The 51250-nt window shown below is 67.5% G+C and carries 61 protein-coding genes and 4 tRNA genes; 56 read left to right on the top strand and 9 right to left on the bottom strand.

Features of this window, described 5'->3' with window-relative positions:
* The 3 genes from EFK10_RS48705 to EFK10_RS16295 form a co-directional block, all read right to left on the bottom strand.
* Nucleotides 1–249, bottom strand: a 249-nt coding sequence (locus EFK10_RS48705; RefSeq protein ID WP_206305470.1) for a hypothetical protein, incomplete at its 3' end; no start/stop codon positions are given.
* A gap of 560 nt (nt 250–809) precedes the next feature.
* Nucleotides 810–1199: a hypothetical protein gene (locus EFK10_RS16300; RefSeq protein WP_127356415.1), complete on the bottom strand. Its 390-nt coding sequence runs from the start codon at nt 1197–1199 to the stop codon at nt 810–812.
* Between the two features lie 247 nt (nt 1200–1446).
* Entirely contained in the window at nt 1447–3246 is a 1800-nt protein-coding gene (locus EFK10_RS16295; RefSeq protein ID WP_127356414.1) for a serine/threonine protein kinase, read from the bottom strand.
* Between the two features lie 873 nt (nt 3247–4119).
* Here EFK10_RS16295 and EFK10_RS50265 point away from each other — a divergent pair.
* Nucleotides 4120–4380 carry a DUF4265 domain-containing protein gene (locus EFK10_RS50265; RefSeq protein WP_322973343.1) on the top strand — a complete coding sequence of 87 codons (261 nt, stop codon included), beginning with the start codon at nt 4120–4122 and terminating at the stop codon, nt 4378–4380.
* On the opposite strand, the gene EFK10_RS50260 is transcribed toward EFK10_RS50265, so the two are convergent.
* Nucleotides 4328–4549, bottom strand: a complete 222-nt coding sequence (locus EFK10_RS50260; protein ID WP_240677251.1) for a hypothetical protein — start codon at nt 4547–4549, stop codon at nt 4328–4330. The genes EFK10_RS50265 and EFK10_RS50260 overlap by 53 nt on opposite strands.
* 138 nt (nt 4550–4687) lie before the next feature.
* On the opposite strand from EFK10_RS50260, the gene EFK10_RS47445 reads away from it, so the two are divergent.
* Nucleotides 4688–4762, top strand: a tRNA-Tyr gene (locus tag EFK10_RS47445).
* A gap of 55 nt (nt 4763–4817) precedes the next feature.
* Here EFK10_RS47445 and EFK10_RS16285 read toward each other — a convergent pair.
* From EFK10_RS16285 to EFK10_RS16275, 3 genes are all read right to left on the bottom strand, one after another.
* The gene (locus EFK10_RS16285) at nt 4818–5414 is read right to left on the bottom strand and encodes a Kelch repeat-containing protein (RefSeq protein ID WP_164836020.1); all 597 of its coding nucleotides are present in this window, start codon (nt 5412–5414) and stop codon (nt 4818–4820) included.
* A 150-nt stretch (nt 5415–5564) separates the two neighbouring features.
* The gene (locus EFK10_RS16280) at nt 5565–6227 is read right to left on the bottom strand and encodes an SDR family oxidoreductase (protein ID WP_127356412.1); all 663 of its coding nucleotides are present in this window, start codon (nt 6225–6227) and stop codon (nt 5565–5567) included.
* Between the two features lie 17 nt (nt 6228–6244).
* The gene (locus EFK10_RS16275) at nt 6245–7480 is read right to left on the bottom strand and encodes an amidohydrolase family protein (RefSeq protein WP_127356411.1); all 1236 of its coding nucleotides are present in this window, start codon (nt 7478–7480) and stop codon (nt 6245–6247) included.
* A 219-nt stretch (nt 7481–7699) separates the two neighbouring features.
* On the opposite strand from EFK10_RS16275, the gene EFK10_RS16270 reads away from it, so the two are divergent.
* The 8 genes from EFK10_RS16270 (at nt 7700) to EFK10_RS16235 (ending at nt 12485) form a co-directional block, all read left to right on the top strand.
* Nucleotides 7700–7772: transfer RNA gene (locus EFK10_RS16270), tRNA-Thr, on the top strand.
* Nucleotides 7773–7818: 46 nt separating this feature from the next.
* Nucleotides 7819–7891, top strand: a tRNA-Met gene (locus EFK10_RS16265).
* 89 nt (nt 7892–7980) lie between these two features.
* Complete coding sequence (gene rpmG, locus EFK10_RS16260; protein ID WP_004571794.1) at nt 7981–8145, top strand: 50S ribosomal protein L33; 165 nt, start codon at nt 7981–7983, stop codon at nt 8143–8145.
* Between the two features lie 106 nt (nt 8146–8251).
* A complete protein-coding gene (locus tag EFK10_RS16255) occupies nt 8252–8704 on the top strand; it encodes a MaoC family dehydratase N-terminal domain-containing protein (RefSeq protein WP_127356410.1) in 453 nt (150 codons plus the stop codon).
* A gap of 2 nt (nt 8705–8706) precedes the next feature.
* Entirely contained in the window at nt 8707–9141 is a 435-nt protein-coding gene (locus tag EFK10_RS16250; protein WP_127356409.1) for a MaoC family dehydratase, read from the top strand.
* A gap of 100 nt (nt 9142–9241) precedes the next feature.
* Nucleotides 9242–9799: a TetR/AcrR family transcriptional regulator gene (locus EFK10_RS16245; RefSeq protein WP_240677249.1), complete on the top strand. Its 558-nt coding sequence runs from the start codon at nt 9242–9244 to the stop codon at nt 9797–9799.
* Nucleotides 9800–9887: 88 nt separating this feature from the next.
* On the top strand, nt 9888–11321 hold the full coding sequence (locus EFK10_RS16240) for a DHA2 family efflux MFS transporter permease subunit (RefSeq protein ID WP_127356408.1): 1434 nt from the start codon (nt 9888–9890) through the stop codon (nt 11319–11321).
* Nucleotides 11322–11429: 108 nt separating this feature from the next.
* Nucleotides 11430–12485, top strand: a complete 1056-nt coding sequence (locus tag EFK10_RS16235; RefSeq protein WP_127356407.1) for a UDP-N-acetylmuramate dehydrogenase — start codon at nt 11430–11432, stop codon at nt 12483–12485.
* A 123-nt stretch (nt 12486–12608) separates the two neighbouring features.
* On the opposite strand, the gene EFK10_RS16230 is transcribed toward EFK10_RS16235, so the two are convergent.
* The gene (locus EFK10_RS16230; protein ID WP_127356406.1) at nt 12609–13625 is read right to left on the bottom strand and encodes an adenosine deaminase; all 1017 of its coding nucleotides are present in this window, start codon (nt 13623–13625) and stop codon (nt 12609–12611) included.
* Between the two features lie 96 nt (nt 13626–13721).
* Nucleotides 13722–14957 carry a pyridoxal phosphate-dependent aminotransferase gene (locus EFK10_RS16225; protein WP_127356405.1) on the bottom strand — a complete coding sequence of 412 codons (1236 nt, stop codon included), beginning with the start codon at nt 14955–14957 and terminating at the stop codon, nt 13722–13724.
* A gap of 189 nt (nt 14958–15146) precedes the next feature.
* On the opposite strand from EFK10_RS16225, the gene EFK10_RS16220 reads away from it, so the two are divergent.
* The 46 genes from EFK10_RS16220 (at nt 15147) to truA (ending at nt 50831) form a co-directional block, all read left to right on the top strand.
* Nucleotides 15147–15219 (top strand) — tRNA-Trp (locus EFK10_RS16220).
* A 59-nt stretch (nt 15220–15278) separates the two neighbouring features.
* The gene (gene secE / locus EFK10_RS16215; RefSeq protein ID WP_127356404.1) at nt 15279–15581 is read left to right on the top strand and encodes a preprotein translocase subunit SecE; all 303 of its coding nucleotides are present in this window, start codon (nt 15279–15281) and stop codon (nt 15579–15581) included.
* A gap of 73 nt (nt 15582–15654) precedes the next feature.
* A complete protein-coding gene (gene nusG / locus EFK10_RS16210; protein WP_127356403.1) occupies nt 15655–16542 on the top strand; it encodes a transcription termination/antitermination protein NusG in 888 nt (295 codons plus the stop codon).
* A gap of 173 nt (nt 16543–16715) precedes the next feature.
* Nucleotides 16716–17150 (top strand): 50S ribosomal protein L11, encoded by a 435-nt coding sequence (rplK, locus tag EFK10_RS16205; RefSeq protein ID WP_127356402.1) that lies wholly within the window; start codon nt 16716–16718, stop codon nt 17148–17150.
* Between the two features lie 67 nt (nt 17151–17217).
* Nucleotides 17218–17940 (top strand): 50S ribosomal protein L1, encoded by a 723-nt coding sequence (rplA, locus tag EFK10_RS16200; protein WP_127356401.1) that lies wholly within the window; start codon nt 17218–17220, stop codon nt 17938–17940.
* A 98-nt stretch (nt 17941–18038) separates the two neighbouring features.
* Nucleotides 18039–18761 carry a hypothetical protein gene (locus EFK10_RS16195; RefSeq protein ID WP_127356400.1) on the top strand — a complete coding sequence of 241 codons (723 nt, stop codon included), beginning with the start codon at nt 18039–18041 and terminating at the stop codon, nt 18759–18761.
* Between the two features lie 273 nt (nt 18762–19034).
* A complete protein-coding gene (gene rplJ / locus EFK10_RS16190) occupies nt 19035–19598 on the top strand; it encodes a 50S ribosomal protein L10 (RefSeq protein ID WP_127356399.1) in 564 nt (187 codons plus the stop codon).
* Between the two features lie 87 nt (nt 19599–19685).
* Nucleotides 19686–20069 (top strand): 50S ribosomal protein L7/L12, encoded by a 384-nt coding sequence (gene rplL, locus EFK10_RS16185; RefSeq protein WP_127356398.1) that lies wholly within the window; start codon nt 19686–19688, stop codon nt 20067–20069.
* Nucleotides 20070–20620: 551 nt separating this feature from the next.
* Nucleotides 20621–24106, top strand: coding sequence for a DNA-directed RNA polymerase subunit beta (gene rpoB / locus EFK10_RS16175; RefSeq protein ID WP_127356397.1), 3486 nt, complete (start codon nt 20621–20623; stop codon nt 24104–24106).
* 95 nt (nt 24107–24201) lie between these two features.
* Entirely contained in the window at nt 24202–28101 is a 3900-nt protein-coding gene (locus EFK10_RS16170; protein ID WP_127356396.1) for a DNA-directed RNA polymerase subunit beta', read from the top strand.
* A gap of 69 nt (nt 28102–28170) precedes the next feature.
* Nucleotides 28171–28608, top strand: a complete 438-nt coding sequence (locus EFK10_RS16165; protein ID WP_127356395.1) for a DUF1707 and DUF4190 domain-containing protein — start codon at nt 28171–28173, stop codon at nt 28606–28608.
* 257 nt (nt 28609–28865) lie between these two features.
* On the top strand, nt 28866–29237 hold the full coding sequence (gene rpsL, locus EFK10_RS16160) for a 30S ribosomal protein S12 (RefSeq protein WP_014144289.1): 372 nt from the start codon (nt 28866–28868) through the stop codon (nt 29235–29237).
* Nucleotides 29238–29239: 2 nt separating this feature from the next.
* On the top strand, nt 29240–29710 hold the full coding sequence (gene rpsG / locus EFK10_RS16155; RefSeq protein WP_127356394.1) for a 30S ribosomal protein S7: 471 nt from the start codon (nt 29240–29242) through the stop codon (nt 29708–29710).
* A gap of 38 nt (nt 29711–29748) precedes the next feature.
* Nucleotides 29749–31878, top strand: a complete 2130-nt coding sequence (gene fusA / locus EFK10_RS16150; RefSeq protein ID WP_127356393.1) for an elongation factor G — start codon at nt 29749–29751, stop codon at nt 31876–31878.
* 174 nt (nt 31879–32052) lie between these two features.
* A complete protein-coding gene (gene tuf, locus EFK10_RS16145; RefSeq protein ID WP_127356392.1) occupies nt 32053–33246 on the top strand; it encodes an elongation factor Tu in 1194 nt (397 codons plus the stop codon).
* Nucleotides 33247–33708: 462 nt separating this feature from the next.
* Complete coding sequence (gene rpsJ, locus EFK10_RS16140; RefSeq protein ID WP_127356391.1) at nt 33709–34017, top strand: 30S ribosomal protein S10; 309 nt, start codon at nt 33709–33711, stop codon at nt 34015–34017.
* Nucleotides 34018–34031: 14 nt separating this feature from the next.
* The gene (rplC, locus tag EFK10_RS16135; protein WP_127356390.1) at nt 34032–34676 is read left to right on the top strand and encodes a 50S ribosomal protein L3; all 645 of its coding nucleotides are present in this window, start codon (nt 34032–34034) and stop codon (nt 34674–34676) included.
* Nucleotides 34677–34680: 4 nt separating this feature from the next.
* Entirely contained in the window at nt 34681–35331 is a 651-nt protein-coding gene (gene rplD / locus EFK10_RS16130; RefSeq protein WP_127356389.1) for a 50S ribosomal protein L4, read from the top strand.
* The gene (gene rplW, locus EFK10_RS16125) at nt 35331–35654 is read left to right on the top strand and encodes a 50S ribosomal protein L23 (protein ID WP_127356388.1); all 324 of its coding nucleotides are present in this window, start codon (nt 35331–35333) and stop codon (nt 35652–35654) included. Before rplD ends, rplW begins: the two co-directional genes overlap by 1 nt.
* Nucleotides 35655–35693: 39 nt before the next feature.
* Nucleotides 35694–36530 carry a 50S ribosomal protein L2 gene (rplB, locus tag EFK10_RS16120; RefSeq protein ID WP_127356387.1) on the top strand — a complete coding sequence of 279 codons (837 nt, stop codon included), beginning with the start codon at nt 35694–35696 and terminating at the stop codon, nt 36528–36530.
* A 12-nt stretch (nt 36531–36542) separates the two neighbouring features.
* Complete coding sequence (gene rpsS / locus EFK10_RS16115) at nt 36543–36824, top strand: 30S ribosomal protein S19 (protein ID WP_127356386.1); 282 nt, start codon at nt 36543–36545, stop codon at nt 36822–36824.
* Between the two features lie 43 nt (nt 36825–36867).
* On the top strand, nt 36868–37215 hold the full coding sequence (gene rplV, locus EFK10_RS16110; protein ID WP_127356416.1) for a 50S ribosomal protein L22: 348 nt from the start codon (nt 36868–36870) through the stop codon (nt 37213–37215).
* Nucleotides 37215–38054, top strand: a complete 840-nt coding sequence (gene rpsC / locus EFK10_RS16105) for a 30S ribosomal protein S3 (protein WP_127356385.1) — start codon at nt 37215–37217, stop codon at nt 38052–38054. Before rplV ends, rpsC begins: the two co-directional genes overlap by 1 nt.
* Before the next feature lie 5 nt (nt 38055–38059).
* Entirely contained in the window at nt 38060–38479 is a 420-nt protein-coding gene (gene rplP, locus EFK10_RS16100; protein WP_127356384.1) for a 50S ribosomal protein L16, read from the top strand.
* The gene (gene rpmC / locus EFK10_RS16095; RefSeq protein ID WP_127356383.1) at nt 38479–38703 is read left to right on the top strand and encodes a 50S ribosomal protein L29; all 225 of its coding nucleotides are present in this window, start codon (nt 38479–38481) and stop codon (nt 38701–38703) included. The genes rplP and rpmC overlap by 1 nt, the downstream gene beginning before the upstream one ends.
* Entirely contained in the window at nt 38703–38984 is a 282-nt protein-coding gene (gene rpsQ, locus EFK10_RS16090; protein WP_127356382.1) for a 30S ribosomal protein S17, read from the top strand. The genes rpmC and rpsQ overlap by 1 nt, the downstream gene beginning before the upstream one ends.
* Before the next feature lie 112 nt (nt 38985–39096).
* Nucleotides 39097–39465 (top strand): 50S ribosomal protein L14, encoded by a 369-nt coding sequence (gene rplN / locus EFK10_RS16085; RefSeq protein WP_073492414.1) that lies wholly within the window; start codon nt 39097–39099, stop codon nt 39463–39465.
* A 3-nt stretch (nt 39466–39468) separates the two neighbouring features.
* Nucleotides 39469–39792 (top strand): 50S ribosomal protein L24, encoded by a 324-nt coding sequence (gene rplX / locus EFK10_RS16080; RefSeq protein ID WP_127356381.1) that lies wholly within the window; start codon nt 39469–39471, stop codon nt 39790–39792.
* Nucleotides 39792–40349 (top strand): 50S ribosomal protein L5, encoded by a 558-nt coding sequence (rplE, locus tag EFK10_RS16075; protein WP_127356380.1) that lies wholly within the window; start codon nt 39792–39794, stop codon nt 40347–40349. Before rplX ends, rplE begins: the two co-directional genes overlap by 1 nt.
* A gap of 3 nt (nt 40350–40352) precedes the next feature.
* Nucleotides 40353–40538, top strand: coding sequence for a type Z 30S ribosomal protein S14 (locus EFK10_RS16070; protein ID WP_030890724.1), 186 nt, complete (start codon nt 40353–40355; stop codon nt 40536–40538).
* 211 nt (nt 40539–40749) lie between these two features.
* On the top strand, nt 40750–41148 hold the full coding sequence (gene rpsH, locus EFK10_RS16060) for a 30S ribosomal protein S8 (RefSeq protein WP_127356379.1): 399 nt from the start codon (nt 40750–40752) through the stop codon (nt 41146–41148).
* A 22-nt stretch (nt 41149–41170) separates the two neighbouring features.
* Complete coding sequence (gene rplF, locus EFK10_RS16055; protein ID WP_127356378.1) at nt 41171–41710, top strand: 50S ribosomal protein L6; 540 nt, start codon at nt 41171–41173, stop codon at nt 41708–41710.
* Between the two features lie 3 nt (nt 41711–41713).
* Entirely contained in the window at nt 41714–42097 is a 384-nt protein-coding gene (gene rplR / locus EFK10_RS16050) for a 50S ribosomal protein L18 (protein ID WP_127356377.1), read from the top strand.
* Between the two features lie 43 nt (nt 42098–42140).
* Nucleotides 42141–42746 carry a 30S ribosomal protein S5 gene (gene rpsE / locus EFK10_RS16045; protein ID WP_127356376.1) on the top strand — a complete coding sequence of 202 codons (606 nt, stop codon included), beginning with the start codon at nt 42141–42143 and terminating at the stop codon, nt 42744–42746.
* Nucleotides 42746–42928, top strand: a complete 183-nt coding sequence (rpmD, locus tag EFK10_RS16040; protein WP_037912396.1) for a 50S ribosomal protein L30 — start codon at nt 42746–42748, stop codon at nt 42926–42928. The genes rpsE and rpmD overlap by 1 nt, the downstream gene beginning before the upstream one ends.
* Before the next feature lies 1 nt (nt 42929).
* A complete protein-coding gene (gene rplO, locus EFK10_RS16035) occupies nt 42930–43385 on the top strand; it encodes a 50S ribosomal protein L15 (RefSeq protein WP_127356375.1) in 456 nt (151 codons plus the stop codon).
* A gap of 177 nt (nt 43386–43562) precedes the next feature.
* Nucleotides 43563–44876 (top strand): preprotein translocase subunit SecY, encoded by a 1314-nt coding sequence (gene secY / locus EFK10_RS16030; protein WP_127356374.1) that lies wholly within the window; start codon nt 43563–43565, stop codon nt 44874–44876.
* On the top strand, nt 44876–45544 hold the full coding sequence (locus EFK10_RS16025; RefSeq protein ID WP_127356373.1) for an adenylate kinase: 669 nt from the start codon (nt 44876–44878) through the stop codon (nt 45542–45544). The genes secY and EFK10_RS16025 overlap by 1 nt, the downstream gene beginning before the upstream one ends.
* 94 nt (nt 45545–45638) lie before the next feature.
* The gene (gene map / locus EFK10_RS16020; protein WP_127356372.1) at nt 45639–46475 is read left to right on the top strand and encodes a type I methionyl aminopeptidase; all 837 of its coding nucleotides are present in this window, start codon (nt 45639–45641) and stop codon (nt 46473–46475) included.
* Nucleotides 46476–46730: 255 nt separating this feature from the next.
* Complete coding sequence (gene infA, locus EFK10_RS16015; RefSeq protein ID WP_003956442.1) at nt 46731–46952, top strand: translation initiation factor IF-1; 222 nt, start codon at nt 46731–46733, stop codon at nt 46950–46952.
* Between the two features lie 38 nt (nt 46953–46990).
* On the top strand, nt 46991–47104 hold the full coding sequence (gene rpmJ / locus EFK10_RS16010; RefSeq protein ID WP_003956441.1) for a 50S ribosomal protein L36: 114 nt from the start codon (nt 46991–46993) through the stop codon (nt 47102–47104).
* Nucleotides 47105–47287: 183 nt separating this feature from the next.
* Nucleotides 47288–47668, top strand: a complete 381-nt coding sequence (gene rpsM / locus EFK10_RS16005; RefSeq protein WP_127356371.1) for a 30S ribosomal protein S13 — start codon at nt 47288–47290, stop codon at nt 47666–47668.
* 67 nt (nt 47669–47735) lie between these two features.
* Complete coding sequence (gene rpsK, locus EFK10_RS16000) at nt 47736–48140, top strand: 30S ribosomal protein S11 (protein ID WP_003956432.1); 405 nt, start codon at nt 47736–47738, stop codon at nt 48138–48140.
* Nucleotides 48141–48273: 133 nt separating this feature from the next.
* Nucleotides 48274–49296, top strand: coding sequence for a DNA-directed RNA polymerase subunit alpha (locus EFK10_RS15995; RefSeq protein ID WP_127356370.1), 1023 nt, complete (start codon nt 48274–48276; stop codon nt 49294–49296).
* Between the two features lie 91 nt (nt 49297–49387).
* Nucleotides 49388–49909, top strand: coding sequence for a 50S ribosomal protein L17 (gene rplQ, locus EFK10_RS15990; protein WP_127356369.1), 522 nt, complete (start codon nt 49388–49390; stop codon nt 49907–49909).
* Nucleotides 49910–49982: 73 nt separating this feature from the next.
* Nucleotides 49983–50831, top strand: coding sequence for a tRNA pseudouridine(38-40) synthase TruA (gene truA / locus EFK10_RS15985; RefSeq protein WP_127356368.1), 849 nt, complete (start codon nt 49983–49985; stop codon nt 50829–50831).
* The last annotated feature ends 419 nt before the right edge of the window (nt 50832–51250 follow it).

The following is a 51250-nucleotide window of genomic DNA, read 5'->3' as shown; positions in this document are numbered from 1 at the left end:
GGGCCCGAAGCCGTCGCCGGGCCCGAAGCCGCCGGGCCCGAAGCCGTCGCCGGGCCCGAAGCCGCCGGGCCCGAAGCCGTCGCCGGGCCCGAAGCCGCAGGGCCCGCAGTCACCGAGGCCGACACCACGGTTGTATGTGGCCTGAGTTGCCAGCGAGGGCGCCGAGGTGGTGGCGCTGGCGTCGGTGGCGCCGCCCAGCAGGACGGCGGTCGCGACGCCCAGCGAGGCGGCAAGACGGGAAACCCGCATTGCGCTCTCCTTTCACGGCAGGCGCCTGATGCGCCTGTCAGGGTTTGAAGACGCTGATGTTTCCCCCGGTTATGCACCTTTGATGACCTATCGCCCCAAAAGCACTTGATGCAACGAAATATCACTCTGGGCGGAACTGCCATCCGGCGCGGCCGCATCGCGCCCGAACGGGTGACCTGGCCGTGGTCACACTCGGGTGTCGCCGTGCAGTGGGGTTCGGTCCCAGGCGGGAATCTGCGGAAACGCGCCGGGATGAACGCGGGCGAATCTGCGGTACCGCAACGAAGAAAGTGGCCATCCCCGGGCTCGCAAGTCAGGGAGTCGTACGAGCCTTGCCGTGGCCGTGTGGGGCAGAAGTGGGGGCAGTGATGCCCTCCGACGCCGTTTCCGCTGGGGTGGGCACGTAGCCGCGCGGTCTGTAAAGCCGTTTGCCCGGACAGCTACGGCGACTTTCTCTACAGGTCAAGGCTCGCTGCGGCGCCGCTCGCCAGCGCTCCTGCGGCGGCGGCACGTACACCGCCTGCCATTTTGCAGTCCTTGGTGCGTGGCTCCCCTGCGCGTCAGGAGACGTCACAGAATCCCTGGTCCCGCAAGACGTTGTTGATGCGTTTGCCTTCCGCCTCGGTGACCTCGGTATCGAGATAGGTGCCGAACCGTATTGCCGCTGCTTGATCGGCTTTGGTGCTGCTCATTACGGCGCACTGGTTGCGGGCGGCTTCGATGGCCTTCTCCTGGTCTTTGCCCAGGTCGGCATTGATGGCGGTCAGTGCGGCCAGGAGCTTGGTCCGCTTGGCGCCCGTGGGCTTGGGCGGGGTGTTCGCTATGGCCTGGGATGCGTCTTGGGCAGCCTGGGCGAGATTAGAGGGCGGGGTGGTGGTTTGGGAGTTGCAGGCAGTTAGGGCGAGGCCGGCGGCGAGCGCGACAGCAGCGAGGGCAGTGTGTCTGTACATGCCATGATCCTGCCCGGTCGGCGCGCTGGCCGTGCCAGTTACCTTGCGATCACAGGGGCTTGCAAGGCGACAAGTCGTATGCGCCTCGCAGCGGGCGTGTGAGGCAGGTGTGGGGGCAGTGATGTCCTTCGATGAAGTGATCGTGCTTCGGCGGGTTCTGCAACTCAGACCGCTGCGCTGATCGGTGGCTGACCCGCTGTGATCAGTTGATCTTCCCGAATAGGTGACCTGCGGAGAACGGATCTAGCTAGTAGGGCACTGTGTTGCACCAGGTCTCCGCCCAGGCGGAGGCGCCGTACTTGTTGGCCGCGCGCACGGTGATGCAGATCTTGTCGCCCGAGTACGGGCCGTTGATCGTGTAGCTGGTGTTGCTGGTGGAGTAGACGGTGTCGACGTTCTTCGCGGTGAAGTTGCTGCCCTTGTTGGTGTAGTGGATGTCGTAGCGGGTCGCGCGGGAGATCGCCGTCCAGCTCGCCTTTATCGGCATGTCGCACGCTCCGAAGCAGGAGTTCGTGTACTCGAGCTTGTAGCTCTTCAGGTCGGGCGGCGGGGAGTCGGCGGACGAACCGGAGGAGCCGGAGGAGCCGGAGGAGCCGGAGGAGCCGGAGGAGCCGGAGGAACCCGAGGAGCCGGAGGAACCCGAGGACGAGCTACCGGAGCCGGACGAGCCGCTGCCGGAGCTGTCCCCTCCGGCCGCCCCTGCGCTCCCGCTGCCTCCCTCATCGGAAGCCTTTTCCTTCTTGTCCTTCCCGTCGGACGTCTTGGACGGTGAACCGCTGGGCGTCACAGGCGAGTTACTGCCATCCGACGTGGGACTCACGCTGCTGCCCGGCCCCTGGGCGTGGGATCCGCCCCGATCGCTGCTCCAAGGCTGGAGCACGACCATCGTGGTCCCACCGACGGTGAGGACGACGACCACGGGCAGGGCGATGAAGATGCGGCGGCGGCGCGGGGGGCGTTCACGTTCTTTCGGCTCGGCGCCGCCGCTGCCCGGCGCGACGACCACGGGCGGCTCGGACCGCGGGCGCAGGTCCGCGGTCGCCTGGTCCACGGACTCCTCGCGCAGCGGCCGTACCTCGGCGTCGAGCAGCTCGGCGGCCTGCTGCGCGATGCGCGCGAGGACGTCGGCGGGCAGCCACGCCTTGCCGGCGGCCGACGGCCGGGCCCGCTCCGGGTCGGCCAACAGCCCTTCCACATCGGGCCGTTGCCCGGCGTCCTTGGTCAGACACCGCGTGATGAGCGCCCGCAGAGCGGGGTCCTCGACGCCCTCCAGATCCGGCTCGTCCTGCACGATCTGGTACATGACCGCGTGCTGGTTGCTGGCCCCGTACCCAAAAGGCAGCCGCCCCGTCGCCGCGTACGTGAGCACACACCCGAGGGTGAACACATCGCTCCTGGGCCCGGCGCTCTGCCCCCGGACCTGCTCCGGTGACATGAAGCCGGGCGAGCCGATGACCATCCCCGTACTGGTCAGAAGCGACTCGACGGAGGTCTCCAGGGCCCGCGCGATCCCGAAGTCGATGACCTTGACCCCGTCCACGGTCAGCATGACGTTCGACGGCTTCAGGTCGCGGTGCACGATCCCCGCGTCATGGATGTCCTCCAGGGCGCGCAGCAACCCGTCGGCGAGGGTGTGCAGGGACTCGGCGGGCAACGGGCCGAACCCTCGCACGACCTGCTCCAGCGATAGACCCGGCACATACCCGGTGGCGACCCACGGTGTCTCCTCGTCGGGCCCGGCGTCGAGCACGGGTGCCGTGTACCGCTCGGCGACCCGGCTCGCGGCCTCGATCTCCCGCCGGAACCGCGCCCGGAACCGCGCGTCCGACACATGCTCCTCGTGCACCACCTTCACGGCGACGGTGCGCCCGCCGTCGGACCGCGCGAGGAACACCCTCCCCATGCCACCGGCGCCGAGCCGCCCGAGCAGCAGGTACGGCCCGATCCGCGCCGGGTCCAAGGCGGTGAGCGGTTCGAGGCCCCCGCTGAAGCGGTCGTCCCGCCGGGTCTCTCGCTCGCCGCGCCTGTCCTCATTCGTACCGCTCATACTATGACTCCCCCGTCTCTTGGCGCCCAGTCGATCGGCGTAACGCTGTTGAGAATAGAGGTCGTTGTTGATCCCGGTGAAGGCGAGGAGGCGCGGGCGGCGGCAACGGCTCTGCTCGCCCTCCGCAGGGCGAGGATCTTCTGAAGCCCGGGCGATCCGGACCGCGCGAGCAACCTGAAAAGTCGATGCTCTCCTACTCCTCGTCTTTCGCACTTTCAGGCTGGTCAACGGCGCGTGCGTGGGTGACTCGGTGAGGTGATCATCCGGGCCACCGGCCAAAGCCGCTCCACCGCCCGCGCGGTAACCTCCTGGTGGAGGGGTGCCATGACAGCGTGGATCATGTTGGTCTGTGGATGCTTGATTGCAGCCATAGGAGCGTTGACCTTGAACGGTTGGCGAGCAGCGCTGTACAGGCAGCACCACAAAGCCGGTTGGGGTGCTATCGCGATGGGCGGGGGCCTGGCCTTGGACGGAGTACCGAGGTTGGTCGGTTGGTCCAGGGGGGTTGGCCTGGGCCTGGCCACCGTAGCCATGATCTCGTCGTGCTCGGCGCCGTGCTTCATCTCCAGGGCAGGCCTGTGAGTTCGTCATCGTGGCAAGAGCAGCTGACAACAACAGCCCCGGGTAGTGGCGGGAGACCTCAGCGACCGTGCGGCCGATACTTCGGGACGACAGCGTCCCGAACTGCTTGAACCGGGCGCCCGTCGCGTGCCACGAGCGTGCCAGATTCGGCGGGACCCCACGGGCAACCACGGGGAGTTGCGGCGCTAGCCCTACTCCGGACCAGGTCAGCGCTTCCCAGGTCAGCGACGGTCCGCAGCCGCACTCTTCCAAACTGGGGACCCGTCTACCGGAGCGTCACCGCGTCTGTGCATGCTGTCGGGCATGACTGAACCTGGCCCTGAGCACGTGAAGGTGCGCTTCCGCCTTGAGATCGAGAACGACTGGCCCTCGGCCGGGGTGGAGAGTCTCTGGGCCATCGACCGGGGTAACGGGGAAGTCGAGTTGGCGAACACACCCTTCTTCATCCGGGGTGTCGCCATCGGCGACATCGTTGAGACGTCCGTGGACGACGACGGAGTCAGGTGGGCAGGCAGGGTGTCCGGCCCTCGGACAACTGCATCATCCGCTTGATCGTGCTCCGCGACAGCGGCTCGGCGGCGGCCCGACAGAGCATGCTCAACGCCTTCAACGAGTTGGGCGCCGGCTCAACAAGCTTCGCGCCGCACAGGTCCTTGTCCGGCGTGAAGTCGATCAGGTCCAGGATCAGCTCAACGACCCAGTCACCTTCACTAGGAATCATGGCTGTACCAGGAGAACTTGCCTTCATCACGCCGCGCGGGGGCCAAGAAGCTCCCCGTGGTATCTCGCTGTCCTCACGCCCGCTAGCTGTTTGTGGGGCACGCGTGGGGTGAGGACGCCTTCTTATGGCGTTTCCGCAGGTGGCGAGCGGGTGACCGCGCAGTCTGTAAATCTGCCGGCTCAGCCTACCCAGGTTCGAACCCTGGCGCCGCCACACTGGGAGACCCCCGTTGAACTGCGGAAACGTAGATCAACGGGGGTCTTTGGCGTCAGCCGTCGGCAGCCGGACGGCCCGCATTGGTCGGACTGTCCGGACTACCCATGCCGTCGGGGCTGCCCATGCCGTCCGGGCTGCCCGGACTGTTCGGACGACCGCCCGAACTCTCCGGACGCCCCGAACCCTCCGGGTGCTGCGGGCGTCCGATGGGGAGGGCCTCGGTTGTGCCCAGGATGGTTTCGGTGGCGGGGGCGATGGCCGTGTTGCCGGGGGGAGGTACGCCGAGGCCGCCGATGGAGTACAGGCAGCGGTCCTTCGATGTCTTCGGACAGTTTGCCGCCGTGCCCATCAGAGCCCTGCGAGCAGTCGGCAACCCGGGCAGGCTCACCCAGGCGTTGGTGGCGGGGCTGTACGTCTCAACCGTGTCCAGCGAGGTGGTGCCGTCGGCGGATCCGCCGATCGCGTAAACGCAGCCGTTCACCACTCCCTGGTGGCAAGGCGCTCCCACCGCCGCCAGATCCGCAAGGGCGTTCGTCATCGTAGTCAGCTTCACCCACACGTTGGCTGCGGGGCTGTACACCTCAGCCTCGTTCGTGACGGGGGCGTTGGCGTTGGCGGGGGCGCCGCTGATCCCGCCGATGGCGTACACGCAGATTCCGCGCAGTCCCAGGCGACGGGGCAGGGAGCTGCCGCTCCTGCCAGGTAGGCGCGGTGACACCTCTTTCAGAGCATGCCGCAACGGAGCCGGGGGCGCCGAACGGCTGAAAGAGTCCCGCCACCAGGGGGAAGTTCTGGTCCGTCAGTTCCCGGCGACGTTCTTCACGGCGACCGCCACCGGCGTCTGACCCTGGATCAGCTCCAGCGTCAGCCCGGCGGTCGAAGGCGTGTCGATCAGCTCCGCCAGCACCGCCGCCACGTCGTCCCGGCTCACCGAGCCGGGCCCGGTGTGGGCCGCGAGTTTCACGCGACCGGTGCCGGGGTCGTTGGTGAGGTGGCCGGGGCGCAGGATGGTCCAGTCGAGGCCGGTGCGGGCCTGGAGGTCGGCGTCGGCGGCTGCCTTGGCCTGGAGGTAGACGGCGAAGACGGGGTCGGTCCCCGCCGAAGGCGTCATGGTGGCTCCCATGGAGGAGATCATCAGATGGCGGCGTACGCCGGCCCGCTCGGCGGCGTCGGCGAAGAGTACGGCGGCGCCGCGGTCGACGGTCTCCTTGCGGGCAGGTCCGCTGCCCGGCCCGGCGCCGGCCGCGAAGACGGCCGCGTCGGCGCCCTGCATGGCGTGGGCGGTCTCCTCGACGGAGGCCTTCTCCAGGTCGTGGACGAGTGGATCGGCGCCGACCGCGCGCAGGTCCTCCGCCTGGTCCGGGTCGCGGATGATGCCCGCGACGTCGTTTCCGCGCCCGGCGAGCAGCCGCTCCAGCCGCAGCGCGATCTGTCCGTGTCCACCAGCGATCACAATGCGCATGTCTTCGACGCTACGCCTCAGGCCGGATCCTCGCGGCTCCGCGTCTGCCGGGGCAGATCCAGCGCCAGCGTGTCGGTGAACTCCCGCACCGCGCTGGTCCGGGACACCACCCGCCCCCGGTGGATGACGATCCGGCTGTACGCGAGCGACAGCGCGGCCTCGATCCGGTCGGCCCGCACCGCCAGCAGCTCCGCCGGGAAGCCCGCCTCGATCCGTACCTCCGGAAGCCCCAGCACCGCCCGGGCCCGGCCGCTGACGGCGCCGTAGGCCTCGGCGGCGTCGCACTCCCCGTACGAGGCCAGCAGGAAGGCCGCCTCCATCGGGTCGCCGCGCCCGACCGGGTTGGCCAGGTCGCGCAGGGCCCCGCTGCCGGCCGCGACCCGCACCCCGGCGGCGCGCAGCGCCCGTACTGGGGCGACAGGCCCCCGGCGTACGGACTCGAGGGCACCGCAGCCGCCCTGCGGGAGGGCGACGACGGACACCCCGGCGGCGGCGAGCTGGTCGGCGGCGCGGGCGGCGGAGTCGCGGGGGAGCCGGGCCAGGCCGCCGCAGGGGCCGATGGTGACGCCGGGGCGCAGGCCTCCGGCCATGGCGGCGAGGCGGGCCAGCCGCGCAGGGTCGCCGCCTTCCGTATGCAGGTCGACGGGGAGGCCGAACTCATCGGCGACGCCGAGCACCGTCTCGACGTAGCCCCCCGGATCCGGATCAAGGTCCGGGCAGCCGCCGACGACCCCGGCGCCCATCTTCAGCGCGTCGCGCAGCACGGCGAGCCCGTCCGCCCCGGCGGTGCCGGTGAGCAGCCGGGGCACGGCCACGGCGTGCAGCTCGGCCAGCCCGCGCAAGGCGCGCCGGGCCTGCAGCACGGCCTCCAGGGCGCGCAGCCCGGCGACGTCGCCGATCCTGACGTGCGTACGGATCGCGGTGGCGCCGTGCCCGAGCTGCAGCAGCACCGCCTCGGTGACCCGGCGCTGGACGTCCTCCTCCTCGTACGAGGGCGGGCCACCGCAGTCCGCGGTGAGCGCGGTGTCCAGGTGGGCGTGCGGCTCGGCGGGGGCGGGCAGCAGCAGATAGCCGCCGAGGTCGATGCGGGGGGCCTGACAGCTGGCGGCGAGGCTGCCGGCGGTGCCGACGGCCTCGATGCGGGGACCGCCCAGCCGCACGTCGACGGTGCGGCCGTCGGCGAGGCGGGCACCGCACAGCAGAAGGGGGGTGTCGGTGGCGGCCACGGAGGGCTGCGGCGGGCTGTCGGTCATCGCGCTCCTCGAGGCCGGAGGCAAGATCACGCAGTCGAGCCTAGGGCGCGGCACCCGATGCGTCCCGTAAGAGGCGAATAGTCGTACCGGTGCCGTCACCCTCCGGAGGGGCGAGCCGCCTCCCCAAGTGACCTGCGTGACACCGCAGGCAGCGCCCGGTGTGCCCCGCAGATACGGATTTCACCTTCGGCGGCGGACCGTGTAATGTCTTCCCCGTTCGCCCCTATAGCTCAGTCGGTAGAGCGTCTCCATGGTAAGGAGAAGGTCTGCGGTTCGATTCCGCATGGGGGCTCTGATGATCAGCTGACCCGCCGTCCGAGGGGTTGTCTCTTCATCGCAGCGGCGTAGCTCAGTCGGTAGAGCAAGCGGCTCATAATCGCTGTGTCACCGGTTCAAGTCCGGTCGCCGCTACCCTGTGTAGCCGATTGTGGGATCGGTCCTTCAATCGGCTACTCTTGCTGTGTTCACATTCTATTACCCGTTCGTCAAGGAGCACTCACGTGGCCGCCACCGACGTCCGCCCGAAGATCACGCTGGCCTGCGTGGAGTGCAAGGAGCGGAACTACATCACCAAGAAGAACCGGCGTAACGACCCGGACCGTCTTGAGATGAAGAAGCACTGCCCGCGCTGCAACGCGCACACCGCGCACCGCGAAACGCGCTGATCTCAGGCTTTACGCAACACGAGGCCGCCCCCGCAACCGGGGGCGGCCTCGTGGCGTTTGACTCCAGGCGTTTGATCCACAGCGTTTGTTCCAACAGGAGGTGCCGATGGCGCTGGACCAGTCCTTCGTCGGGCGGACGTATCCGCCCACCGCTCCCTACGAGGTGGGGCGCGAGAAGATCCGCGAGTTCGCCGAGGCGGTCGGGGATCCCAATCCTGTCTACACGGACCCGGATGCGGCCAAGGCGTTCGGTCACCCCGACGTGATCGCCCCGCCGACCTTCCCCTTCCTGATCACGTACAGGGCCGCCGGGCAGGTCGTCCTGGACCCCGAACTCGGGCTGGACTTCGGCCGCGTGGTGCACGGCGACCAGAAGTTCAGCTACACCCGCCCGGTCCGGGCGGGGGACCGGCTGTCCGTGACGGTGGCCATCGACGCCATCAAGTCCCTCGCCGGGAACGATGTCATCGACGTACGGGGCGATGTGCGGGACGAGAGCGGCGAGCACGTCGTGACCGCGCTGATGAAGCTGGTGTCCCGGGCACCGGAGGAGAGCTGACCATGACCGCGAAGATCTCCTACGACGAGGTCGAGGCCGGCACCGAGCTGCCCGCCCAGATGTTTCCCGTGAGCCGCGCCACACTCGTCCAGTACGCGGGCGCCTCGGGCGACTTCAACCCCATTCACTGGAACGAGCCGTTCGCCAAGGAGGTCGGGCTGCCGGACGTCATCGCGCACGGCATGTTCACCATGGCCTCCGCGATCCGCGTCGTCACCGACTGGGTCGGCGACCCGGGCGCGGTCATCGAGTACGGGGTCCGCTTCACCAAGCCGGTCGTCGTCCCCAACGACGACAAGGGCGCGTTGATCGAGGTCACCGCCAAGGTCGGCGCCAAGCTGGACGACCAGGAGCGCACGGTCCGGGTGGACCTCACCGCGACCGCCGACGGCCAGAAGGTGCTGGGCATGTCGCGGGCCGTGGTCCGGCTGGCCTGAGGGCGGGCCCGGAGACTCACTACGAGAGGTGCGGTGGCGGGACATTCCGCCGCCGCATCCCCCTTGACCCTGCTTGTTATTGATTGATAACTTACTTGGCATGGCAAGCGACGGAATCCGGATGACAGCCGACGAGCGCCGCGAGGCGGCGATCCGGGCGGCGGTGACCGAATTCGGTCTGACCGGCTACAACGGCACCTCCACCGGTGTGATCGCCAAGCGCATCGGTGTGTCGCAGCCGTATCTCTTCCGGCTCTTCCCGAACAAGAAGAGCCTCTTCCTCGCCGCCGCCGAGCGCTGCTTCCAGAGCATCCGGCAGTACTTCGAGCAGGTGACCGAGGGCCTGGAGGGCGAAGCCGCCTTCCGCAAGATGTGCATGGGGTACGCGGAGCTGATCAGCGGGAACGACACCCTGCGCATGCAGCTCCAGATGTACGTCGCCTCGGTCGACGACGACGAGATCCGCGAGTTCTGCCGGCGCGGCTGGATGGAGCTGTGGTCCTACGTCGTGGCCCGCACCGGCGTCGACGAGGGCGAGGCCGCCGAGTTCTTCGGCACCGGCATGCTCGTCAATGTGCTGGTCGCCCTCGGCATAGGCGAGGGCGAGCGCTGCTGGGCGGGCATCGGGAAGCTTTACGCGGACCGCTATCCCGGCTGACCTGCTGACCCATCGCTGTGCATGACACGCCCATCCGTATGTCCGTAAAAGTTATTGGTCAATAACTAACACCATCGCAGGGGGAGTCATGCAAGAGCCAGGCACCACCACCCGGCGCGGCTCCGTCGCCTGGGCGCTGGTGATCACCAGCGTCGCGGGCTTCATGGCCGCGCTCGACAACCTCGTCGTCACCACCGCCCTCCCCTCCATCCGCAAGGACCTCGGCGGCGGCCTGGCAGACCTCGAATGGACCGTGAGCGCCTACACCCTCACCTTTGCGGTCCTCCTCATGTTCGGCGCCGCGCTCGGTGACCGCTTCGGCCGCCGCAAGCTCTTCGTCATCGGTATCGGCATCTTCTCCGCCGCCTCCGCCGCGGCCGCGCTCGCTCCGGGCATGGGCGAGCTGATCGTCGCCCGCGCCGTCCAGGGCGTCGGCGCCGCGATCCTGATGCCGCTGACCCTGACCCTGCTCACGGCCGCCGTCCCGGCCGAACGCCGCGGCGCCGCCTTCGGCATCTGGGGCGCGGCCAACGGTGTGGCCGTCGCTACCGGTCCGCTCATAGGCGGCGCGCTGACCGAGCACGTCTCCTGGCACTGGATCTTCTGGCTGAACGTCCCGCTCGGCCTTCTCCTCATCCCGCTGGCCCGCCTGCGCCTCGACGAGAGCCGTGGCGCCAATGCCCGCCTCGACATCCCCGGCACTCTGCTCGCCAGCGGCGGCCTCTTCGGCCTCGTCTACGGCCTCATCCGCGGCAACGCCGACGGCTGGACCAGCACCTGGGTCCTGACCGGCCTGATCGTCGGCGCCGCGCTGCTCGGCGGGTTCGTCCGCCACGGCATCCGCGGCAAGAACCCCATGCTGCCGATGCGGCTCTTCCGCAGCCGCGCCTTCTCCGCCATCAACGCGGCCAGCCTGCTGATGTTCCTCGGCATGTTCGGCTCGATCTTCCTGCTCAGCCAGTTCCTGCAGGGCGTCGGCGGCTACTCCCCGATGGAGGCCGGCGTACGGATGTTGCCCTGGACCGGCATGCCGCTGCTCCTGGCCCCGATCGCCGGCGCCGTTTCCGACCGCATCGGCGGACGGCCGGTGGTCGCCACCGGGCTCGCCCTGCAGGCCGTCGGCCTCGCGCTCTTCGCGCTGGTCGTCTCGCCCGACGTGTCGTACGCGTCCCAGCTCCCGGCCATGGTCATCAGCGGCATCGGGATGTCCCTGTTCTTCGCGCCCAGCGCCAACCTCGTCATGAGCAGCGTCCGTCCCGAGGAGCAGGGCATCGCCTCCGGTGCGAACAACGCCCTGCGTGAGGTGGGCGGCGCGCTCGGCATCGCCGTCCTGGCCTCCGTCTTCTCCGCCCAGGGCGGCTACGAGTCCGCCGCGCGCTTCGCCGACGGCCTCACCCCTGCCCTCTGGGCCGGCGCCTCCGCCGTTGCCCTCGGGTCCCTTGCCGCCCTGACGGCTCCCCGCTTCCGGCGTCCGTCGGTCCCGGCGGCGCGCGAGCGCGCCACGGAGCCCGTACGCGTCTGATCCCCGGTGCCGGTCCGGGGGGCCCGGACGGTCCAGGACTCCCAGCCCCGGAGGCCCCGGACCGGCACCGGAGACGGCCCCCACACGGCGCTGCGTAAGCTGAACCGCGTGACCGTTACGTACGACGCCCCGCTTGCCCCGCTGACGACCTTCCGCCTGGGTGGCCCCGCCGCACGCCTGGTGACGGCCACGACCGACGACGAGGTCGTCGCGGCGGTGCGGGAGGCGGACGACTCCGGCACCCCGCTGTTGATCATCGGGGGCGGCAGCAACCTGGTGATCGGCGACGACGGCTTCGACGGCACCGCGCTGCGCATGGCCACCACCGGCTTCGGCCTGGACGGTACGCGGCTCGAACTCGCCGCCGGCGAGGTCTGGACGGACGCCGTGGCCAGGACCGTCGAGGCGGGGCTGGCCGGAATCGAGTGCCTGGCCGGCATCCCCGGCTCGGCCGGGGCGACGCCGATCCAGAACGTGGGCGCGTACGGCCAGGAAGTGTCGGCCACGATCGCCGAGGTGGTCGCGTACGACCGCGACCTCGGCGCGGTGGTGACCGTCAAGAACGCGGACTGCGCCTTCTCCTACCGCCACAGCCGCTTCAAGGCGGACCCGGCCCGCTACGTGGTGCTCCGCGTCCGCTTCGACCTGGAGGACGCGGGCGGGCTGTCCGCGCCCGTCAAGTACGCCGAGGTCGCCCGCACGCTCGGCGTCGAGCCCGGCGGGCGCGTCCCGCTGGCGCTCGCCCGCGAGACCGTGCTGAGGACGCGCGCGAGCAAGGGCATGGTCCTGGACCCTGACGACCACGACACCTGGTCCGCGGGCTCCTTCTTCACGAACCCCGTTCTGAGCGACGCCGAGTACGACGCCTTCATCAGCCGCGTGCACGACCGCCTCGGCCCCGAGGCGGCGCCGCCCGGCTGGCCGGCGGGCGACGGCCATGTGAAGACCTCCGCCGCCTGGCTGATCGACAAGGCGGGCTTCACCAAGGGCTACGGCTCGGGACCGGCCCGGATCTCCACCAAGCACACGCTCGCCCTGACCAACCGCGGCCACGCGAAGGCCGAGGACCTCCTCGCCCTCGCCCGTGAGGTGCGGGACGGTGTTCACGCGGCCTTCGGCGTCACGCTGGTCAACGAGCCCGTGACGGTCGGCGTCAGCCTGTAACAGCCTTCCGCGCGTCAGCCCTTGGCGCCGCCCACCCCCACCACCTGCTTGACCGTCGCCGGGTCGCCGACGCAGACCGTCCGGGCCGGCATCGCCTGACGCCGCCTACGGCGCCCCCGGCGCTCACCCCGCCGCGAGCCAGCCGTCGACGCCGGCCAGCAGCCGGTCCCGTACGTCCTCCGGGGCGCGGGAGCCCCGCACCGACTGGCGGGCCAGCTCGGCCAGCTCCTCGTCGGTGAAGGCGTGCGCGTCCCGGGCCAGTTCGTACTGCGCGGCCAGCCGCGAGCCGAAGAGCAGGGGGTCGTCGGCGCCGAGCGCCATCGGCACACCGGCCTCGAAGAGCGTGCGCAGCGGCACGTCCTCGGGCTTCTCGTAGACGCCCAGGGCAACGTTGGACGCCGGGCACACCTCGCAGGTGATCTGCCGTTCGGCGAGCTTCGCCATCAGCCGCGGATCCTCCGCCGCCCGGACCCCGTGCCCGACGCGCCCGGCGTGGAGGTCGTCGAGGCAGTCGCGGACACTGCTGGGGCCGGAGAGTTCGCCGCCGTGCGGCGCGGCCAGCAGCCCGCCGTCCCGGGCGATGGCGAAGGCGCGGTCGAAGTCCCGGGCCAGGCCCCGCCGTTCGTCGTTGGAGAGCCCGAAGCCGACCACGCCCCGGTCGGCGTACCGCACGGCGAGCCGCGCCAGCGTCCGGGCGTCCAGCGGGTGCTTCATGCGGTTGGCGGCGACGATCACGGCCATGCCCACCCCGGTGTCCCGGGAGGCGGTCTCCACCGCGTCGAGGATGATCTCCATCGTCGGGATGAGCCCGCCCAGGCGGGGTGCGTACGAGGTCGGGTCGACCTGTATCTCCAGCCAGCCCGAGCCGTCCCTGGCGTCCTCCTCGGCGGCCTCGTGGACCAGCCGCTGGATGTCCTCGGGCTCCCGCAGCACCGCCCGCGCACTGTCGTAGAGCCGCTGGAAACGGAACCAGCCGCGCTCATCCGTCGCGCGGAGCTTCGGGGGCTCGCCGGAGGTCAGGGCCTCGGGAAGGTGCACACCGTACTTGTCCGCCAGCTCGAGCAGTGTGCTGGGCCGCAGGGAGCCGGTGAAGTGCAGGTGCAGGTGTGCCTTGGGGAGCGTTCGTACGTCACGTGCCATTCACAGATCCTGCCGTACGCCATGGTCGCGCCGGTACCGCTTTGCCCGAACGAGGGCTTGCCCGAATCCGTATTCGGGCAAGCCCGGGCCCAGTCGTCAGTGGGCCTCGCCCAGCAGCTTCTGGATCCGCGAGACGCCCTCGACCAGGTCCTCGTCGCCGAGCGCGTACGACAGCCGCAGGTAGCCCGGCGTGCCGAAGGCCTCGCCCGGGACCACGGCGACCTCGACCTCGTCCAGGATGAGCGCCGCGAGCTCGACGGAGTCGGCCGGGCGCTTGCCGCGGATCTCCTTGCCGAGCAGGCCCTTCACGGACGGGTAGGCGTAGAAGGCGCCCTCGGGCTCGGGGCAGACGACGCCGGGGATCTCGTTGAGCATCCGGACGATCGTCTGGCGGCGGCGGTCGAACGCGGTCCGCATCTCCGCGACGGCGTCGAGGTCGCCGGAGACGGCGGCGAGCGCCGCGACCTGCGCCACATTGCTGACGTTGGAAGTGGCGTGCGACTGCAGGTTGGTCGCGGCCTTGACGACGTCCTTCGGGCCGATGACCCATCCGACCCGCCAGCCGGTCATCGCGTAGGTCTTGGCGACACCGTTGACGACGATGCACTTGTCGGCCAGCTCGGGCACCACGACCGGCAGGGAAGAGAACTCCGCGTCGCCGTAGACCAGGTGCTCGTAGATCTCGTCCGTCAGGACCCACAGGCCCTTCTCGGCGGCCCAGCGGCCGATCGCCTCGACCTGCTCACGCGGGTAGACCGCGCCGGTCGGGTTGGAGGGCGACACGAAGAGCAGCACCTTGGTGCGCTCGGTGCGGGCGGCCTCCAGCTGCTCCACGGACACCCGGTAGCCGGTGGTCTCGTCCGCGACGACCTCGACCGGGACGCCGCCGGCCAGGCGGATCGACTCGGGGTAGGTGGTCCAGTACGGAGCCGGGACGATGACCTCGTCACCCGGGTCGAGGATGGCGGCGAAGGCCTCGTAGATGGCCTGCTTGCCGCCGTTGGTGACCAGGACCTGGGACGGGTCGACCTCGTACCCGGAGTCACGGAGCGTCTTCGCCGCGATGGCGGCCTTCAGCTCCGGCAGGCCCCCGGCCGGGGTGTAGCGGTGGTACTTGGGGTTGCGGCAGGCCTCCACCGCGGCCTCGACGATGTAGTCGGGGGTGGGGAAGTCCGGCTCGCCCGCGCCGAAGCCGATCACCGGACGCCCGGCGGCCTTGAGGGCCTTGGCCTTGGCGTCCACGGCGAGCGTCGCGGACTCGGAGATCGACCCGATGCGGGCCGACACGCGTCGTTCGGTGGGGGACTTTACGGGAGGGGTTGCAGCGGTCATGTCTGCATCGTCGCAGACGCCCCGGGCCCGGGGCATACGAGTTCCCGACTCGAACCGCCCGGCCGGACGCTATGCATTCGACGCGAGGTCGCCGAACACGTACACTCATCCGTCGATGGACCCTGCGAGCTGATCTTGCCTGCGCACATCGTGCAGCCGGTCGGATGCGGTACGTTGGGGACGCTTCAAAGGGTCGTAGCTCAATTGGTAGAGCACTGGTCTCCAAAACCAGCGGTTGGGGGTTCGAGTCCCTCCGGCCCTGCTACACGCAGGCGTAGGTAAGGAATTTTCAGCAAACGACCCGGATTCAGGTGAGGACGAGTGACGGAAGCCCTGGGCTCCACCGCAACGCCTGAGAGTGGTCGACCCGAAGACATTGAGTCCGCGGAGACCACCAGCAAGAAGGCCCGCAAGGGCGGCAAGCGCGGCAAGAAGGGCCCTGTGGCCCGGCTCGCGCTCTTCTACCGCCAGATCATCGCCGAGCTGCGCAAGGTCGTCTGGCCTTCCCGGAACGACCTGGTCACGTACACCAGCGTGGTGATCGTGTTCGTTGTGGTCATCATCGCGCTCGTGTCCGTGATTGACTGGGGATTCAGCAAGGGCGTCTCGTACGTCTTCGGGTGATTCCCCCGCGGAAGGTGCCCAAAGGCGCCCGACCGCCAGATCCACCCCTTGAAGTCAGGAAGAAGCAGCCACCGTGTCTGACCCGAATCTGAACGACGCCGTCGATTCCGCTGAGGCGGTAGAAGCCGACGTTGACGCGGCTGTCTCGGCCGAGGTCACGGGCGACGACACCGAGCTGGAAATCGTCGAGGCTGCCGACGAGATCGACGAGTTCGAGTCCGAGGACGCCGAAGCGGGCATCCCCGCCGAGGTTGCCGCCGTCCGCGTCGAGGACGAGGACGAGGCCCTCGCGGCCGAGGCCACCGAGGACTCCGAGGACGAGCCCGAGGAAGAGGAAGCCGAGCCGGTCGACCCGGTCCAGGCCTTCCGCGAGGAGCTCCGCACCCTGCCCGGCGAGTGGTACGTGATCCACACCTACGCCGGCTACGAGAACCGCGTGAAGTCCAACCTGGAGCAGCGCGCCGTCTCGCTCAACGTCGAGGACTACATCTACCAGGCCGAAGTGCCCCAGGAAGAAGTCGTCCAGATCAAGAACGGCGACCGCCGCACCGTCCGCCAGAACAAGCTGCCCGGCTACGTGCTGGTGCGCATGGACCTGACGAACGAGTCCTGGGGCGTCGTCCGCAACACCCCCGGCGTCACCGGCTTCGTCGGCAACGCGTACGACCCGTACCCGCTGACCCTGGACGAGATCGTCAAGATGCTCGCCCCGGAGGTCGAGGAGGCGGCGGCCGCCGCTGCCGAGGCCGAGGGCGGCGCACCGTCCAGGCGCAAGGTCGAGGTCCAGGTGCTGGACTTCGAGGTCGGCGACTCGGTCACCGTCACCGACGGCCCGTTCGCGACGCTGCAGGCGACGATCAACGAGATCAACGCCGACTCGAAGAAGGTCAAGGGCCTCGTCGAGATTTTCGGCCGCGAGACTCCGGTCGAGCTCAGCTTCGACCAGATCCAGAAGAACTAGTCGCGGCACCCAGTCTTCCGTCCAGGTCAGGCCGGCTCTCGCTGGGGGCACCCCCGCCTGCGGGGGACCGTCCTGACCTGCTCGGTTTCAGGCCTCGCCACAGTACCCGCTATCGTGGTGCGGTATGCCTGCTCGCAGGCAGAGAACACTCTCACTAGGACCCGGAGAGAGCAATGCCTCCCAAGAAGAAGAAGGTCACGGGGCTTATCAAGCTCCAGATCAACGCCGGCGCGGCCAACCCGGCCCCGCCGGTCGGCCCCGCGCTGGGCCAGCACGGCGTGAACATCATGGAGTTCTGCAAGGCCTACAACGCCGCGACCGAGTCGCAGCGTGGCATGGTCGTGCCGGTGGAGATCACGGTCTACGACGACCGTTCCTTCACTTTCATCACCAAGACTCCGCCGGCCGCGAAGCTGATCCTGAAGGCCGCGGGTGTGGACAAGGGCTCCGGCGAGCCGCACGTCAAGAAGGTCGCCAAGATCACGACCGCCCAGGTGCGCGAGATCGCCACGACCAAGCTCCCGGACCTGAACGCCAACGACCTGGACGCCGCCGCGAAGATCATCGCCGGCACCGCCCGTTCCATGGGCATCACGGTCGAGGGCTGACAGCCACCACCCCTGTGGAAGGGCCTGCTCGGCCCACACCACGACTCCAAAGCATTCAGGAGAAGCAATGAGCAAGCGCAGCAAGTCTCTCCGCGCTGCGGACGCCAAGATCGACCGGGAGCGTCAGTACGCCCCGCTCGAGGCCGTCCGTATCGCGAAGGACACCTCCACCACCAAGTTCGACTCGACCGTCGAGGTCGCTATGCGTCTGGGTGTCGACCCGCGCAAGGCCGACCAGATGGTCCGTGGCACCGTGAACCTTCCGCACGGCACCGGCAAGACCGCCCGGGTCCTGGTCTTCGCGACCGGTGACCGTGCCGAGGCCGCGCGTGCCGCGGGCGCCGACATCGTCGGCTCCGACGAACTGATCGACGAGGTCGCGAAGGGCCGTCTGGACTTCGACGCCGTCGTCGCCACCCCGGACCTCATGGGCAAGGTCGGCCGTCTGGGCCGCGTGCTCGGTCCCCGTGGCCTGATGCCGAACCCGAAGACCGGCACCGTGACCCCGGACACCGCCAAGGCGGTTACCGAGATCAAGGGCGGCAAGATCGAGTTCCGCGTCGACAAGCACTCGAACCTGCACTTCATCATCGGCAAGACCTCGTTCGGTGAGCAGCAGCTGGTCGAGAACTACGGCGCCGCGCTGGACGAGATCCTCCGTCTGAAGCCGTCCGCCGCCAAGGGTCGCTACATCAAGAAGGCCGCCATCAGCACCACGATGGGCCCGGGCATCCTGGTGGACCCGAACCGCACCCGCAACCTCCTCGCCGAGGAGGACGCGACCGTCTGACGGTCCTCGCGTCTGCACAAGACACAACAGGCTGGGCCCGCTCCTCCGGGAGCGGGCCCAGCCTGTTACTTTCTGCCTTTATGGACATCAGGTGGCGCATGACGACGTGCGCGGCTGTCGCGCTGGTGACGACCGTCCTCGCGGGCTGCAGCGGCGGTACGGCCTCCCCGGGCGCCTCCGCCACCTCCACCGACCCCCAGGTGCTCAGCGCGCTGCGCAAGGCCGCCACAGCCACCGAGAAGGCCGGCTCCGCCCAGGTCGACGGCACCTCGAAGACCGGCACCTCCTCCAGCGCCCGGCACGGCGTCCTGGACTGGTCCCGCACCCCCACCAGCGGCCGGCTGACCGTGACCGGCACCGGCGCGGGCGAGACCCGCAGCCTGCGCAAAGCCGCCTACGTACGGGTGTCCGACAGCGTCGCCGCCTCCATGGGCGGCAGGCACTGGTTGAAGTACAGCGCCGCCGCGGCGGGGACTCTCGCCGGGCAGCTCGGCGCGAGCGACCCCGCAGAGCCGGTGAAGGAGCTCATCGCGTCCGGGGACGTACGCAAGGTCGGTACGGAGCAGGTGCGCGGTGTGAAGACCACGCACTACCTCGGGACCACCGCCAGCCAGCGGATCGAGCTGTGGATCGACAAGCGGGGCCTGGTGATCAAGTCGCTGCAGAAGGACGACGGCTCGGCCGGCTCCACGACAACCACCGCCTACTACGCGCACTACGGCACCCACGTCGTCGTCAAGGCCCCTCCGGCGGCCGACACGGTGGACTACACGGCGCTGCTGAAGGCGCAGAGCGCGAGCCCGTCGGCGTCCGCCTCATAGGCGCCGTCGGGGGCGCTGTCGGGCGATTTGGTCCGGGCGCGGGCGTCACGTACTCTTTGGGGGAAGCCAAAGACCGCTGGTCGTTGCCGCGCCCGATTCGAGGGAGCGGCGGCCGAAGGATCCGCTACATGCGGACGACCCGCGTAGGTGACAGAGGAAGACTCCCGTGGTTCACACCCGGTCGAGTCCGCCCCGTGCGCCTGCGCCGGGGCGTTTCGTTTTGTTCAGCCCCTTCCGTGCGGTCCGCAATCACCCGGAAGGAGGCCGAGACTCATGGCGAGGCCCGACAAGGCTGCCTCGGTTGCCGAGTTGACGGACAAGTTCCGCAGCTCGAACGCCGCAGTGCTGACCGAGTACCGCGGTCTCACCGTGGCCCAGCTCAAGCAGCTGCGCCGTTCGCTCGGTGAGAACGCCCAGTACGCCGTGGTGAAGAACACGCTGACCAAGATCGCGGCCAACGAGGCCGGGATCAGCACGCTGGACGACCAGTTCGCTGGTCCGACGGCGGTCGCCTTCATCACCGGTGACCCGGTGGAGTCGGCGAAGAGTCTGCGTGACTTCGCCAAGGAGAACCCGAACCTCATCATCAAGGGCGGTGTCCTTGACGGTAAGGCGCTCTCCGCGGATGAGATCAAGAAGCTTGCGGACCTCGAGTCCCGCGAGGTGCTGCTCGCCAAGCTGGCGGGTGCCTTCAAGGCAAAGCAGTCCCAGGCTGCCGCGCTCTTCCAGGCCCCCCTGTCGAAGTTCGTCCGCACCGCGGAAGCGCTTCGTGCCAAGCAGGCCGAGCAGGGCGGTGCCGGTACCCCGGCTCCCGCCGAGGCCGAGGCGGCGGAGTAACTCTCTCCGTTCGGTATCAGCGGGCCGGAACGCCCGCCTACATGTACGCATCCGGCACCTGCCGAAATTAGTGGAAGGACGCCAATCATGGCGAAGCTGTCCCAGGACGAGCTGCTCGAGCAGTTCGCGGAGCTCACCCTCATCGAGCTGGCCGAGTTCGTTAAGGCCTTCGAGGACAAGTTCGACGTCACGGCCGCCGCCCCGGTTGCCGTTGCCGCCGGTGGTGGCGCTGCCGCCGTCGCCGAGGCCCCCGAGGAGCAGGACGAGTTCGACGTCATCCTCACCGGCGCCGGCGAGAAGAAGATCCAGGTCATCAAGGTCGTGCGTGAGCTGACCTCGCTGGGTCTGAAGGAGGCCAAGGACCTCGTGGACGGCGCTCCGAAGCCGGTCCTCGAGAAGGTCGCCAAGGAGGCCGCTGAGAAGGCCGCCGAGTCCCTCAAGGCCGCGGGCGCGTCCGTCGAGGTCAAGTGACCCCATTGATCGCGTAGCCCTCTCGCAGGGCTGATCAGCCGCAGGGCGGCCACCCTTACGGGTGGCCGCCCTCGGTCGTTTGAGTGGTGGTCCACCAGGGCTGTCGGTGGGCCCCGGTAAGGTGATCATCGCCGGTCAGGGGTGTGGCGTGTGACGATCTCCGCCCGGCGGAGGCCTTGACGAACCGCACGCGGCGCGCAATTCTCAGGACGCGTCGCCACATCGAACCAGCACCGAGGCATGGATCGACGGCGATGCGGGAATGCTCGCTAACGCCAAGCGATGCAAGCGCGAAGTACAACGAGGGGGCGACCCCTCTCGGAGGGAGAGATTGGCTCTGCCGGTCTCCGGAACTCTGCACTGGACATCAGTGTGCCAAGTGGCTACACTGACCCTTTGCGCTGCCTGTTAGCTGCCCGCTGGCCCGTCACCAGGGGCAAGCCCAAGCCTGAGCACACTCGAGGGACGTCCTGACCAGGATGTTCCTGCCTGACTCAGGGGCGGAAGCCGGTACGCGCGTAGTGAGTCCGAGCCCTCGGAAGGACCCCCTCTTGGCCGCCTCGCGCAACGCCTCGACTGCCCATACGAACAACGGCGCCAGCACTGCCCCGCTGCGCATTTCTTTCGCGAAGATCAAGGAGCCGCTCGAGGTCCCGAACCTCCTGGCGCTGCAGACCGAGAGCTTTGACTGGCTCCTCGGTAATGCCGCCTGGAAGTCTCGCGTCGAGGCGGCTCTGGACAGTGGTCACGAAGTCCCCACGAAGTCCGGCCTGGAAGAGATCTTCGAGGAGATCTCGCCGATCGAGGACTTCTCCGGGTCGATGTCGCTGACCTTCCGCGACCACCGCTTCGAGCCTCCCAAGAACTCGATCGACGAGTGCAAGGAGCGCGACTTCACGTACGCTGCCCCGCTTTTCGTCACCGCCGAGTTCACCAACAACGAGACCGGCGAGATCAAGTCCCAGACGGTCTTCATGGGCGACTTCCCGCTCATGACCAACAAGGGCACCTTCTGCATCAACGGCACCGAGCGTGTCGTCGTCTCGCAGCTGGTCCGCTCGCCGGGTGTCTACTTCGACAGCCAGATCGACAAGACGTCCGACAAGGACATCTACTCCGCCAAGGTCATCCCCTCCCGGGGCGCTTGGCTGGAGTTCGAGATCGACAAGCGCGACATGGTCGGTGTCCGCATCGACCGCAAGCGCAAGCAGTCGGTCACCGTCCTCCTGAAGGCTCTCGGCTGGACCACCGAGCAGATCCTCGAGGAGTTCGGCGAATACGAGTCCATGCGCGCCACCCTGGAGAAGGACCACACGCAGGGCCAGGACGACGCACTGCTCGACATCTACCGCAAGCTGCGTCCGGGCGAGCCCCCGACCCGTGAGGCCGCGCAGACGCTGCTCGAGAACCTCTACTTCAACCCCAAGCGCTACGACCTCGCGCAGGTCGGCCGCTACAAGGTCAACAAGAAGCTCGGCGGCACCCAGCCGCTGAACTCCGGTGTGCTGACCGTCGAGGACATCATCCCGACGATCAAGTACCTGGTGAAGCTTCACGCGGGCGAGACCGAGACGGTCGGCGAGAACGGCCAGACCCTCGTGGTCGAGCCCGACGACATCGACCACTTCGGCAACCGCCGTCTGCGCAATGTCGGCGAGCTCATCCAGAACCAGGTGCGTACCGGCCTGGCCCGGATGGAGCGCGTGGTCCGTGAGCGGATGACGACCCAGGACGTCGAGGCGATCACGCCGCAGACCCTGATCAACATCCGGCCGGTCGTCGCCTCCATCAAGGAGTTCTTCGGCACCAGCCAGCTGTCCCAGTTCATGGACCAGACGAACCCGCTGTCGGGCCTGACCCACAAGCGCCGCCTGTCGGCGCTGGGCCCCGGTGGTCTGTCCCGTGAGCGGGCCGGCCTGGATGTCCGTGACGTGCACCCCTCGCACTACGGCCGCATGTGTCCGATCGAGACCCCCGAAGGCCCGAACATCGGTCTGATCGGCTCGCTCGCCTCGTACGGCCGGGTGAACGTCTTCGGCTTCATCGAGACTCCGTACCGCAAGGTCGTCGAAGGCCGGGTGACCGAAGAGGTCGACTACCTGACCGCCGACGAGGAGGACCGCTACCTCATCGCCCAGGCGAACGCTCCGCTGAGCGACGAGAACACCTTCGTCGAGGCCCGTGTGCTGGTCCGTCGCCGTGGCGGCGAGGTCGACCTCGTGCCCGGCGACGAAGTGGACTACATGGATGTCTCGCCGCGCCAGATGGTGTCGGCCGCGACCGCCATGATCCCCTTCCTGGAGCATGACGACGCCAACCGTGCGCTCATGGGATCGAACATGATGCGCCAGGCGGTGCCGCTCATCAAGAGCCAGGCCCCGCTGGTCGGCACCGGCATGGAGTACCGCTGCGCGGTCGACGCCGGTGACGTCATCAAGGCCGACAAGGACGGTGTGGTCCAGGAGGTCTCCGCGGACTACATCACCGTCGCCAACGACGACGGCACGTACAACACGTACCGCGTCGCCAAGTTCGCGCGCTCGAACCAGGGCACCGCCTTCAACCAGAAGGTCGTCGTCGACGAGGGTGCTCGCGTCGTCGCCGGCCAGGTGCTCGCCGACGGTCCGTCCACCGAGAACGGTGAGATGGCGCTCGGCAAGAACCTGCTCGTGGCGTTCATGCCGTGGGAGGGCCACAACTACGAGGACGCGATCATCCTCAGCCAGCGTCTGGTGCAGGACGACGTCCTCTCCTCGATTCACATCGAGGAGCACGAGGTCGACGCCCGTGACACCAAGCTCGGCCCCGAGGAGATCACCCGGGACATCCCGAACGTCTCCGAGGAGGTCCTCGCCGACCTCGACGAGCGCGGCATCATCCGTATCGGTGCCGAGGTCGTCGCCGGCGACATCCTGGTCGGCAAGGTCACGCCCAAGGGCGAGACCGAGCTGACCCCGGAGGAGCGCCTGCTCCGCGCGATCTTCGGCGAGAAGGCCCGTGAGGTCCGTGACACCTCGCTGAAGGTGCCGCACGGCGAGATCGGCAAGGTCATCGGCGTCCGCGTCTTCGACCGTGAGGAGGGCGACGAGCTTCCCCCCGGTGTGAACCAGCTGGTGCGCGTGTACGTGGCGCAGAAGCGCAAGATCACCGACGGTGACAAGCTCGCCGGCCGTCACGGCAACAAGGGCGTCATCTCCAAGATCCTGCCGATCGAGGACATGCCGTTCCTGGAGGACGGCACCCCGGTCGACATCGTCCTCAACCCGCTCGGCGTCCCGTCCCGAATGAACCCGGGACAGGTCCTGGAGATCCACCTCGGCTGGCTCGCCCAGCAGGGCTGGGACGTCTCCGGGCTCAGCCAGGAGTGGGCGCAGCGCCTGCAGGCCATCGGCGCCGACCAGGTCGACCCCGGCACCAACGTCGCCACCCCGGTGTTCGACGGTGCCCGCGAGGACGAGATCACCGGTCTCTTCGAGGCCACGATCCCGAACCGTGACGGCGAGCGCATGGTCCTGCCCTCGGGTAAGGCCCGGATGTTCGACGGCCGCTCCGGCGAGCCGTTCCCGGACCCGATCTCGGTCGGCTACATGTACATCCTCAAGCTGCACCACCTGGTGGACGACAAGCTGCACGCTCGTTCCACCGGTCCGTACAGCATGATCACCCAGCAGCCGCTGGGTGGTAAGGCTCAGTTCGGTGGTCAGCGCTTCGGTGAGATGGAGGTGTGGGCGCTGGAGGCTTACGGCGCCGCTTACGCCCTCCAGGAGCTCCTGACGATCAAGTCCGATGACGTGCTCGGCCGCGTGAAGGTCTACGAGGCCATCGTCAAGGGCGAGAACATCCCCGAGCCGGGCATCCCCGAGTCCTTCAAGGTGCTCATCAAGGAAATGCAGTCGCTCTGCCTCAACGTGGAGGTGCTGTCCTCGGACGGCATGTCCATCGAGATGCGCGACACCGACGAGGACGTCTTCCGTGCCGCGGAGGAGCTCGGTATCGACCTGTCCCGGCGCGAGCCGAGCAGCGTCGAAGAGGTCTGACGGGCCGGTGGGGGCTCTTCTCGGAGAGCCCCCACCTTCCCCGGACCGTTCAGACCATGTTTGACACTCGACCCTGAAAGAGGGATTGACGACAAGTGCTCGACGTCAACTTCTTCGACGAGCTGCGGATCGGCCTTGCCACCGCGGACGACATTCGTACTTGGTCGCACGGCGAAGTGAAGAAGCCGGAGACCATCAACTACCGAACCCTCAAGCCCGAAAAGGACGGACTCTTCTGCGAGAAGATCTTCGGTCCGACCCGGGACTGGGAGTGCTACTGCGGCAAGTACAAGCGTGTGCGCTTCAAGGGCATCATCTGTGAGCGCTGCGGCGTCGAGGTCACTCGCGCCAAGGTGCGTCGTGAGCGGATGGGCCACATCGAGCTCGCCGCGCCTGTCACCCACATCTGGTACTTCAAGGGCGTTCCGTCGCGGCTGGGCTACCTGCTCGACCTCGCCCCGAAGGACCTCGAGAAGGTTATCTACTTCGCCGCCTACATGATCACGTGGGTGGACGACGAGCGCCGTACGCGCGACCTGCCCTCCCTGGAGGCCCAGGTCTCCGTCGAGCGCCAGCACATCGAGAACCGCCGTGACGCGGACGTCGAGGGCCGGCAGAAGAAGCTCGAGACGGACCTGGCCGAGCTGGAGGCCGAGGGCGCCAAGGCCGACGTGCGCCGCAAGGTGCGCGAGGGCGCGGAGCGCGAGATGAAGCAGCTGCGCGACCGTGCGCAGCGCGAGCTCGACCGTCTCGACGAGGTGTGGGCCCGCTTCAAGAACCTCAAGGTCCAGGACCTCGAGGGCGACGAGCTGCTCTACCGCGAGCTGCGCGAGCGCTTCGGCACGTACTTCCAGGGCTCGATGGGTGCCGCGGCGCTGCAGAAGCGCCTGGAGTCCTTCGACCTGGAGGAAGAGGCCGAGAAGCTCCGCGAGATCATCCGGACCGGCAAGGGCCAGAAGAAGACCCGTGCGCTCAAGCGCCTCAAGGTCGTCTCCGCCTTCCTGCAGACCACCAACAAGCCCAACGGCATGGTGCTGGACTGCGTCCCGGTGATCCCGCCGGACCTGCGTCCGATGGTGCAGCTGGACGGTGGCCGCTTCGCGACCTCCGACCTGAACGACCTGTACCGCCGCGTCATCAACCGCAACAACCGCCTCAAGCGTCTCCTTGACCTCGGTGCCCCCGAGATCATCGTGAACAACGAGAAGCGGATGCTGCAGGAGGCCGTCGACGCGCTGTTCGACAACGGTCGTCGTGGCCGTCCGGTCACCGGTCCCGGTAACCGCCCGCTGAAGTCCCTGAGCGACATGCTCAAGGGCAAGCAGGGTCGTTTCCGTCAGAACCTGCTCGGCAAGCGAGTCGACTACTCGGCACGTTCCGTCATCGTCGTCGGCCCGCAGCTCAAGCTGCACCAGTGCGGTCTGCCGAAGGCCATGGCGCTGGAGCTCTTCAAGCCGTTCGTGATGAAGCGCCTGGTCGACCTCAACCACGCGCAGAACATCAAGAGCGCCAAGCGCATGGTCGAGCGCGGCCGCACGGTCGTGTACGACGTGCTGGAAGAGGTCATCGCCGAGCACCCGGTGCTGCTGAACCGTGCGCCGACCCTGCACCGCCTCGGTATCCAGGCCTTCGAGCCGCAGCTGGTCGAGGGCAAGGCCATCCAGATCCACCCGCTCGTCTGCACCGCGTTCAACGCGGACTTCGACGGTGACCAGATGGCCGTCCACCTGCCGCTGTCCGCAGAGGCGCAGGCCGAGGCCCGCATCCTGATGCTGTCCTCGAACAACATCCTGAAGCCGGCCGACGGTCGTCCCGTCACCATGCCGACCCAGGACATGGTGCTCGGTCTGTTCTTCCTGACCACCGACCCCGAGGAGCGCGAGCTCAAGGGCGAGGGCCGGGCGTTCGGCTCGACCGCCGAGGCGATCATGGCCTTCGACAACCGCGAGCTCTCGCTCCAGTCGACGGTCGACATCCGCTTCCCGGTTGGCACCGTCCCGCCGCGCGGCTGGACCCCGCCGGCCCAGGAAGAGGGCGACGAGCCGTACCAGCTCGGCGACACCTTCCGGCTGGCCACGACCCTGGGGCGGGCGCTCTTCAACGAGCTGCTGCCCGAGGACTACCCGTTCGTGGACTACCCGGTGGGCAAGAAGCAGCTCTCCGAGATCGTCAACGACCTCGCCGAGCGCTACCCGAAGGTCGTCGTGGCGGCAACGCTGGACAACCTGAAGGCGGCCGGCTTCCACTGGGCCACCCGTTCCGGTGTCACCGTCGCTGTCTCCGACATCGTCGTGCCGGAGGCCAAGAAGGCCATCGTCAAGGGCTACGAGGCCCAGGACGAGAAGGTCCAGAAGCAGTACGAGCGCGGTCTGATCACCAAGGACGAGCGCACGCAGGAGCTCATCGCGATCTGGACCAAGGCGACCAACGAGGTTGCCGAGGCGATGAACGCGAACTTCCCGAAGACCAACCCGATCTTCATGATGGTCGACTCGGGTGCCCGCGGAAACATGATGCAGATGCGTCAGATCGCGGGTATGCGTGGCCTGGTGTCCAACGCCAAGAACGAGACGATTCCCCGTCCCATCAAGGCGTCGTTCCGCGAGGGTCTGTCCGTGCTGGAGTACTTCATCTCCACCCACGGTGCCCGTAAGGGTCTCGCCGACACCGCCCTGCGTACCGCCGACTCGGGTTACCTCACCCGTCGTCTGGTGGACGTTTCGCAGGACGTGATCATCCGCGAGGAGGACTGCGGCACCGAGCGCGGCCTCAAGCTGACGATCGCCTCGCGCGGCGACGACGGTGTCCTTCGCAAGAACGACAACGTCGAGTCCACGGTGTACGCCCGCTGCCTCGCAGAGGACGTCGTGGTGGACGGCAAGGTGCTGGCCACGGCCGGCGCCGACCTGGGCGACGTACTCATCGGCCAGCTCGTCGCGAACGACGTCGAGCAGGTCAAGATGCGTTCGGTCCTGACCTGTGAGTCCGCCGTCGGCACCTGCGCCATGTGCTACGGCCGCTCCCTGGCCACCGGCAAGCTGGTGGACATCGGCGAGGCCGTCGGCATCATCGCGGCCCAGTCGATCGGTGAGCCCGGTACCCAGCTGACGATGCGTACCTTCCACACCGGTGGTGTGGCCGGTGACGACATCACCCTGGGTCTGCCGCGTGTCGTCGAGCTCTTCGAGGCCCGTACGCCCAAGGGCGTGGCCCCGATCTCGGAGGCCGTCGGCCGGGTCCGTATCGAGGAGACCGAGAAGACCAAGAAGATCATCGTCACCCCGGACGACGGCTCCGACGAGATCGCCTACCCGATCTCCAAGCGTGCCCGTGTCCTGGTGAGTGAGGGTGACCACGTCGAGGTCGGCCAGAAGCTGATCGTCGGCGCGACCAACCCGCACGACGTGCTGCGCATCCTCGGCCAGCGTGCGGTGCAGGTGCACCTGGTCAACGAGGTCCAGAAGGTCTACAACTCCCAGGGTGTGTCGATCCACGACAAGCACATCGAGATCATCATCCGGCAGATGCTCCGCCGCGTGACGATCATCGAGTCCGGCGATGCCGAGCTGCTGCCCGGCGAGCTGGTCGAGCGTGGTCGCTTCGAGACCGAGAACCGTCGTGTGGTCTCCGAGGGCGGTCACCCCGCCTCCGGCCGTCCGCAGCTGATGGGTATCACCAAGGCCTCGCTGGCCACCGAGTCCTGGCTGTCGGCCGCCTCCTTCCAGGAGACGACCCGAGTGCTCACCGACGCGGCGATCCACGCCAAGTCGGACTCGCTGCTGGGCCTCAAGGAGAACGTCATCATCGGTAAGCTCATCCCGGCCGGTACGGGTCTGTCCCGATACCGCAACATCCGGGTCGAGCCGACCGAGGAGGCCAAGGCCGCGATGTACTCGGCCGTCGGCTACGACGACATCGACTACAGCCCGTTCGGCACCGGCTCCGGCCAGGCCGTCCCGCTGGAGGACTACGACTACGGCCCGTACAACGGCTGAGTCGTACCGCAGTAAGCCGCAGGGCGGCCACCCCACGCCGGGGTGGCCGCCCTGCGGCATGATGGAGGGATGCTGGCCGGTGATGCTGACCGCGAGCGTGCGGTGGAGACCCTGAAGGACGCCTTCACCGAGGGGCGTCTGACGCAGGGGGAGTACGAGGACCGGATAGGCCTGGCCTTCCAGGCCCGTACGAGCGGCGAACTCAGCGCGCTCACCCACGACCTGCCGCGGCCCCCACTGCCGTTGCCGGCCCGCCCTCCGCGCACCAACAGCAAGGCGGTGGGGGCCCTGGTCTGCGGGGTGAGCGGGGTCTTCGTGGGGGTGACGGCGATTCCGGCCATCGTGCTGGGGCACATGGCCCGGCGTGAGATCCGTCGCACCGGTGAGCAGGGCGACGGGCTGGCGGTGGGCGGCCTGGTGCTCGGTTATGTGGTCACCATCGTGATGGTGGTGGCCGTGGCGCTGATGGTCGCGCTGATCACCGCGGTAGTGCACGAGGCGGGCTGACGGCGGCGCAGCCGCTTTCATTTTGACCGGAGCCGATGCTATAGGTACGCTCTGACCTTGTGCCTGGGGTGTGCCCGGGTTCTCGCGCGTGCACTTGACCGCGTGGGACACCGTGGCCGAGACACCGACAAATACGCACTTCCTGTTCCCCGGGAAACGTATGAGGTCCGCGACACACCCGACCGCGTGGGTCGGAGCGGATCGCTGAAACCCCAGGTTAGATGTATCGAGATCGGCACACAGAAACCGGAGAAACGGTGCCTACGATCCAGCAGCTGGTCCGGAAGGGCCGGCAGGACAAGGTCGAGAAGAACAAGACGCCCGCGCTGAAGGGTTCCCCCCAGCGTCGCGGCGTCTGCACGCGCGTCTACACGACCACCCCGAAGAAGCCGAACTCGGCGCTGCGCAAGGTGGCTCGTGTCCGCCTGACCAGTGGCATCGAGGTCACCGCTTACATTCCGGGTGAGGGCCACAACCTGCAGGAGCACTCCATCGTGCTCGTGCGCGGCGGCCGTGTGAAGGACCTGCCGGGTGTTCGCTACAAGATCATCCGCGGCTCCCTCGACACCCAGGGTGTCAAGAACCGCAAGCAGGCCCGCAGCCGCTACGGCGCCAAGAAGGAGAAGTAAGAATGCCTCGTAAGGGCCCCGCCCCGAAGCGCCCGGTCATCATCGACCCGGTTTACGGTTCTCCTCTGGTGACCTCGCTCGTCAACAAGATCCTCCTCCACGGCAAGCGCTCCACCGCTGAGCGCATCGTGTACGGCGCCCTCGAAGGTGTGCGCGAGAAGACCGGTTCCGACCCGGTCGTCACGCTCAAGCGCGCCCTGGAGAACGTCAAGCCGGCCATCGAGGTCAAGTCCCGCCGCGTCGGTGGCGCGACCTACCAGGTGCCTGTCGAGGTCCGCCCGGGTCGTCAGTCCACCCTCGCCCTCCGGTGGCTCGTGGGCTACTCCCGGGCCCGCCGCGAGAAGACCATGACCGAGCGCCTGATGAACGAGCTGCTGGACGCCAGCAACGGTCTCGGCGCCTCCGTCAAGCGTCGTGAGGACACCCACAAGATGGCCGAGTCCAACAAGGCCTTCGCGCACTACCGCTGGTAGTCACAACCCCATCGAGAACCGAGAGAAGACTGAGCCTTATGGCCACCACTTCGCTTGACCTGGCCAAGGTCCGCAACATCGGGATCATGGCCCACATCGACGCGGGCAAGACGACCACCACCGAGCGGATCCTGTTCTACACCGGTGTTTCGTACAAGATCGGTGAAGTCCACGACGGCGCTGCCACGATGGACTGGATGGAGCAGGAGCAGGAGCGCGGCATCACCATCACGTCCGCCGCGACGACCTGTCACTGGCCGCTCGAGGGTGTTGATCACACGATCAACATCATCGACACCCCCGGTCACGTCGACTTCACCGTCGAGGTGGAGCGTTCGCTCCGCGTCCTCGACGGCGCCGTCACCGTCTTCGACGGTGTCGCCGGCGTGGAGCCGCAGTCCGAGACTGTGTGGCGTCAGGCGGACCGCTACGGCGTGCCGCGTATCTGCTTCGTCAACAAGCTCGACCGCACCGGCGCGGAGTTCCACCGCTGCGTCGACATGATCGTGGACCGCCTTGGCGCGGTTCCGCTGGTCATGCAGCTCCCGATCGGTGCCGAGGCCGACTTCAAGGGCGTGGTCGACCTCGTCCAGATGAAGGCTCTGGTCTGGTCCGCCGAGGCGACCAAGGGCGAGATGTACGACGTCGTCGACATCCCGGACACCCACGTCGAGGCGGCCGACGAGTGGCGCGGCAAGCTGCTCGAGGCCGTGGCAGAGAACGACGACGAGATGATGGAGCTGTACCTGGAGGGCCAGGAGCCCGACCAGGAGCAGCTGATGGCGGCCATCCGCCGCATCACCCTCGCCTCCAAGGGCGGCGCGGGCTCTGTCACCGTCACCCCGGTGTTCTGCGGCACCGCGTTCAAGAACAAGGGCGTACAGCCCCTGCTCGACGCGGTCGTGCGTTACCTGCCGTCGCCCCTGGACGTCGAGGCCATCGAGGGCCACGACGTCAAGGACCCCGACGTCATCGTCAAGCGCAAGCCGTCGGACGACGAGCCGTTCTCCGGCCTGGCGTTCAAGATCATGAGCGACCCGCACCTCGGCAAGCTCACCTTCGTCCGGGTTTACTCGGGCCGCCTGGAGTCCGGCAGCGCTGTGCTGAACTCGGTGAAGGGTAAGAAGGAGCGCATCGGCAAGATCTACCGCATGCACGCGAACAAGCGTGAGGAGATCGACTCGGTGGGCGCCGGCGACATCATCGCCGTCATGGGCCTGAAGCAGACCACCACCGGTGAGACGCTGTGCGACGAGAAGAACCCGGTGATCCTGGAGTCCATGGACTTCCCGGCGCCGGTCATTCAGGTCGCCATCGAGCCCAAGTCCAAGGGTGACCAGGAGAAGCTGGGTGTCGCCATCCAGCGTCTCTCGGAGGAGGACCCCTCCTTCCAGGTCCACTCGGACGAGGAGACCGGCCAGACCATCATCGGCGGCATGGGCGAACTGCACCTCGAGGTGCTGGTCGACCGCATGAAGCGCGAGTTCAAGGTCGAGGCCAACGTCGGCAAGCCGCAGGTCGCGTACCGCGAGACCATCCGCAAGACGGTCGAGCGCATTGACTACACCCACAAGAAGCAGACCGGTGGTACCGGTCAGTTCGCCAAGGTGCAGATCATGCTCGAGCCGCTCGAGGGTGGCGACGCGTCCTACGAGTTCGTCAACAAGGTCACCGGTGGCCGCATCCCCCGCGAGTACATCCCGTCGGTGGACGCCGGTGCGCAGGAGGCCATGAAGTTCGGCATCCTGGCCGGCTACGAGATGGTGGGCGTCCGCGTCACCCTTCTCGACGGTGGCTACCACGAGGTCGACTCGTCCGAACTCGCCTTCAAGATCGCCGGTTCGCAGGCGTTCAAGGAGGGTGCGCGCAAGGCGAGCCCCGTGCTCCTCGAGCCGATGATGGCCGTAGAGGTCACCACGCCCGAGGACTACATGGGCGACGTCATCGGCGACCTGAACTCCCGCCGTGGCCAGATCCAGGCCATGGATGAGCGCAGCGGCGCCCGCGTCGTGAAGGGCCTCGTGCCCCTCTCGGAGATGTTCGGCTACGTCGGAGACCTCCGCAGCAAGACCTCGGGTCGCGCAAGCTACTCGATGCAGTTCGACTCCTACGCCGAGGTTCCGCGGAACGTCGCCGAGGAGATCATCGCGAAGGCCAAGGGCGAGTAGCTCCGGGGATCCCGGAGTTCCACGCAAGCCTTAGGCTTGACGGCAGGCAGTGGGGCATACCGTCGCAATCCGTAAGAAGATTGCGGCGGGTGCTCTCCTCGCCCGCAACCCCAGCAAAGATCACCTGGCGCCGATGAAGCAAGGCGTACAGAACCACTCCACAGGAGGACCCCAGTGGCGAAGGCGAAGTTCGAGCGGACTAAGCCGCACGTCAACATCGGCACCATCGGTCACATCGACCACGGTAAGACGACCCTCACGGCCGCCATTACCAAGGTGCTGCATGACGCGTACCCGGACCTGAACGAGGCCTCGGCCTTCGACCAGATCGACAAGGCTCCCGAGGAGCGCCAGCGCGGTATCACGATCTCGATCGCGCACGTCGAGTACCAGACGGAGTCGCGTCACTACGCGCACGTCGACTGCCCCGGTCACGCGGACTACATCAAGAACATGATCACGGGTGCGGCGCAGATGGACGGCGCCATCCTCGTGGTCGCCGCCACCGACGGCCCGATGCCGCAGACCAAGGAGCACGTGCTCCTGGCCCGCCAGGTCGGCGTTCCGTACATCGTTGTCGCCCTGAACAAGGCCGACATGGTGGACGACGAGGAGATCCTGGAGCTCGTCGAGCTCGAGGTCCGTGAGCTGCTCTCCGAGTACGAGTTCCCGGGCGACGACCTTCCGGTCGTGCGCGTCTCGGCACTCAAGGCCCTTGAGGGCGACAAGGAGTGGGGCGAGAAGCTCCTCGGCCTCATGGCGGCCGTGGACGAGGCCATCCCGACTCCCGAGCGTGACGTCGAGAAGCCGTTCCTGATGCCGATCGAGGACGTCTTCACCATCACCGGCCGTGGCACCGTTGTCACCGGTCGTATCGAGCGTGGTGTCCTCAAGGTCAACGAGACCGTCGACATCATCGGCATCAAGGAAGCCAAGACCACCACCACGGTCACCGGCATCGAGATGTTCCGCAAGCTGCTCGACGAGGGCCAGGCCGGTGAGAACGTCGGTCTGCTGCTTCGTGGCATCAAGCGCGAGGACGTCGAGCGTGGCCAGGTCATCATCAAGCCGGGTACGGTCACGCCGCACACCCAGTTCGAGGCCCAGGCCTACATCCTGTCGAAGGACGAGGGTGGCCGTCACACCCCCTTCTTCAACAACTACCGTCCGCAGTTCTACTTCCGGACCACCGACGTGACCGGCGTCGTGACCCTCCCCGAGGGCACCGAGATGGTCATGCCGGGCGACAACACCGCCATGAGCGTTCAGCTGATCCAGCCGATCGCCATGGAGGAGGGCCTGAAGTTCGCCATCCGCGAGGGTGGCCGTACGGTCGGCGCCGGCCAGGTCACCAAGATCACCCAGTGATCTAGCGACCCAGCTGGTACGAGGGCCCGGTCCCACCGCTTCGGCGGTGGGACCGGGCCCTCGGCTTTGGGTGCACCAGGTGGCATCAGGTTTGACATAACCGACGTCATGGGTAAGGTAATCCGCCCGATTGGCGTCCGGCGCGGTCGGTATGGCAGACTAGCCAAGTTGCTCGGTCGAGCGCCGATGTTGCACGCCTCTCGTCGGGAGGACCGGAAGCGAGTCCCACAGTACTCGTCGCCCCTGCTGGGGCGGACGTACGGGAATCTTCCGGGAAGTGTCAACGGGGTGCAGACCAGGCACCTGGTGGGTGTCTTCTCCCACGAACCCCTTCACGAGGGATCTTCGCCATGCGGAGATTTACGGGAAGGGGAGCGACACGCCCGACCGCGTGGGTCGGGGAAAGACGGTCGAACCACCAGGTTCCAGAGCGTTCCACAGAGACAGGATTACGAGGAAGCCATGGCGGGACAGAAGATCCGCATTCGGCTCAAGGCATACGACCACGAGGTCATCGACTCTTCGGCGAAGAAGATCGTCGAGACGGTGACCCGTACTGGTGCGCATGTCGCGGGCCCGGTGCCGCTGCCCACTGAGAAGAACGTGTACTGCGTCATCAAGTCGCCGCACAAGTACAAGGACTCGCGCGAGCACTTCGAGATGCGCACGCACAAGCGCCTGATCGACATCCTCGACCCGACGCCCAAGACCGTTGACTCGTTGATGCGCCTGGACCTTCCGGCCGGCGTTGACATCGAGATCAAGCTCTGAGAGGCGCGGAGAAGATGGCAAAGCAGATCAAGGGCATCCTGGGCGAGAAGCTCGGCATGACCCAGGTCTGGGACGAGAACAACCGTGTCGTCCCGGTCACTGTTGTCAAGGCCGGCCCGAACGTCGTGACCCAGGTCCGTACCAACGACGTCGACGGTTACGAGTCGATCCAGATCGCTTTCGGCGAGATCGACCCGCGCAAGGTGAACAAGCCCCTCAAGGGCCACTTCGCCAAGGCAGACGTGACCCCCCGCCGCCACCTGGTGGAGCTCCGCACCTCCGACGCCGGCGAGTACACGCTCGGCCAGGAGATCACTGCCGAGGTGTTCGAGTCCGGCGTCAAGGTCGACGTCACGGGCAAGAGCAAGGGCAAGGGCTTCGCCGGTGTCATGAAGCGTCACAACTTCAAGGGCCTCGGCGCCGGACACGGCGTCCAGCGCAAGCACCGCTCGCCCGGCTCCATCGGTGGCTGCGCCACCCCGGGCCGTGTGTTCAAGGGCATGCGCATGGCAGGCCGTATGGGCAACGAGCGGGTCACCACCCAGAACCTGACCGTCCACGCCGTTGACGCGGAGAAGGGACTGCTCCTCATCAAGGGAGCCATCCCCGGTCCGAACGGCGGCCTCGTCCTGGTCCGCACCGCGGCCAAGGGGGCCTGAGGATATGAGCACCATTGACATTCTGTCGCCCTCCGGCGACACCACCGGGACCGTAGAGCTCCCGGCCGAGATCTTCGACGCCAAGGTCAGCATCCCGCTGATCCACCAGGTCGTCGTGGCGCAGCTCGCTGCCGCCCGTCAGGGCACGCACAGCACCAAGCGTCGTGGCGAGGTCCGTGGTGGTGGCAAGAAGCCGTACCGCCAGAAGGGCACCGGCCGCGCCCGTCAGGGTTCGACCCGCGCCCCGCAGTTCGTCGGCGGTGGCGTCGTCCACGGCCCCAAGCCGCGTGACTACTCGCAGCGGACCCCGAAGAAGATGGTCAAGGCCGCCCTCAAGGGCGCTCTGACCGACCGCGCGCGTCACAACCGCATCCACGTCGTGACCGGCGTCGTCGAGGGCTCCGCCCCGTCGACGAAGGCTGCCAAGTCCCTCCTCGGCAAGATCAGTGAGCGCAAGAACGTGCTCCTGGTCGTCGAGCGTGCCGACGAGGCCGCGTGGCTGTCCGCCCGCAACCTGCCCCAGGTCCACATCCTGGAGGCCGGTCAGCTGAACACGTACGACGTGCTCGTCTCCGACGACGTGGTGTTCACCAAGGACGCCTTCGACCGCTTCACCGGTGCCGGCGTTGCCGAGACCGAAGGGAGCGACGCCTGATGTCCGAGGCGACGATCACGAGCAAGACCTTCACGGACCCGCGCGACATTCTTGTCAAGCCGGTCGTGTCGGAGAAGAGCTACGCCCTGCTGGACGAGAACAAGTACACGTTCATCGTCGCGCCGGGCTCGAACAAGACCCAGATCAAGCAGGCCGTCGAGGCGGTCTTCTCGGTCAAGGTCACCGGGGTCAACACGATCAACCGGCAGGGCAAGCGCAAGCGCACCCGCACCGGCTTCGGCAAGCGCAAGGACACCAAGCGCGCCATCGTGACCCTCGCTGAGGGCGACCGAATCGACATCTTCGGCGGCCCGGTCTCCTAACGGAGTCCGAGTCGTCCGGAATCGGACGAGGACTGAGAAATGGGTATCCGCAAGTACAAGCCGACGACCCCGGGCCGTCGTGGCTCCAGCGTCGCCGACTTTGTCGAGATCACGCGGTCCACGCCGGAGAAGTCGCTGGTTCGCCCTCTGCACAGCAAGGGCGGCCGTAACAACGCCGGTCGGATCACCGTTCGCCACCAGGGTGGCGGACACAAGCGCGCCTACCGAGTGATCGACTTCCGTCGTCACGACAAGGACGGCGTGCCGGCCAAGGTCGCGCACATCGAGTACGACCCCAACCGCACCGCGCGCATCGCGCTGCTGCACTACGCGGACGGCGAGAAGCGCTACATCCTGGCCCCGGCCAAGCTGAGCCAGGGTGACCGGATTGAGAACGGCGCTGGCGCCGACATCAAGCCGGGCAACAACCTCCCGCTCCGCAACATCCCGGTCGGTACGACCATCCACGCCATCGAGCTGCGTCCCGGCGGCGGCGCGAAGATCTCCCGCAGCGCGGGCTCTTCCGTCCAGCTGCTGGCGAAGGAGGGCTCCATGGCCACCCTTCGTATGCCGTCCGGTGAGGTCCGTATGGTCGACGTTCGCTGCCGCGCCACCATTGGCGAGGTCGGCAACGCCGAGCAGTCGAACATCAACTGGGGCAAGGCCGGCCGTATGCGCTGGAAGGGCGTTCGCCCGAGCGTCCGCGGTGTGGCCATGAACCCCGTCGACCACCCGCACGGTGGTGGCGAGGGCAAGACCTCGGGAGGCCGTCACCCGGTCAGCCCGTGGGGTCAGAAGGAAGGACGTACTCGCTCGCCGAAGAAGGCAAGCAGCAAGTACATCGTCCGCCGCCGCAAGACGAACAAGAAGCGCTAGGAGCGGGTTTAGATGCCGCGCAGTCTCAAGAAGGGGCCCTTCGTCGACGACCACCTGATCAAGAAGGTGGACGTACAGAACGAAGCTGGCACCAAGAACGTCATCAAGACCTGGTCCCGGCGCTCGATGATCATCCCGGCGATGCTGGGCCACACCATCGCGGTGCACAACGGCAAGATCCACGTCCCGGTGTTCGTCACCGAGTCCATGGTCGGCCACAAGCTCGGCGAGTTCTCGCCGACCCGCACCTTCCGCGGCCACGTCAAGGACGACCGCAAGTCGAAGCGTCGCTGACGGCGGGGTGTGAACGACTATGACTGACACCGAAGGGACAACCATGGAAGCCAGGGCCCAGGCGCGGTACATCCGCGTCACGCCCATGAAGGCCCGCCGCGTGGTGGACCTTATCCGTGGCATGAGCGCCACGGAGGCTCAGGCGGTCCTGCGTTTCGCCCCGCAGGCCGCGAGCGTGCCGGTGGGCAAGGTGCTGGACAGTGCCATTGCCAACGCCGCGCACAACTACGACCACACGGACGCCGAGTCGCTGTTCATCAGCGAGGCGTTCGTGGACGAGGGCCCGACCCTGAAGCGGTTCCGGCCGCGCGCCCAGGGCCGTGCCTACCGGATCCGCAAGCGGACCAGCCACATCACCGTGGTCGTCTCCAGCAAGGAAGGGACCCGGTAATGGGCCAGAAGGTTAACCCGCATGGGTTCCGGCTCGGCATCACCACGGACTTCAAGTCCCGTTGGTACGCCGACAAGCTGTACAAGGACTACGTCAAGGAAGACGTGGCCATCCGCAAGATGATGACGCAGGGCATGGAGCGCGCCGGCATCTCGAAGGTTGAGATCGAGCGCACCCGTGACCGCGTCCGCGTCGACATCCACACCGCCCGGCCGGGCATCGTCATCGGCCGTCGTGGCGCGGAGGCCGACCGTATCCGCGGTGACCTCGAGAAGCTGACCGGCAAGCAGGTCCAGCTGAACATCCTCGAGGTCAAGAACCCGGAGACGGACGCTCAGTTGGTGGCCCAGGCCGTCGCCGAGCAGCTGTCCTCCCGTGTCTCCTTCCGTCGTGCGATGCGCAAGAGCATGCAGAGCACGATGAAGGCCGGCGCCAAGGGCATCAAGATCCAGTGTGGCGGTCGTCTCGGCGGCGCCGAGATGTCCCGCTCGGAGTTCTACCGCGAGGGCCGTGTGCCCCTGCACACGCTCCGCGCGAACGTCGACTACGGCTTCTTCGAGGCCCGTACGACCTTCGGCCGTATCGGTGTGAAGGTCTGGATCTACAAGGGCGACGTCAAGAACATCGCCGAGGTCCGCGCCGACAACGCCGCTGCCCGCGCGGGCAACCGCCCGGCGCGTGGTGCCGGCGGTGGCGGTAATGACCGTCCGCAGCGCCGCGGTGGCGAGCGCGGCGGCCGTGGTCGTCGTCCCCAGGGTGACGCTGCCCAGGCCCCCAAGGCCGAAGCTGTCGCTTCTGAGGCTCCGGCGGCTGCGGAGACCCCCGGAACGGAGGCCTGACCCTCATGCTGATCCCCCGTCGGGTCAAGCACCGTAAGCAGCACCACCCCAAGCGCCGTGGCATGGCCAAGGGCGGCACCGAGCTGGCGTTCGGTGAGTACGGCATCCAGGCCGTGACCCCGGCCTATGTGACGAACCGGCAGATCGAGTCCGCTCGTATCGCCATCACCCGTCACATTCGCCGTGGTGGCAAGGTCTGGATCAACATCTACCCGGACCGTCCGCTGACGAAGAAGCCGGCCGAAACCCGCATGGGTTCCGGTAAGGGTTCTCCGGAGTGGTGGATCGCGAACGTTCACCCCGGCCGGGTGATGTTCGAGCTGTCCTTCCCGAACGAAAAGGTTGCCAAGGAGGCGCTGACCCGCGCCGCCCACAAGCTTCCGATGAAGTGCCGGATCATCCGGCGCGAGGCAGGTGAGTCGTAATGGCGGCCGGCACCAAGACGGCAGAGCTGCGTGAGCTGGATGACGAGGGTCTCCTCGGCAAGCTCCGCGAGGCGAAGGAAGAGCTGTTCAACCTTCGCTTCCAGGCGGCCACCGGCCAGCTGGAGAACAACACCCGGCTGAAGATCGTCCGCAAGGACATCGCCCGGATCTACACCCTCATGCGTGAGCGTGAGCTCGGCATCGAGACGGTGGAGAGCGCCTGATGAGCGAGAAGAATGTGACTGACAAGACCGCACGCGCCGACCGCAAGACCCGCGAGGGCCTTGTCGTCAGCGACAAGATGGACAAGACCGTCGTCGTTGCCGTCGAGGACCGTGTCAAGCACGCCCTCTACGGCAAGGTCATCCGCCGCACGAACAAGCTCAAGGCGCATGACGAGCAGAACGCCGCCGGCGTCGGCGACCGTGTCCTCCTCGCGGAGACCCGGCCGCAGTCCGCCACGAAGCGGTGGCGGATCGTCGAGATCCTCGAGAAGGCCAAGTAATCCCTGAGGGCCCGGAAAAAATGGTGGGCCCTCAGGACCGTTCCGTCAGGCTCGGTAGGGGTCGGGGCAACCCGCCCCTGCCGGGAACCGACGCGACAATCAGGAGATAGACGTGATCCAGCAGGAGTCGCGGCTTCGGATCGCCGACAACACCGGTGCGAAGGAAATCCTTTGCATCCGTGTTCTCGGTGGCTCGGGCCGCCGCTACGCGGGAATCGGTGACGTCATCGTCGCCACCGTCAAGGACGCGATCCCCGGTGGCAACGTGAAGAAGGGCGAGGTCGTCAAGGCGGTCATCGTCCGGACCGTCAAGGAGCGCCGCCGCGCAGACGGCTCGTACATCCGGTTCGACGAGAACGCCGCCGTCATTCTGAAGAACGACGGCGACCCCCGCGGCACCCGTATCTTCGGCCCGGTGGGTCGTGAGCTGCGCGAGAAGAAGTTCATGAAGATCGTTTCTCTCGCGCCGGAGGTGCTGTAACCGATGAAGATCAAGAAGGGCGACCTGGTCCAGGTCATCACCGGTAAGGACAAGGGCAAGACGGGCAAGGTCATCGTTGCCTACCCCGTCGACGACCGCGTCCTGGTCGAGGGTGTCAACCGGGTCAAGAAGCACACCAAGGCCGGCCAGACCGCCCGTGGTTCCAAGACCGGCGGCATCATCACGACCGAGGCCCCGATTCACGTCAGCAACGTTCAGCTGGTCGTGGAGAAGGACGGCAAGAAGGTCGTCACTCGCGTCGGATACCGCTTCGACGACGAGGGCAACAAGATCCGCGTTGCCAAGCGGACGGGTGAGGACATCTGATGACTACCACCACCCAGCCGCGCCTCAAGCTGCGCTACCGCGAGGAAATCGCGGGCAAGCTGCGTGAGGAGTTCTCGTACGAGAACGTCATGCAGATCCCCGGCCTCGTCAAGATCGTGGTCAACATGGGTGTGGGCGACGCCGCCCGCGACTCCAAGCTGATCGAGGGCGCCATCCGCGACCTCGCCACGATCACCGGTCAGAAGCCGGCCGTCACCAAGGCCCGTAAGTCCATCGCGCAGTTCAAGCTGCGTGAGGGCCAGCCGATCGGCGCCCACGTCACCCTCCGGGGCGACCGCATGTGGGAGTTCCTGGACCGTACGCTGTCGCTCGCGCTCCCGCGCATCCGCGACTTCCGTGGTCTGTCGCCGAAGCAGTTCGACGGCCGTGGCAACTACACCTTCGGTCTCACGGAGCAGGTCATGTTCCACGAGATCGACCAGGACAAGATCGACCGCGTCCGGGGTATGGACATCACCGTGGTCACCACGGCGACCAACGACGCTGAGGGCCGCGCGCTCCTTCGTCACCTCGGCTTCCCGTTCAAGGAGGCGTGAGCCGTGGCGAAGAAGGCTCTCATTGCCAAGGCCGCCCGCAAGCCCAAGTTTGCGGTCCGTGCCTACAACCGTTGCCAGCGCTGCGGTCGTCCCCACTCCGTGTACCGCAAGTTCGGCCTGTGCCGCGTGTGCCTTCGTGAGATGGCTCACCGTGGCGAGCTGCCGGGCGTGACCAAGAGCTCCTGGTAACAACCTCTTCAGGTTGCACCAGGGCTCTCGGTAAGCATCTGGATGGCGGGAGCCCGGCCTTTCGTACCGTAAGGTAGAAGGGTTGGGCGCCCGCCGCCCACGACCGTCTTACTACGCCGTAGGTCCCCGTGCCGCACCCGTCCCCAGCATGAGTGGGGGAGAGGGATGGCGCAGATAGGAAACCCCGGCGAGAGAGGCCTAAGGCCATCACATGACCATGACTGACCCGATCGCAGACATGCTGACGCGTCTGCGGAACGCGAACTCCGCGTACCACGACGATGTCACCATGCCGTTCAGCAAGATCAAGTCGCACATCGCGGAGATCCTCCAGCAGGAGGGTTACATCGCGGGCTGGAAGGTCGAGGACGCCGAGGTCGGCAAGAACCTCACCATCGACCTGAAGTTCGGTCCGAACCGCGAGCGCTCGATCGCCGGCATCAAGCGCATCAGCAAGCCCGGTCTGCGGGTCTACGCAAAGTCCACCAACCTGCCGAAGGTGCTCGGCGGCCTGGGCGTGGCGATCATCTCCACGTCCCACGGTCTCCTCACCGGCCAGCAGGCCGCCAAGAAGGGTGTAGGCGGAGAAGTCCTCGCCTACGTCTGGTAACTCGGGAAACGGAGGTTCAGCAATGTCGCGTATTGGACGGCTGCCCATCCCGGTTCCCGCCGGCGTGGACGTCACCATCGATGGCCGGACGGTTTCGGTGAAGGGCCCCAAGGGTTCCCTCTCCCACACCGTTGCCGCGCCGATCGAGATCGCCAAGGGCGAGGACGGCACCCTGCAGGTGACCCGCCCCAACGACGAGCGTCAGAACAAGGCCCTGCATGGCCTGTCCCGCACGCTGGTGGCGAACATGATCACCGGCGTGACCGCGGGCTACAGCAAGAAGCTCGAGATCAGCGGTGTCGGCTACCGCGTTCAGGCGAAGGGCTCCAACCTGGAGTTCGCCCTGGGCTACAGCCACCCGATCCTCGTCGAGGCCCCTGAGGGCATCTCCTTCAAGGTCGAGAACCCCACCAAGTTCTCGGTCGAGGGCATCGACAAGCAGAAGGTCGGCGAGGTCGCCGCGAACATCCGCAAGCTGCGGAAGCCCGACCCGTACAAGGCCAAGGGTGTCAAGTACGAGGGCGAAGTCATCCGCCGCAAGGTCGGAAAGGCGGGTAAGTAAGCCATGGCATACGGTGTGAAGATCGCCAAGGGCAAGGCGTACAAGGGTGCCGCCCTCAAGCGTCGCCACATCCGGGTCCGCAAGCGGATCTCGGGTACGCAGGAGCGCCCGCGCCTGGTCGTGACCCGCTCCAACCGCGGTATCACGGCTCAGGTCATCGACGACATCGCGGGCCACACGCTCGCGTCGGCGTCGACTCTCGACTCGTCCATCCGCGGCGGCGAAGGCGACAAGAGCGCCAAGGCGAAGCAGGTCGGCCAGCTCGTGGCCGAGCGTGCGAAGGCCAAGGGCGTCGAGACTGTCGTGTTCGACCGTGGCGGCAACCAGTACGCCGGGCGCATCGCCGCCCTGGCGGACGCCGCCCGCGAAGCCGGGCTCAAGTTCTGAGTCCGCTCGTAGCTAGCGGAAGCAACGAAGAGAGGTAATTCCAATGGCTGGACCCCAGCGCCGCGGAAGCGGTGCCGGTGGCGGCGAGCGGCGGGAACGCAAGGACCGGCGGGACGGTGGCCAGCAGGCCGAGAAGACCGCCTACGTCGAGCGTGTTGTCGCCATCAACCGTGTCGCCAAGGTTGTGAAGGGTGGTCGTCGCTTCAGCTTCACCGCGCTGGTCGTGGTGGGCGATGGTGACGGCACCGTCGGTGTCGGTTACGGCAAGGCCAAGGAGGTGCCGGCCGCCATCGCCAAGGGTGTTGAGGAGGCCAAGAAGCACTTCTTCAAGGTCCCCCGTATCCAGGGCACCATCCCGCACCCGATCCAGGGTGAGAAGGCGGCGGGCGTCGTCATGCTCAAGCCGGCTTCCCCCGGTACCGGCGTTATCGCCGGTGGCCCGGTGCGTGCCGTGCTCGAGTGCGCCGGCGTCCACGACATCCTGTCGAAGTCGCTCGGATCGTCGAACGCGATCAACATCGTGCACGCCACGGTGGCCGCGCTTCAGGGCCTTCAGCGCCCCGAGGAGATCGCTGCCCGCCGCGGCCTGCCGCTGGAGGACGTCGCGCCCGCAGCCCTGCTGCGTGCTCGTGCCGGGGTGGGTGCGTAATGGCTCGCCTCAAGGTCACGCAGACGAAGTCCTACATCGGTAGCAAGCAGAACCACCGTGACACCCTGCGTTCGCTCGGGCTCAAGCGCCTGAACGACGTTGTGGTCAAGGAGGACCGCCCGGAGATCCGCGGCATGGTCCACACCGTCCGCCACCTCGTCACGGTCGAGGAGGTTGACTGACATGAGTAACGAGAACCCGCTCAAGCCGCACAACCTCCGTCCGGCTCCGGGCGCCAAGACCGCCAAGACCCGCGTGGGTCGTGGTGAGGCGTCCAAGGGCAAGACGGCCGGTCGTGGTACCAAGGGCACCAAGGCCCGCTACCAGGTTCCCGCGCGCTTTGAGGGTGGGCAGATGCCCCTCCACATGCGCCTGCCGAAGCTCAAGGGCTTCAAGAACCCGTTCCGTACCGAGTACCAGGTCGTCAACCTGGACAAGCTCGCGGTCCTCTACCCCGAGGGTGGCGAGGTCACGGTTGCGGACCTGATCGACAAGGGTGCGGTTCGCAAGAACCACCTCGTCAAGGTGCTCGGCACCGGCGAGATCACCGTGGCGCTGCAGGTGACCGTTGACGCGGTCTCCGGCTCCGCCAAGGAGAAGATCGCCGCTGCCGGCGGCACCGTCACCGAGCTCGTCTGAGTTCGAAAAGTGACTCCTCAACCGGGGATGTTCCGCACTTTGTGCGGGGCATCCCCGGTTGGTCATTCCTAGCGGACGTTCCTCGCCGGTAAGGTGGCGGACACTGCTATTCATTCGTTGTCCTAGCAATCGAGACCGTCACCTACCGCGCGCGTCGCGGGGGTCGCAGGAGGCACCGTGCTCACCGCGTTCGCCCGGGCGTTCAGGACGCCCGACCTGCGCAAGAAGCTGCTGTTCACGCTGGGCATCATGGTGCTGTACCGGCTGGGAGCCCACGTCCCGGTACCGGGCGTCGACTATCAGGTCGTCAATCAGTGCATCAAGGAAGTCGGCGGTTCCCAGGGGCTGTTCGGCCTGGTCAACCTGTTCAGCGGTGGTGCGCTTCTCCAGCTGACCATCTTCGCGCTCGGGATCATGCCGTACATCACGGCGAGCATCATCCTTCAGCTGCTGACCGTGGTCATTCCGCGCCTGGAGGCCCTCAAGAAGGAGGGCCAGGCAGGCACCACGAAGATCACGCAGTACACGCGCTATCTGACCGTCGCGCTCGCCGTACTGCAGGGCACCGGCCTGGTGGCCACCGCCCGCTCCGGCACGCTGTTCTCCCAGTGCTCCAACCGGTTCGGCATCGTCCCGGACACGTCGATCTTCACCACGATCACCATGGTCGTCACCATGACCGCCGGCACCGCCGTCATCATGTGGCTCGGTGAACTCATCACCGACCGCGGCATCGGCAACGGCATGTCGATCCTGATGTTCGTGTCGATCGCCTCCGGCTTCCCGACCTCCCTGTGGGCCATCAAGACGGCCGGCAAGATCGGGGGCGGCTGGGTCGAATTCGGCTCGGTGATCGCGATCGGCCTGGTGATGGTGGGCCTGGTGGTCTTCGTCGAACAGGCCCAGCGCCGTATCCCGGTCCAGTACGCGAAGCGCATGATCGGCCGCCGGTCCTACGGCGGTACGTCCACGTACATCCCCTTGAAGGTCAACCAGGCGGGTGTGATCCCGGTCATCTTCGCCTCGTCGCTGCTCTACATCCCGTCGCTGGTCGTGTCGTTCAGCGGCTCGACAGCGCCGTGGGCGCAATGGGTGCAGGCCAACCTGGTCAAGGGCGACCACCCGATTTACATCACCACGTACTTCCTGCTGATCGTTTTCTTCGCGTTCTTCTACGTCGCCATCTCCTTCAACCCCGAGGAAGTGGCCGACAACATGAAGAAGTATGGTGGGTTCATCCCGGGCATCCGGGCTGGTCGACCCACCGCTGAGTACCTCAGCTACGTGCTCAATCGGATCACGTGGCCGGGTGCGATGTATCTGGGTCTGATCGCCCTGGTGCCCACCGTGGCGCTGGTGCTGTTCAACGCGAACCAGAACTTCCCGTTCGGCGGGACGAGCATCCTCATCATCGTGGGTGTCGGTCTGGAGACCGTGAAGCAGATCGAGAGCCAGCTTCAGCAGCGTAATTACGAAGGGTTCCTCCGCTGATGCGCATCGTCCTCGTCGGCCCTCCTGGGGCGGGCAAGGGTACGCAGGCCGCGTACCTTGCCAGGAACCTGTCGATCCCGCACATTTCCACGGGCGACCTCTTCCGCGCCAACATCAGCCAGGGCACGCCGCTCGGCAAGCAGGCGCAGGCCTACATGAAGGTCGGCGACCTGGTGCCCGACGAGGTCACCATCGGCATGGCGAAGGACCGCCTGGAGCAGTCGGATGCCGAGCACGGCTTCCTGCTGGACGGCTTCCCGCGCAACCTCGCACAGGCCGAGGCGCTCGACCGGATCCTCAAGGAGGAGGGCATCGCGCTCGACGCGGTCCTCGACCTCGAGGTCCCGGAGGAGGAAGTGGTCCGGCGCATCGCGGGCCGCCGTACGTGCCGCAATGACAGCAGCCACACCGTCCACGTCGAGTACAAGAAGCCCAAGGTCGACGGCGTCTGCGACGAGTGCGGTGGCGAGCTGTACCAGCGCGAGGACGACACCGAGGAGACGGTGCGGCGCCGTCTCGAGGTCTACCACCGCGAGACCGAGCCGATCATCGACTACTACCGGGCGCAGGATCTGGTGATCACCATCTCCGCGCTCGGGCCGGTGGCCGAGGTGACCCAGCGGGCGATGGACGCGCTGCGGGCACGCAAGGGCGCGGTAGCGGAGTAGGCAGTACGTACGAAGTGCAAAACGGCCGCGGTGCCCATGGGGCGCCGCGGCCGTTACCGTTGAACGCAGGCCGTTTAGAGGAGGGCGTAAGCCGATGGTCGAGATCAAGAACCCCGAGCAGATCGCGAAGATGCGGGCGGCGGGTCTTGTCGTCGCGGCCATCCACGAGGCGACCCGCGAGGCGGCGGTCCCCGGGGCCACGACGAAGGACCTGGACGACGTCGCGCGCAAGGTGCTCGCCGACCACGGGGCCAAGTCGAACTTCCTCGGTTATGGCGGCTTCCCTGCGACCATCTGCACCTCGGTCAACGACGTCGTCGTCCACGGCATCCCGGACACCGCGACCGTTCTCAAGGACGGCGACATCATCTCCATCGACTGCGGCGCCATCGTCGACGGCTGGCACGGCGACGCCGCGTACACTGCCTTCGTCGGCACCGGTCACGCTCCGGAGCTGGTCGAGCTCAGTCGCGTCACCGAGGAGTCCATGTGGGCCGGCATCGCCGCCTTCCGCAAGGGCGACCGTCTCGTCGACATCTCCCGCGCCATCGAGACCTACATCCGCCGCCAGCCCAAGCCCGGCGGCGGCAAGTACGGAATCATCGAGGAATACGGCGGCCACGGCATCGGCACCGCCATGCACATGGACCCCCACCTCCTCAACTACGTCAATCGCAAGCGCGGCCGCGGCATCCGCCTCGTCCCCGGCCTCGCCCTCGCCATCGAGCCCATGGTCAGCCTCGGCACCCCCCTCACCCACGTCCTCGAAGACGAGTGGACCGTCAAAACCAACGACGGCACCTGGTCCTCCCACTGGGAGCACTCCGTCGCCCTGACGGAAGAGGGTCCCCTGGTCCTGACCGCCGTGGACGGCGGCAAGGCAAAGCTGGCGGAGTACGGCATCACGGCGGCGCCGGACCCGCTGGCCTAGTGTTCTGTGCCCAGGCCGGGCGCGTTGGCCCATGTCGGGTTGTCGGCCGGAGGCCGGCGCAGCTGGTCGAAGCCAGCGAAGCGCCCGCGAGAGCGGCGAGAAGAAGAGGCCGGGGGCGTAATGATCTCGGGGATTGGGCATGGTATGGGCCCGGATTCGTCTTTCAGGATGGGCTGACGTAGACTGACACGTCGGCTCTCGCATGCCTGCGTGCATGTACGGGCCGACCAAGGTAGTCGATCCCGAAAGCAGGACATGGCCAAGAAGCAAGGCGCCATCGAGATCGAGGGCACCGTTATCGAGTCTCTGCCGAACGCAATGTTCAAGGTGGAACTGCAGAACGGTCACAAGGTCCTCGCGCACATCAGCGGCAAGATGCGGATGCACTACATCCGTATTCTCCCGGATGACCGGGTCGTCGTGGAGCTGTCTCCGTACGACCTGACGCGCGGACGGATCGTCTACCGCTACAAGTAGCAACGAGTAGATCTCACGACCCGGAGAACCTGAACCCCATGAAGGTCAAGCCGAGCGTCAAGAAGATCTGCGACAAGTGCAAGGTGATCCGCCGCCACGGTCGGGTCATGGTCATCTGCGACAACCTGCGCCACAAGCAGCGCCAGGGCTGACGTACGACCACCTGCACTACCGCAGTTCTTCGCGCGACGCACAAAATGTAGATACGCAGTCACCCATCCCCTGCGCGAAGGGGATGACACCCCCGGCGGAGGCCGGGGACCCGGCCGCCACGTACGCGTACGGTCCGGGAGAGGTGCTGTGGAAGACCTCCGACGCTAACCAGGAGCCAGTCAGTGGCACGCATCTCGGGCGTTGACATCCCGCGCGAAAAGCGCGTGGAGATCGCCCTCACCTACGTCTTCGGTATCGGTCGCACCCGTGCCCAGGAGACCCTGAAGAACACCGGCGTGAACCCGGACACCCGCGTCCGCGACCTTGCCGAGGAAGACCTCGTCAAGATCCGCGAGTACGTGGACGCCAACTACAAGACCGAGGGTGACCTCCGCCGTGAGGTCCAGGCGGACATCCGCCGCAAGGTCGAGATCGGCTGCTACCAGGGTCTGCGGCACCGCCGTGGCCTGCCGGTCCACGGTCAGCGCACCCACACGAACGCCCGCACCCGCAAGGGCCCGCGTCGCGCCATCGCCGGTAAGAAGAAGCCGGGCAAGAAGTAGTCCTCAGCAGGACGCTTATCAGCGGTCTTCGCTGTAGGACCGACCACCTCCCCTCTGGAGTCAACACATGCCCCCCAAGGGTCGCCAGGGCGCTGCCAAGAAGGTGCGCCGCAAGGAAAAGAAGAACGTCGCTCACGGCCACGCGCACATCAAGAGCACGTTCAACAACACCATCGTCTCGATCACGGACCCGTCCGGCAACGTGATCTCCTGGGCCTCCGCCGGCCACGTCGGCTTCAAGGGCTCGCGCAAGTCCACCCCCTTCGCCGCGCAGATGGCCGCCGAGTCGGCCGCCCGCCGCGCGCAGGAGCACGGCATGCGCAAGGTCGACGTCTTCGTCAAGGGTCCCGGCTCCGGCCGTGAGACCGCGATCCGCTCCCTCCAGGCCACTGGCCTCGAGGTCGGCTCGATCCAGGACGTCACCCCCACCCCGCACAACGGCTGCCGTCCGCCGAAGCGCCGCCGTGTCTGACGCTCCGGCGTCAGCGCACTCGCGCTTGTAGTACGGATCGGGCGGTACGGACGCTTTGCGGCCGTACCGCCCGTACCCTTGCAGTATCCGTCGGCATCAAATAGTGGGTGCCGCAGACTGGAGGCAACACCTCATGCTGATTGCTCAGCGCCCCTCGTTGACCGAAGAGGTCGTCGACGAATTCCGCTCCCGGTTCGTGATCGAGCCGCTGGAGCCGGGCTTCGGCTACACCCTTGGCAACTCGCTCCGCCGTACGCTCCTCTCCTCGATCCCGGGTGCCGCAGTCACCTCGATCCGGGTCGACGGTGTCCTGCACGAGTTCACCACCGTGCCGGGCGTCAAGGAGGACGTCACCGACCTCATCCTCAACATCAAGCAGCTGGTCGTCTCCTCGGAGCACGACGAGCCGGTCGTGATGTACCTGCGCAAGCAGGGCCCGGGTGTGGTCACCGCCGCCGACATCGCGCCCCCGGCCGGTGTCGAGGTGCACAACCCCGACCTGGTTCTGGCCACCCTGAACGCCAAGGGCAAGCTGGAGATGGAGCTGACCGTCGAGCGCGGTCGCGGCTACGTCTCCGCCGTCCAGAACAAGCAGCAGGGCCAGGAAATCGGCCGGATCCCGGTCGACTCCATCTACAGCCCGGTGCTCAAGGTCACGTACAAGGTCGAGGCGACCCGTGTCGAGCAGCGCACCGACTTCGACAAGCTGATCGTCGACGTCGAGACCAAGCAGGCCATGCGCCCGCGCGACGCGATGGCTTCGGCCGGTAAGACCCTGGTCGAGCTGTTCGGCCTGGCCCGCGAGCTCAACGTCGATGCCGAGGGCATCGACATGGGCCCGTCCCCGACGGACGCCGCGCTGGCGGCGGACCTCGCGCTCCCGATCGAGGAGCTCGAGCTCACCGTCCGTTCGTACAACTGCCTCAAGCGCGAGGGCATCCACTCCGTGGGTGAGCTCGTGGCGCGTTCCGAGGCGGACCTGCTCGACATCCGCAACTTCGGTGCGAAGTCGATCGACGAGGTCAAGGCGAAGCTGGCCGGAATGGGCCTGGCCCTCAAGGACAGCCCGCCCGGATTCGACCCGACCGCCGCTGCCGACGCCTTCGGCGCCGACGACGACGCGGACGCGGGCTTCGTGGAGACCGAGCAGTACTGAGCCTGACCTGATTGCTGCCCGCAGGCGTCCGCCTGCGGGGCCCTGACACCGGTACCTGATACGGCCGGTGCAGATCTCAAGGAGAAACACCATGCCGAAGCCCGCCAAGGGCGCCCGTCTGGGCGGCAGCGCTGCGCACGAGAAGCTTCTCCTCGCGAACCTCGCGAAGTCGCTCTTCGAGCACGGCCGCATCACCACCACCGAGGCCAAGGCGCGCCGTCTGCGTCCCATCGCGGAGCGCCTGGTCACCAAGGCGAAGAAGGGCGACATCCACAACCGTCGCCTGGTGCTGCAGACGATCACGGACAAGAGCGTCGTCCACACGCTCTTCACCGAGATCGCCCCGCGGTACGAGAACCGCCCCGGTGGCTACACCCGCATCACCAAGATCGGCAACCGTCGTGGCGACAACGCCCCGATGGCGGTCATCGAGCTGGTGGAGGCCCTGACCGTCGCCCAGCAGGCGACCGGTGAGGCCGAGGCCGCGACAAAGCGCGCGGTCAAGGAGTCCGAGGCCAAGCCCGAGGTCGTCGAGGACGCCAAGCCCGAGGCTGACGCCGAGGCCGAGGTTGTCGAGGACGAGGCTCCGGCCGAGGAGTCCAAGGACGCGTAACGCGTACCAGGACGGGCCCGCCCCCAGGTTGCTGGGGGCGGGCCCGTTTCGCGTTTCTGAGAGGATCACCCGCGTGAGCGATGAGGTGGAGCCCGGTTTCGTACGGGTGCGGCTGGACCTGGCCTATGACGGCGCCGAATTCTCCGGCTGGGCCAAGCAGCGGAACCGGAGGACCGTGCAGGGCGAGCTGGAATCCGCCATCCAGACCGTGCTCCGGCTGGCGGACCCGGTGGACCTGACCGTCGCCGGCCGAACCGATGCCGGGGTGCATGCGCGGGGCCAGGTCGCCCACGTCGACCTTCCGGCGGAGGTCTGGGCGGCCGAGGGCGGCAAGCTTCTGCGGCGGCTGGCCGGGCGGCTGCCCTGGGACGTGCGGGTGTGGCGGGTCAGCGAGGCCCCGGAGGGCTTCAACGCGCGCTTCTCCGCGATCTGGCGGCGTTACGCGTACCGGGTGGGCGACCATCCGGGCGGCGTCGACCCGCTGCTGCGCGGGCACGTGCTCTGGCACGACAGGCCGGTGGACGTCGGCCTGATGAACGAGGCGGCGAAGCTGCTGCTCGGCGAGCACGACTTCGCGGCGTACTGCAAGAAGCGGGAGGGCGCCACGACGATCCGTACGCTCCTCGAGCTGTACTGGGAGCGGGACCCGGCGACCGGGCTGGCCGTCGCCACGGTGCGGGCCGACGCCTTCTGCCACAACATGGTGCGCGCCCTGGTCGGCGCGATGATCCTGGTCGGCGACGGGCACCGCGCGGTGGGCTTCCCCGGCGAGGTCCTCGCCGGGCGCGTCCGGCACTCGGCGGTCAACGTCGTACGGCCGCACGGGCTCACCCTGGAGGAGGTCGGCTATCCGGCCGACGAGCTGCTCGCGGCCCGTAACCGCGAGGCCCGCAACATGCGCACGCTGCCGGGGTGCCGCTAAGACTCATCCCGTATTGGTGTGGGATGCCGTTTCCGTTCCGGCGTGACCTGGTGCCTGTGGTACCGGGTCGCGCTGGCGTGCTGTTCCGGTGTGGGCCTTGTGCCGCGTGGTTGCGGGTCGGGTCTCATCCGGGGTGGGTACGTTACGGGTGGCGGTGTTTTGCCGAGCAGGGGCCCGCTGCCGGGGAACTAGGGTTCCGGGCTGGTGGGCTGCCGTGTGGGCGCGGCCCCGGGTGGGGCTGGCGCCTCGCTGCGGTTGACTCGACAGGGCCTCTTGCAGCCCTGGGGAGAACAGGATCTGAGTGTTGCGTGCCTGGACGGTGTCCAGACGCGCGGTGGCTGGGTCGTCGGGGTCGGTCAGGGTGGTGTGTGCGGCGAGCGCTGCGGAGACCAGGTCACGGTCCGCGGCCAGGCCGCACG

Source organism: Streptomyces soli (genome assembly GCF_003999195.1).
GTDB lineage: Bacteria > Actinomycetota > Actinomycetes > Streptomycetales > Streptomycetaceae > Actinacidiphila > Actinacidiphila soli.
This window is presented reverse-complemented; position numbering and strand designations above follow the sequence as displayed.

Bases quoted from the DNA above. Each gene is read 5' to 3' on its own strand.
- EFK10_RS16255 (WP_127356410.1), top strand. From the start codon at position 8,252: ATGGCGCTGGACCAGTCCTTCGTCGGGCGGACGTATCCGCCCACCGCT.
- EFK10_RS50260 (WP_240677251.1), bottom strand. From the start codon at position 4,549: ATGATTCCTAGTGAAGGTGACTGGGTCGTTGAGCTGATCCTGGACCTG.
- EFK10_RS16295 (WP_127356414.1), bottom strand. From the start codon at position 3,246: ATGAGCGGTACGAATGAGGACAGGCGCGGCGAGCGAGAGACCCGGCGG.
- rplR (WP_127356377.1), top strand. From the start codon at position 41,714: ATGGCATACGGTGTGAAGATCGCCAAGGGCAAGGCGTACAAGGGTGCC.
- EFK10_RS16300 (WP_127356415.1), bottom strand. From the start codon at position 1,199: ATGTACAGACACACTGCCCTCGCTGCTGTCGCGCTCGCCGCCGGCCTC.
- EFK10_RS16275 (WP_127356411.1), bottom strand. From the start codon at position 7,480: ATGACCGACAGCCCGCCGCAGCCCTCCGTGGCCGCCACCGACACCCCC.
- EFK10_RS16230 (WP_127356406.1), bottom strand. From the start codon at position 13,625: ATGGCACGTGACGTACGAACGCTCCCCAAGGCACACCTGCACCTGCAC.
- rplQ (WP_127356369.1), top strand. From the start codon at position 49,388: ATGCCGAAGCCCGCCAAGGGCGCCCGTCTGGGCGGCAGCGCTGCGCAC.
- rpsQ (WP_127356382.1), top strand. From the start codon at position 38,703: ATGAGCGAGAAGAATGTGACTGACAAGACCGCACGCGCCGACCGCAAG.
- rplW (WP_127356388.1), top strand. From the start codon at position 35,331: ATGTCCGAGGCGACGATCACGAGCAAGACCTTCACGGACCCGCGCGAC.
- rpmJ (WP_003956441.1), top strand. From the start codon at position 46,991: ATGAAGGTCAAGCCGAGCGTCAAGAAGATCTGCGACAAGTGCAAGGTG.
- rplO (WP_127356375.1), top strand. From the start codon at position 42,930: ATGAGTAACGAGAACCCGCTCAAGCCGCACAACCTCCGTCCGGCTCCG.
- EFK10_RS16250 (WP_127356409.1), top strand. From the start codon at position 8,707: ATGACCGCGAAGATCTCCTACGACGAGGTCGAGGCCGGCACCGAGCTG.
- EFK10_RS50265 (WP_322973343.1), top strand. From the start codon at position 4,120: ATGCTGTCGGGCATGACTGAACCTGGCCCTGAGCACGTGAAGGTGCGC.
- map (WP_127356372.1), top strand. From the start codon at position 45,639: ATGGTCGAGATCAAGAACCCCGAGCAGATCGCGAAGATGCGGGCGGCG.
- rpsG (WP_127356394.1), top strand. From the start codon at position 29,240: ATGCCTCGTAAGGGCCCCGCCCCGAAGCGCCCGGTCATCATCGACCCG.
- rplD (WP_127356389.1), top strand. From the start codon at position 34,681: ATGAGCACCATTGACATTCTGTCGCCCTCCGGCGACACCACCGGGACC.
- rplL (WP_127356398.1), top strand. From the start codon at position 19,686: ATGGCGAAGCTGTCCCAGGACGAGCTGCTCGAGCAGTTCGCGGAGCTC.
- rpsE (WP_127356376.1), top strand. From the start codon at position 42,141: ATGGCTGGACCCCAGCGCCGCGGAAGCGGTGCCGGTGGCGGCGAGCGG.
- rpsS (WP_127356386.1), top strand. From the start codon at position 36,543: ATGCCGCGCAGTCTCAAGAAGGGGCCCTTCGTCGACGACCACCTGATC.
- infA (WP_003956442.1), top strand. From the start codon at position 46,731: ATGGCCAAGAAGCAAGGCGCCATCGAGATCGAGGGCACCGTTATCGAG.
- EFK10_RS16195 (WP_127356400.1), top strand. From the start codon at position 18,039: ATGACGACGTGCGCGGCTGTCGCGCTGGTGACGACCGTCCTCGCGGGC.
- EFK10_RS15995 (WP_127356370.1), top strand. From the start codon at position 48,274: ATGCTGATTGCTCAGCGCCCCTCGTTGACCGAAGAGGTCGTCGACGAA.
- EFK10_RS16280 (WP_127356412.1), bottom strand. From the start codon at position 6,227: ATGCGCATTGTGATCGCTGGTGGACACGGACAGATCGCGCTGCGGCTG.
- rplB (WP_127356387.1), top strand. From the start codon at position 35,694: ATGGGTATCCGCAAGTACAAGCCGACGACCCCGGGCCGTCGTGGCTCC.
- EFK10_RS16025 (WP_127356373.1), top strand. From the start codon at position 44,876: ATGCGCATCGTCCTCGTCGGCCCTCCTGGGGCGGGCAAGGGTACGCAG.
- EFK10_RS16225 (WP_127356405.1), bottom strand. From the start codon at position 14,957: ATGACCGCTGCAACCCCTCCCGTAAAGTCCCCCACCGAACGACGCGTG.
- rpmC (WP_127356383.1), top strand. From the start codon at position 38,479: ATGGCGGCCGGCACCAAGACGGCAGAGCTGCGTGAGCTGGATGACGAG.
- rpsK (WP_003956432.1), top strand. From the start codon at position 47,736: ATGCCCCCCAAGGGTCGCCAGGGCGCTGCCAAGAAGGTGCGCCGCAAG.
- rplK (WP_127356402.1), top strand. From the start codon at position 16,716: ATGCCTCCCAAGAAGAAGAAGGTCACGGGGCTTATCAAGCTCCAGATC.
- rplP (WP_127356384.1), top strand. From the start codon at position 38,060: ATGCTGATCCCCCGTCGGGTCAAGCACCGTAAGCAGCACCACCCCAAG.
- rpsH (WP_127356379.1), top strand. From the start codon at position 40,750: ATGACCATGACTGACCCGATCGCAGACATGCTGACGCGTCTGCGGAAC.
- rplF (WP_127356378.1), top strand. From the start codon at position 41,171: ATGTCGCGTATTGGACGGCTGCCCATCCCGGTTCCCGCCGGCGTGGAC.
- rplV (WP_127356416.1), top strand. From the start codon at position 36,868: ATGGAAGCCAGGGCCCAGGCGCGGTACATCCGCGTCACGCCCATGAAG.
- rpmD (WP_037912396.1), top strand. From the start codon at position 42,746: ATGGCTCGCCTCAAGGTCACGCAGACGAAGTCCTACATCGGTAGCAAG.
- rplC (WP_127356390.1), top strand. From the start codon at position 34,032: ATGGCAAAGCAGATCAAGGGCATCCTGGGCGAGAAGCTCGGCATGACC.
- rplE (WP_127356380.1), top strand. From the start codon at position 39,792: ATGACTACCACCACCCAGCCGCGCCTCAAGCTGCGCTACCGCGAGGAA.
- EFK10_RS16165 (WP_127356395.1), top strand. From the start codon at position 28,171: ATGCTGGCCGGTGATGCTGACCGCGAGCGTGCGGTGGAGACCCTGAAG.
- rplJ (WP_127356399.1), top strand. From the start codon at position 19,035: ATGGCGAGGCCCGACAAGGCTGCCTCGGTTGCCGAGTTGACGGACAAG.
- fusA (WP_127356393.1), top strand. From the start codon at position 29,749: ATGGCCACCACTTCGCTTGACCTGGCCAAGGTCCGCAACATCGGGATC.
- EFK10_RS16245 (WP_240677249.1), top strand. From the start codon at position 9,242: ATGGCAAGCGACGGAATCCGGATGACAGCCGACGAGCGCCGCGAGGCG.
- rplX (WP_127356381.1), top strand. From the start codon at position 39,469: ATGAAGATCAAGAAGGGCGACCTGGTCCAGGTCATCACCGGTAAGGAC.
- EFK10_RS16240 (WP_127356408.1), top strand. From the start codon at position 9,888: ATGCAAGAGCCAGGCACCACCACCCGGCGCGGCTCCGTCGCCTGGGCG.
- rpsJ (WP_127356391.1), top strand. From the start codon at position 33,709: ATGGCGGGACAGAAGATCCGCATTCGGCTCAAGGCATACGACCACGAG.
- rplA (WP_127356401.1), top strand. From the start codon at position 17,218: ATGAGCAAGCGCAGCAAGTCTCTCCGCGCTGCGGACGCCAAGATCGAC.
- rpsC (WP_127356385.1), top strand. From the start codon at position 37,215: ATGGGCCAGAAGGTTAACCCGCATGGGTTCCGGCTCGGCATCACCACG.